At 66.8% G+C, this 57,671-nt stretch carries 52 protein-coding genes and 1 pseudogene (1 of these 53 running past the window's edge); 39 read left to right on the top strand and 14 right to left on the bottom strand.

What is annotated here, in order from left to right; translation table 11 throughout:
- Positions 1-195: 195 nt before the first annotated feature.
- From JZ792_RS16810 to JZ792_RS16830, 6 genes are all read right to left on the bottom strand, one after another.
- A complete protein-coding gene (locus tag JZ792_RS16810) occupies positions 196-672 on the bottom strand; it encodes a hypothetical protein (RefSeq protein ID WP_216911411.1) in 477 nt (158 codons plus the stop codon).
- A 151-nt stretch (positions 673-823) separates the two neighbouring features.
- On the bottom strand, positions 824-1,519 hold the full coding sequence (locus tag JZ792_RS16815) for a hypothetical protein (RefSeq protein ID WP_308165329.1): 696 nt from the start codon (positions 1,517-1,519) through the stop codon (positions 824-826).
- 642 nt (positions 1,520-2,161) lie between these two features.
- Positions 2,162-2,806 carry a DUF8020 domain-containing protein gene (locus JZ792_RS16820; RefSeq protein WP_216911412.1) on the bottom strand — a complete coding sequence of 215 codons (645 nt, stop codon included), beginning with the start codon at positions 2,804-2,806 and terminating at the stop codon, positions 2,162-2,164.
- 186 nt (positions 2,807-2,992) lie between these two features.
- Positions 2,993-3,118, bottom strand: a complete 126-nt coding sequence (locus JZ792_RS42670) for a hypothetical protein (RefSeq protein ID WP_256461436.1) — start codon at positions 3,116-3,118, stop codon at positions 2,993-2,995.
- A gap of 494 nt (positions 3,119-3,612) precedes the next feature.
- Positions 3,613-4,344: a class I SAM-dependent DNA methyltransferase gene (locus JZ792_RS16825; RefSeq protein WP_216911413.1), complete on the bottom strand. Its 732-nt coding sequence runs from the start codon at positions 4,342-4,344 to the stop codon at positions 3,613-3,615.
- A 108-nt stretch (positions 4,345-4,452) separates the two neighbouring features.
- On the bottom strand, positions 4,453-4,836 hold the full coding sequence (locus tag JZ792_RS16830) for a LysE family translocator (RefSeq protein ID WP_368858157.1): 384 nt from the start codon (positions 4,834-4,836) through the stop codon (positions 4,453-4,455).
- Here JZ792_RS16830 and JZ792_RS16835 point away from each other — a divergent pair.
- From JZ792_RS16835 to map, 13 genes are all read left to right on the top strand, one after another.
- Positions 4,835-5,551, top strand: coding sequence for a YbaB/EbfC family nucleoid-associated protein (locus tag JZ792_RS16835; protein WP_254189936.1), 717 nt, complete (start codon positions 4,835-4,837; stop codon positions 5,549-5,551). The two genes, JZ792_RS16830 and JZ792_RS16835, sit on opposite strands and share 2 nt — an antisense overlap.
- A gap of 216 nt (positions 5,552-5,767) precedes the next feature.
- Entirely contained in the window at positions 5,768-6,091 is a 324-nt protein-coding gene (locus JZ792_RS16840; protein ID WP_216911416.1) for a hypothetical protein, read from the top strand.
- The gene (locus JZ792_RS16845) at positions 6,088-7,152 is read left to right on the top strand and encodes a DUF6973 domain-containing protein (RefSeq protein WP_216911417.1); all 1,065 of its coding nucleotides are present in this window, start codon (positions 6,088-6,090) and stop codon (positions 7,150-7,152) included. The genes JZ792_RS16840 and JZ792_RS16845 overlap by 4 nt, the downstream gene beginning before the upstream one ends.
- Before the next feature lies 1 nt (position 7,153).
- A complete protein-coding gene (locus JZ792_RS16850; RefSeq protein ID WP_216911418.1) occupies positions 7,154-7,474 on the top strand; it encodes a hypothetical protein in 321 nt (106 codons plus the stop codon).
- A gap of 360 nt (positions 7,475-7,834) precedes the next feature.
- On the top strand, positions 7,835-8,233 hold the full coding sequence (gene rpsH, locus JZ792_RS16855) for a 30S ribosomal protein S8 (protein WP_216911419.1): 399 nt from the start codon (positions 7,835-7,837) through the stop codon (positions 8,231-8,233).
- Positions 8,234-8,248: 15 nt separating this feature from the next.
- On the top strand, positions 8,249-8,788 hold the full coding sequence (gene rplF / locus JZ792_RS16860) for a 50S ribosomal protein L6 (RefSeq protein ID WP_216911420.1): 540 nt from the start codon (positions 8,249-8,251) through the stop codon (positions 8,786-8,788).
- A gap of 2 nt (positions 8,789-8,790) precedes the next feature.
- Positions 8,791-9,198, top strand: coding sequence for a 50S ribosomal protein L18 (rplR, locus tag JZ792_RS16865; protein WP_109525425.1), 408 nt, complete (start codon positions 8,791-8,793; stop codon positions 9,196-9,198).
- A gap of 31 nt (positions 9,199-9,229) precedes the next feature.
- Entirely contained in the window at positions 9,230-9,895 is a 666-nt protein-coding gene (gene rpsE / locus JZ792_RS16870) for a 30S ribosomal protein S5 (RefSeq protein WP_109525426.1), read from the top strand.
- Positions 9,896-10,075 carry a 50S ribosomal protein L30 gene (gene rpmD / locus JZ792_RS16875; protein ID WP_216911421.1) on the top strand — a complete coding sequence of 60 codons (180 nt, stop codon included), beginning with the start codon at positions 9,896-9,898 and terminating at the stop codon, positions 10,073-10,075.
- Position 10,076: 1 nt separating this feature from the next.
- Positions 10,077-10,520: a 50S ribosomal protein L15 gene (rplO, locus tag JZ792_RS16880; protein ID WP_216911422.1), complete on the top strand. Its 444-nt coding sequence runs from the start codon at positions 10,077-10,079 to the stop codon at positions 10,518-10,520.
- 166 nt (positions 10,521-10,686) lie between these two features.
- Positions 10,687-12,009, top strand: coding sequence for a preprotein translocase subunit SecY (secY, locus tag JZ792_RS16885; RefSeq protein ID WP_109525429.1), 1,323 nt, complete (start codon positions 10,687-10,689; stop codon positions 12,007-12,009).
- On the top strand, positions 12,006-12,551 hold the full coding sequence (locus JZ792_RS16890) for an adenylate kinase (protein ID WP_109525430.1): 546 nt from the start codon (positions 12,006-12,008) through the stop codon (positions 12,549-12,551). The genes secY and JZ792_RS16890 overlap by 4 nt, the downstream gene beginning before the upstream one ends.
- A 65-nt stretch (positions 12,552-12,616) precedes the next feature.
- Positions 12,617-13,420 carry a type I methionyl aminopeptidase gene (gene map, locus JZ792_RS16895; RefSeq protein ID WP_216911423.1) on the top strand — a complete coding sequence of 268 codons (804 nt, stop codon included), beginning with the start codon at positions 12,617-12,619 and terminating at the stop codon, positions 13,418-13,420.
- Between the two features lie 13 nt (positions 13,421-13,433).
- Here map and JZ792_RS16900 read toward each other — a convergent pair whose 3' ends face one another.
- On the bottom strand, positions 13,434-14,390 hold the full coding sequence (locus JZ792_RS16900) for a beta-ketoacyl-[acyl-carrier-protein] synthase family protein (RefSeq protein WP_216911424.1): 957 nt from the start codon (positions 14,388-14,390) through the stop codon (positions 13,434-13,436).
- 244 nt (positions 14,391-14,634) lie between these two features.
- On the opposite strand from JZ792_RS16900, the gene JZ792_RS16905 reads away from it, so the two are divergent.
- On the top strand, positions 14,635-15,102 hold the full coding sequence (locus JZ792_RS16905) for a YbaB/EbfC family nucleoid-associated protein (RefSeq protein WP_216911425.1): 468 nt from the start codon (positions 14,635-14,637) through the stop codon (positions 15,100-15,102).
- 11 nt (positions 15,103-15,113) lie between these two features.
- Positions 15,114-15,482: pseudogene (locus tag JZ792_RS43630) on the top strand (WXG100-like domain-containing protein); the annotation flags it as partial.
- A 672-nt stretch (positions 15,483-16,154) separates the two neighbouring features.
- Here JZ792_RS43630 and JZ792_RS16915 read toward each other — a convergent pair.
- Entirely contained in the window at positions 16,155-17,918 is a 1,764-nt protein-coding gene (locus JZ792_RS16915; RefSeq protein ID WP_216911427.1) for a hypothetical protein, read from the bottom strand.
- A gap of 133 nt (positions 17,919-18,051) precedes the next feature.
- On the opposite strand from JZ792_RS16915, the gene JZ792_RS16920 reads away from it, so the two are divergent.
- From JZ792_RS16920 to JZ792_RS16995, 16 genes are all read left to right on the top strand, one after another.
- On the top strand, positions 18,052-18,333 hold the full coding sequence (locus JZ792_RS16920) for a hypothetical protein (protein ID WP_216911428.1): 282 nt from the start codon (positions 18,052-18,054) through the stop codon (positions 18,331-18,333).
- A 72-nt stretch (positions 18,334-18,405) separates the two neighbouring features.
- The gene (locus JZ792_RS16925; protein WP_216911429.1) at positions 18,406-21,132 is read left to right on the top strand and encodes a magnesium and cobalt transport protein CorA; all 2,727 of its coding nucleotides are present in this window, start codon (positions 18,406-18,408) and stop codon (positions 21,130-21,132) included.
- Between the two features lie 13 nt (positions 21,133-21,145).
- Positions 21,146-21,943 carry an ESX secretion-associated protein EspG gene (locus JZ792_RS16930; RefSeq protein ID WP_216911430.1) on the top strand — a complete coding sequence of 266 codons (798 nt, stop codon included), beginning with the start codon at positions 21,146-21,148 and terminating at the stop codon, positions 21,941-21,943.
- Between the two features lie 83 nt (positions 21,944-22,026).
- Positions 22,027-22,527, top strand: coding sequence for a YbaB/EbfC family nucleoid-associated protein (locus tag JZ792_RS16935; protein ID WP_216911431.1), 501 nt, complete (start codon positions 22,027-22,029; stop codon positions 22,525-22,527).
- 43 nt (positions 22,528-22,570) lie between these two features.
- A complete protein-coding gene (locus JZ792_RS16940; RefSeq protein WP_216911432.1) occupies positions 22,571-23,911 on the top strand; it encodes an antitoxin YezG family protein in 1,341 nt (446 codons plus the stop codon).
- 198 nt (positions 23,912-24,109) lie between these two features.
- Positions 24,110-26,143 carry a hypothetical protein gene (locus JZ792_RS16945; protein WP_216911433.1) on the top strand — a complete coding sequence of 678 codons (2,034 nt, stop codon included), beginning with the start codon at positions 24,110-24,112 and terminating at the stop codon, positions 26,141-26,143.
- A complete protein-coding gene (locus tag JZ792_RS16950; protein WP_216911434.1) occupies positions 26,140-26,910 on the top strand; it encodes an ESX secretion-associated protein EspG in 771 nt (256 codons plus the stop codon). The genes JZ792_RS16945 and JZ792_RS16950 overlap by 4 nt, the downstream gene beginning before the upstream one ends.
- A complete protein-coding gene (locus JZ792_RS16955) occupies positions 26,907-27,245 on the top strand; it encodes a hypothetical protein (protein ID WP_216911435.1) in 339 nt (112 codons plus the stop codon). Before JZ792_RS16950 ends, JZ792_RS16955 begins: the two co-directional genes overlap by 4 nt.
- Positions 27,246-27,267: 22 nt before the next feature.
- Positions 27,268-27,660, top strand: a complete 393-nt coding sequence (locus JZ792_RS16960; protein ID WP_308165330.1) for a YbaB/EbfC family nucleoid-associated protein — start codon at positions 27,268-27,270, stop codon at positions 27,658-27,660.
- A 160-nt stretch (positions 27,661-27,820) separates the two neighbouring features.
- The gene (locus JZ792_RS16965; protein WP_216911436.1) at positions 27,821-28,135 is read left to right on the top strand and encodes a type VII secretion target; all 315 of its coding nucleotides are present in this window, start codon (positions 27,821-27,823) and stop codon (positions 28,133-28,135) included.
- Positions 28,135-29,493 (top strand): hypothetical protein, encoded by a 1,359-nt coding sequence (locus JZ792_RS16970; RefSeq protein ID WP_216911437.1) that lies wholly within the window; start codon positions 28,135-28,137, stop codon positions 29,491-29,493. Before JZ792_RS16965 ends, JZ792_RS16970 begins: the two co-directional genes overlap by 1 nt.
- Positions 29,494-29,502: 9 nt before the next feature.
- Positions 29,503-29,799 carry a PE family protein gene (locus JZ792_RS16975; protein WP_216911438.1) on the top strand — a complete coding sequence of 99 codons (297 nt, stop codon included), beginning with the start codon at positions 29,503-29,505 and terminating at the stop codon, positions 29,797-29,799.
- Between the two features lie 4 nt (positions 29,800-29,803).
- Positions 29,804-30,775 (top strand): PPE domain-containing protein, encoded by a 972-nt coding sequence (locus JZ792_RS16980; RefSeq protein WP_216911439.1) that lies wholly within the window; start codon positions 29,804-29,806, stop codon positions 30,773-30,775.
- An 8-nt stretch (positions 30,776-30,783) separates the two neighbouring features.
- Positions 30,784-31,572 carry an ESX secretion-associated protein EspG gene (locus JZ792_RS16985; protein ID WP_216911440.1) on the top strand — a complete coding sequence of 263 codons (789 nt, stop codon included), beginning with the start codon at positions 30,784-30,786 and terminating at the stop codon, positions 31,570-31,572.
- Between the two features lie 65 nt (positions 31,573-31,637).
- Positions 31,638-31,958 (top strand): WXG100 family type VII secretion target, encoded by a 321-nt coding sequence (locus JZ792_RS16990; RefSeq protein WP_256461437.1) that lies wholly within the window; start codon positions 31,638-31,640, stop codon positions 31,956-31,958.
- A gap of 46 nt (positions 31,959-32,004) precedes the next feature.
- Positions 32,005-32,319, top strand: a complete 315-nt coding sequence (locus JZ792_RS16995; RefSeq protein WP_216911442.1) for a hypothetical protein — start codon at positions 32,005-32,007, stop codon at positions 32,317-32,319.
- Positions 32,320-32,421: 102 nt separating this feature from the next.
- On the opposite strand, the gene eccE is transcribed toward JZ792_RS16995, so the two are convergent.
- Positions 32,422-34,131 carry a type VII secretion protein EccE gene (gene eccE, locus JZ792_RS17000; RefSeq protein WP_216911443.1) on the bottom strand — a complete coding sequence of 570 codons (1,710 nt, stop codon included), beginning with the start codon at positions 34,129-34,131 and terminating at the stop codon, positions 32,422-32,424.
- Between the two features lie 105 nt (positions 34,132-34,236).
- On the opposite strand from eccE, the gene eccB reads away from it, so the two are divergent.
- On the top strand, positions 34,237-35,733 hold the full coding sequence (eccB, locus tag JZ792_RS17005) for a type VII secretion protein EccB (RefSeq protein ID WP_216911444.1): 1,497 nt from the start codon (positions 34,237-34,239) through the stop codon (positions 35,731-35,733).
- A 32-nt stretch (positions 35,734-35,765) separates the two neighbouring features.
- Here eccB and eccA read toward each other — a convergent pair whose 3' ends face one another.
- On the bottom strand, positions 35,766-37,574 hold the full coding sequence (eccA, locus tag JZ792_RS17010; RefSeq protein WP_216911445.1) for a type VII secretion AAA-ATPase EccA: 1,809 nt from the start codon (positions 37,572-37,574) through the stop codon (positions 35,766-35,768).
- A 129-nt stretch (positions 37,575-37,703) separates the two neighbouring features.
- On the opposite strand from eccA, the gene eccD reads away from it, so the two are divergent.
- Genes eccD through eccCa form a run of 3 tightly spaced genes read left to right on the top strand, consistent with a single transcriptional unit; the run spans position 37,704 to position 44,802 of the window.
- The gene (gene eccD, locus JZ792_RS17015; RefSeq protein ID WP_216911446.1) at positions 37,704-39,179 is read left to right on the top strand and encodes a type VII secretion integral membrane protein EccD; all 1,476 of its coding nucleotides are present in this window, start codon (positions 37,704-37,706) and stop codon (positions 39,177-39,179) included.
- Positions 39,180-39,187: 8 nt separating this feature from the next.
- Complete coding sequence (gene mycP, locus JZ792_RS17020) at positions 39,188-40,645, top strand: type VII secretion-associated serine protease mycosin (RefSeq protein ID WP_216911473.1); 1,458 nt, start codon at positions 39,188-39,190, stop codon at positions 40,643-40,645.
- Between the two features lie 2 nt (positions 40,646-40,647).
- The gene (gene eccCa / locus JZ792_RS17025) at positions 40,648-44,802 is read left to right on the top strand and encodes a type VII secretion protein EccCa (RefSeq protein ID WP_216911447.1); all 4,155 of its coding nucleotides are present in this window, start codon (positions 40,648-40,650) and stop codon (positions 44,800-44,802) included.
- Between the two features lie 22 nt (positions 44,803-44,824).
- Here the strand turns inward: eccCa and JZ792_RS17030 are convergent, their stop codons facing one another.
- A complete protein-coding gene (locus tag JZ792_RS17030; protein ID WP_216911448.1) occupies positions 44,825-45,184 on the bottom strand; it encodes a toxin-antitoxin system YwqK family antitoxin in 360 nt (119 codons plus the stop codon).
- Positions 45,181-52,722, bottom strand: a complete 7,542-nt coding sequence (locus JZ792_RS17035; protein ID WP_216911449.1) for a WXG100-like domain-containing protein — start codon at positions 52,720-52,722, stop codon at positions 45,181-45,183. The genes JZ792_RS17030 and JZ792_RS17035 overlap by 4 nt, the downstream gene beginning before the upstream one ends.
- 289 nt (positions 52,723-53,011) lie before the next feature.
- Here JZ792_RS17035 and JZ792_RS17040 point away from each other — a divergent pair, with 289 nt between their 5' ends.
- Together JZ792_RS17040 and JZ792_RS17045 are read left to right on the top strand one after the other, a co-directional pair.
- A complete protein-coding gene (locus JZ792_RS17040) occupies positions 53,012-53,686 on the top strand; it encodes a hypothetical protein (protein WP_216911450.1) in 675 nt (224 codons plus the stop codon).
- A gap of 8 nt (positions 53,687-53,694) precedes the next feature.
- Complete coding sequence (locus tag JZ792_RS17045) at positions 53,695-54,249, top strand: hypothetical protein (protein WP_216911451.1); 555 nt, start codon at positions 53,695-53,697, stop codon at positions 54,247-54,249.
- Positions 54,250-54,255: 6 nt separating this feature from the next.
- Here JZ792_RS17045 and JZ792_RS17050 read toward each other — a convergent pair whose 3' ends face one another.
- Both JZ792_RS17050 and JZ792_RS17055 read right to left on the bottom strand, forming a co-directional pair.
- The gene (locus JZ792_RS17050) at positions 54,256-54,768 is read right to left on the bottom strand and encodes a YbaB/EbfC family nucleoid-associated protein (RefSeq protein ID WP_216911452.1); all 513 of its coding nucleotides are present in this window, start codon (positions 54,766-54,768) and stop codon (positions 54,256-54,258) included.
- A gap of 16 nt (positions 54,769-54,784) precedes the next feature.
- On the bottom strand, positions 54,785-55,090 hold the full coding sequence (locus JZ792_RS17055; protein WP_216911453.1) for a hypothetical protein: 306 nt from the start codon (positions 55,088-55,090) through the stop codon (positions 54,785-54,787).
- Positions 55,091-55,285: 195 nt separating this feature from the next.
- On the opposite strand from JZ792_RS17055, the gene JZ792_RS17060 reads away from it, so the two are divergent.
- On the top strand, positions 55,286-56,755 hold the full coding sequence (locus JZ792_RS17060) for a hypothetical protein (protein ID WP_308165331.1): 1,470 nt from the start codon (positions 55,286-55,288) through the stop codon (positions 56,753-56,755).
- Positions 56,756-56,983: 228 nt separating this feature from the next.
- A protein-coding gene (locus JZ792_RS17065; protein WP_216911454.1) for a hypothetical protein crosses the window boundary here: on the top strand, positions 56,984-57,671 show its 5' portion. 1,109 nt of this gene lie beyond the right edge of the window; the window shows 688 of its 1,797 coding nt (coding positions 1-688); the start codon lies at positions 56,984-56,986; its stop codon lies beyond the right edge, outside the window.

Genomic DNA, 57,671 nt, shown 5'->3' on the forward strand with positions numbered 1-57,671 from the left:
CCCCGCACCCGGCGAGAGCCGCCGCCGCGACCGCACCGCAGACCACAGCCCGTATCACCACAACGCTACGCACAGCACTCCTACCTGGTCGGACACGACAGCAACTCTGCCAATAATTAATTAGACGCACGCTGGCCATGATCGGTTCCACCCGATCACCGCGTCCCGTCGTTCCACCCGAGATCCTGGCACGGATCATGGTCGGACATCGCCGCCCCGTCGTGGGATCTCGACATCGACGAAATCGCTGTCGTCAGCGCGGTGGGTATGCACCGCGCGACGGAGAGGATCGCGCATAACGGTCGCCGTAGCGGCCCACGCGTGGAGCATGTTTCGCAGCGGGGCCGAATCTTTCGAGTTCATCGCCATAGCGAGGGCATCTCGGATCTCAGCCACCGCTTCGGCGCGGTCATCGACGTCCAATTCTGCCAACCACGCCAGGTCGCCGAGCTCCATCCGAGACAGCGTGTCCGTTCGAGCCGACACGGCCTCGGCGGCGAATAGTTGTGCGGGCATCGGTGTCGCGCCGTCCAATGCCGAGAACCGCTGCGCCGCTGCCGTTACCGACATCGATCCGTCAGTGTCGCGTACAGCCGTCGACGAGCGGTCTGCCCTGTTCGAGAACTCGTGCTCATCGGCGTCGTTCAGATCGCCGGCTCGGCGCTCGGTCATCCCACGATGCTAGACAGTGCGATGCGGCGCGCGGCACCCCAGCTCGTACCGCCACTTATCGCGGATTTCGGAGTTGGGGATCGCCGCGCCCGCGACGATCTGTGCCCGACGGAAGGAGCCGCCGGTCAGCGTCGTGCGTTCTACTCGGTCGTCATTGCTCGACGGTGAATTTGTAGTCGGCATAGCGTGGGAAGTTCGACCCGGCGTCTTCCCAGCTGTAGGTGTACCGCCCGATATGGCCGAGTCGGAATCCCGTATCGGCGACGATCTCGAAGCCGCTGCGACGTGCGCGCTCGCAGAAGGCATAGTCTTCGCCCAGGTACCAAGGGTTCTCGCCGTCGGACACGATCATCGGCAAGAAGTACGGCACTGTGGCGCGGCCGAAGTGTTCGTTGCAGACCGGCAGTTTCTCGTGTTCGCTCATCGTCTCGTAGACGGTGCGGTGCGTATAGAGGAAACCGGCCGCCGCGTACCTGATATTCATCAGACCGCCCCCCGCGCCGAACAGCACGTGTTCTGTGCCTGGCAGTAGATGGCAGGCGAGTTCACGGAGACCTTTCTTCGGATAGATTCCGCATACCAGCGGCAGGTCGTGTTCGCGCAGTCGGTCCACCGAATCGGGATCGAAACCGATATCCGAGTCGATCCACATCAAGGCATCGAAGCCGTCGCGCAGCGCGTCGGTCGCGATTTGACTGCGGCCCTGATCTATCGCGGCAAAACCGGCAACGCAGCGCACCGTATAGCCGCGCCTCTCCAGTTCGTTCAGCGTGCGAGAGAACTCGAGCCCGAGGTCTCCGGTGGTCGGGACCAGTACGACGCATCGGGACGCATCCAAGGTGATCACCTCTCCATTTCCGACACCGGAGTGCGGCGAGCAGAGTAGGGGGTCCGCCGGCCGCAATACGGTCCTGGAAGCGTATCCGCCACCGCTTCGGCGCGGTCATCGACGTCCAATTCTGCCGACCACGCCAGGTCGCCGAGTTCCCTCGGAGACAGTCTGTCCGTTCGAGCCGGTGCGGCCTCGGCGGCGAATGGTTGTGTGAGCATCGGAGTTGCGTCGTTCCATGCCGAGAACCGCTGCGCCGCAGCCACTACCGACATCGACCGTCGGTGTCGTGTAGAGCAGCTGACGAGCGGTCTGGCCTGTTCCGGAAATCATGCTCATCGGCGCCATTCGGATCGCTGGCTCGGCGCACGGTCATCCCACGATGCTGAACAATCCGGGGCGACGGCGTGGCACTCCGGAGCATTGTCGACGACGCTGGTCGAGCAGGTTGTGACCCCGATGTCGGAGCGAACCCTGCCAGATGTCCACTCGGGTGGCTCGGTCACCGATTTCGCATTCTCGCGGGTCGATACCTGGCCTTGTCAGACCAAGTCGGGGTGTGTCGTGCCGACGACGCGAACCGACATCCGGCAGGTCGGCCTGTCTCCGAGGGCGCGGAGCCCGATGAACTCCGTGCCCTCGCGAGACGAATCGTGCCTACTACCAGCAGAAACGGTAATTGCCGGAGCTGCGGCATTCCAGTTCGTAGTGCCACTGGTCGGGGATATCGGAGTTGGGAATCGACGCGCCCGCGGCGGCCCCGAGCGCCATACCGCCGATCATGCCCGCGATGAGACCTACCGGAAGGGTGATGGGCAGCAGCATGCCCGCGGTGGCGACGCCGAGCGCCATGCCGACGAACAAGCCCGCGATGGTGCCGAACGCGGCTCCGATGCCCGCGCCTGCCTCGATACTGCGCTGACGCGGGGAGGTCTTGCGCCAGTAGCCGACGTCCTGGGCGGACACGTCCGCGACCATGGTCGTTCCGTCCGCGGAGATGTGGGGAGCGAGGGTGACGACCTGGTCTTCCACGGAGACCGCGAGGGGCAGTGTCGCCACCACCGTGCCGTCGCCCGCGACGATTTCCACGGCGTCCTGTGCCTGACGGAAGGAGCCGCCGGTCAGCGTCGCGTCCAGTGTGGTGCGCTTACCTCCTTGGAAGGTGAAGCCGACGCCTTGATCTGTTCCCTGCGCGACGTGCGGTGCCGTGTCGGCCAGATCCGGTGCGGCGGAGGCGGTTCCGTCGGTGATGCCGAGCGCCGCGATGGCGAGCAGGGCGGTGGCGGCATACTTCTTCATACTCATTTGTGCTGGATTCCTCGGGTTTTCGGTGGATGGTGAGATACGCGCACTGAGCAGCCCGCTCGACGATTCCGACGTCGAACGGACTGTGGGGTGAGCGTGGTTATCGCAGGGCGAATTCAGAGGCATGTGGCGCGGCGAGCGCGGAGCTCGCTGCGAGATATACGGCCTCGAAGAGGGGTGATGCGCTCAGCGGGTGATGTGCCGAATCGGCTGTAGCTCACGGATTGTCGTCCCGGCGAGTAGTGCCCACAGCGGATCGCGCACAGCGATGGATCGAATGCTGTAGAGATGCGGATACCACCGGCTGGTCATCGAATTTCCTCCCCGGTCACCGACGCCAGTCGGTAACTGTTGCGATCCTAACGGATTCGCGTGGGTGAAAGGTCACGGTCCGATACCGAAGGTCGAGGGTTTGCACGCGGGCCGCTGGAGTTCGAAATTCGGAGCGCCTGGCACGGAGTGCATTGTGGGAACGTGGAATCCGATGTGAAGTCGGGTAACTGTCAAGAACTTCCGAACTCCGGAAAGAAGGCGCAGGTGGAACGGATCGAGGCCGTCCGTGAGGGTGGGGTCGAGTGCCAATGGGTTGCCCTATAGGTTACGGTTCGTGAGGTGCGATTCGAGTGCGCCACGAATTCGAGGTTGCTGTGATCGCGAGTTGAAGTCCTGCTCGAACGTCCGGGTGTCGTCTTGCCTGGATGGTTGCGAAGTCCGCACACAGTTTCGGGCATTCGTGGCAGCGGACGTGACCTCGGCGTCGCACAGCCACAACGTGCTCCGTTGCAGTGCATCGGTCGGCGAACCCTCTATCTCGCCGGTTTACGCCAGACCGACACGTGACTTTCGCTGTCGTTGGTGAAAGGGCTGCCGAGCCAGTCCGCGCTACGCAGTTCCAACGACATCCCGGCCAACTGGGCCATCAGATCGCATTCCGCAGGCCAGATATATCGAAAGTTGCTGAACCCGTACGTGACTGTGCCGTCGGAGTGGTGCCGGTAGTGATGCGACGTGCCCTGCTGGGTGCTGAGGTCGTAGGTGTCGAATCCGGTGTGATCGCGCCCTACGTGGAACGGCACGGCCGCCTGACCCGGCGGAAATCGCCGAATGCCGGGAACCCACAGTTCGATGACGAATCGACCACCCGGCGCGAGATGCCGTGCGGCATTGCGAAAGCACTCGACCTGCTCGGCTTGCGTTCGCAGGTTGCCGATGCTGTTCCACACCAGGTACACCAGTGAGAACTCGCCCGGCACCCGACTCGATGTCATGTCGTCCACGACCACCGGTACGTCGGGGCGCTTCCTGTGGAGTCGGTCGACCATCGGCGCGGAAAGTTCGATTCCGCTCACATCGATACCCCGCTCGATCAGCGGAATCGCGACCCGACCCGTGCCGATGGCGAACTCCAACGCCGGACCGTCGCCCGCCGTGTCCGCCAGGAACCGCACCGCCGGATCGAGCACTTCGGGCGCGAACATGAAAGCCGAATCCCGGTCGTAGCGTTCGGCCGTCGCGGCGTCCCAAACATCGCTGCTCACCACGGGCGCAACCATTCTCGACAGACACCGATTGCCGCCACTGATTTTCGTGAGACCCGTCCACCGGTCCGGAACTGCGAGCACCGGGGTCGGTCTCGATCGCCGGTCTCACCGGTGACTGGATGCCAGTTTCACGCCGAACCCGACCAGGACCACTCCGGTCACCGCGTCCATCGCACGCCGTACCGAATCTCGACTCAACCAGGTCCGCGCCAGCTCCGCGACGGTGATTAACGCGGTGAACCACAGCATGCCCTCGATGTTGTGCACCACCGCGAGCGCGCAACCCATCAGCAGCGGTGGCACACCGTCGGGCAGGAACTGCGGCAGCATCGCCACATAGAAGACGCCGACTTTCGGATTGAGCAGATTGGTGCCGAGCCCACGCGCCGAACACACTCGGCGGCGAATCGCCTTGCCGATGGCCATTCTCTTCCTCGATGATGTCGCTTCTCGAGCAGTTAGGCTGAGCCGGAAGTTCGGGGGTGGCATGGGTGATCGAAATTCGGAGACGGATCGAATCGAGCGGCTTCAGACGGCCGTGGTTCGAGCGAAGGGGACGGCTTCGTCCTCCGATGGCGCGGTCACCGTCACGGTCGGCGCGAACGGGGCGCTGTACGCGATCGACGTGGGTGATGCGGCGGCAAGGCTGTCAGCGCGTGGATTGGCCGACGTCGTCGTGGAATTGCACAAGACCGCGTTGCGGCGAGCGGGTGACGCGGTGCGGGAGGCGATAGAGGATCCGGGTCGCGAGGAATCACCCCGCGAGGATGCGCTTCCCGTCGACCGCGGCGACGATGCCGTACCCGGAACGAGCGACCCCGCCGTCAGCGATGACTCCGACTTGCCCACGGATATCCCTGGACCACAGGAGATGTCGCTGAGCGGTGTCATCGAGCCATTCGACGCACGCGGTAATGATGACGACCGCTACTTCACCGCCACGCCCGAGCCGGTTCCGCCCCGCAGAACCCCTCGAAGCGTCGCGGCCACGCGCGCGAACGAGCCGACAGATGACTGTCTCCCTTCGGTGACCGATATAGACCATCAGCGGTCGCCCGCAGGGCGAACGACGCGGGCGTCGGAGGTGGGTGACGCTACGCCGGTGTCGGGATGGCTCGATTCGCTGTCGCCGGAATTCCTCGACGACGTTCTCGATCCGATCTTCGATCGTTGGGACGACTGGGATCTGGGCACGTGGCGCTGATCGCCTCGGTCGCGGTGTGGCTCGGGGCGGGAACAGCAGGATAAGCCTCTGTGATGACCGTCACTGAAGATGAGGGGAACCTCCTGGGCGGTATTGCGTCCAACACCGGTGAGGGCGCGACTGTACCGGGAGGGCGAATGAACAGCAGAGTGCAACGTCGGCACGTGGCCGATGCGCTCGTCGGGGTCCTGGCGACGAATCGTCGGAGGGTTTGACGTGGAATCCGGGGAGAACGGCGAATTCCTGTTCGATCCGACATCGGTTGCCGGATTGGAGAAATCCCTCACATCCGGTTTCCAGGAATTCCAATCGATGATCCTCGCCGGCCGCGATCCCGCAGACATCCTGTCCGGCGTGCACGGGATGAGCGTGGCGCAAGCGTGTATTGCCGCGGGTGCGGCGGTCGGAAACGTCAGCCTGGATCTCGGTCTGGATCTGCTGAGTCTGAGCGACAACGTCCGCACCGTGATCGACACGCTGACATCGCACGACGCGAAACAGTCACAGGATATGCGGCAGCTGATGGGGGATCTGGAATGAAATCCGATGAGAAGATGTCGTTTACGGTATCGGCGGCGCAGTCTCTCGATCTCGATGCGTTGGGTCTGCAATCCGATCTCTGGAAGTCGCAATCCCAGGCCATCGCGCGAACGATCCAGACCCAGAACAATTCGGTCGAAGGTTCTCGGGATTTCTGGAAGGGCGCCTCGGGGAGTGGGTTGAGAACCGCTTTTCTGCCCCTGTACGAGGGCGGTACTGTTCTCCAACAGGCACTCGAGAACGGCTCGACCGCGGCCCGCGATGCGGTGAGCACTCTGCAGGGCTCCCGAACCGCGGTGGAGACGGCTGTCGAGGCTGCGCGTTCCAGTGGCTACGACGTCGCCGACGACGGCACCTGTACTGTTTCCCCGCAATCCCAACAGGTCCTGTTAGCAAATGTCTCCGACGCCGAGACGGCGGCCTCGGGGCTCGCGTTGCTTCAGCAAAGCGCGGGTACCCACACCGCGAGTGTTCAGAAGGCGCTGGCTCAACTGGCCGACGACGACGAAACAGCGCGAAAGTCGATCGAGGACGCTTTTTCCGGTATTCGTGCCGTCGATCAGCGCCAGGACTATCCCGGTACCGGCACGGGGCCGAACGAGACACGAGCTTGCGCCTCGCATCCGATCGATTGCGGAAATTCCAAACGTCGCGGAGCGCAGGATGTTCCATGGAGCGAATCCGAGAAGTACTTCCCGACCGGTGAGGGCTACAACGGCGTGGACGATCGCCGAGACGCGTGCAGACATTGCATCTGGATGGCGATGATGACGGCGTGGGGTACCGAAAGATTCGCTCGTGACATGGCAGACGCGCACGAGACGGATTCTCCCGCCGCACCCGACGACCCTCAGTACAGCGAGGCCTCGCAACGAATGGACCTGTACAACAACGAAACCGGAATCGCGGTCGGGCTTCGTCACGACGACGACACCGAAGGTATCGTCCGCGAATGCGTCAGCATCGCGCGCAACGCCAGGAAGGTATCGATGAACGGCTTACCCGACGCGTCGACGAATACCGGCAAGAACAGCCTCGTCTTCTTCAATGGCCCCGAGTGAAATGGGCGACGAACCTACCGTGCGGCCCACCGGTCGATCCCCGCTTGCCCGCGCCGTCGAAGCCGTCGCGCAGATCGCCGCGGGAATCGTCGCCGGTGGATTCCTGTACTGGCTCGCGCTCATGGTCGTCCTCCAAGTGGAGATCACTCTCGATACCGACCTGCCGTTCGGCGTCGATATCTGGCTTCTGCCCATCGCACCGCCCGTCGCGCTCGGGGTATACCTGCGGTACTCCGTTCCCCGATTCGCTCTCGCGTCGACGGCGCTGATCGTCGGCGGTCTCGTGATCGGCGGGGGTTTCTCGGCCCTGCTCCTCAGTTGACATCGACTCCACAGCGCAAGCATCGTGCGACTGATCGGGAGGCCGGGAGGGGTGGTCCGTGGACTCCCCGCGGAGACGGCAGTAGTCGAGCACGGGCCGGATTTTGAGGTGAACTGGGGTTTGTCTACACTTGAGCGGTTGCCTGGGCACCTCTGTGTCCGCATGCCCTCGGTGTCGGCCCAAGTCGGCGTCATCGGAGCGGCGTGGGGATTGCCCGGGTGCCGAGAGCTCGTTACGAGAACTCATCCGGTCGGCAAGTGTCGGCCGGACCAGCCCCATTGCTGCAGGCCCACGGCCGTCTGCCTCGCGCAGGTCGGTGTTGTATGGGAACCGCGGCGAGAAAGGTGTCGAGGTCTAACCATGACCATGACTGATCCGATCGCAGACTTCTTGACGCGTCTGCGCAACGCCAACTCGGCGTACCACGATCAGGTGAAGGCTCCGCATTCGAAGATCAAGGTGAATATCGCCGAGATTCTCAAGCGCGAGGGTTACATCGCCGATTACCGGACCGAGGACGCCGAGGTGGGCAAGGCCCTCATCGTCGACCTCAAGTACGGCCCCAGCCGTGAGCGCAGCCTTCAGGGCCTGCGCCGCGTGTCGAAGCCCGGTCTGCGTGTGTACGCGAAGTCCACCAACCTGCCCAAGGTCCTCGGCGGCCTCGGCGTGGCGATCATTTCCACGTCGACCGGTCTGCTCACAGATCGTCAGGCGGCCAAGCAGGGCGTGGGCGGCGAAGTCCTCGCCTACGTCTGGTAAGGGAGGTCAGGACAAATGTCGCGCATTGGCAAGAAGCCCATCACAGTTCCCGCAGGCGTCGAGGTGAACATCGACGGCCAGAACGTGTCGGTGAAGGGGCCCAAGGGCACCCTGTCGCTCACCGTCGCCGAACCGATCACCATCGCCAAGGGTGAGGACGGCCAGCTCGAGGTCGTTCGCCCGAACGATGATCGTCAGAACCGCTCGCTGCACGGCCTGACCAGGACCCTGGTGTCCAACATGGTCGAGGGCGTCACCAAGGGCTACGAGAAGAAGATGGAAATCTTCGGAGTCGGTTACCGCGTGCAGGCCAAGGGCTCGAACCTCGAGTTCGCCCTCGGCTACAGCCACCCGGTGCCGATCGAAGCCCCGGCGGGCATCACCTTCGCGGTGGAGTCGCCCACCAAATTCTCCGTGTCCGGAATCGACAAGCAGGCGGTCGGTCAGATCTCCGCTGTCATCCACGGACTGCGTAAGCCCGACCCGTACAAGGGCAAGGGCATCCGCTACGCCGGCGAGGTCGTTCGCCGCAAGGTCGGAAAGACGGGTAAGTGATCATGGCGCAAACCGAAAACCAGATCGCCAAGCGCAAGCCGCGTGGCAAGGACGTGTCCACGACACGTCGTCTGTCGAAGACCCGCCGTCACTTCCGTCTGCGCAAGAAGGTCGTCGGCACCACCGAGCGTCCGCGCCTGGTGGTCAACCGCTCTTCGCGTCATCTGCACGCACAGCTCATCGACGACTCGATCGGCAAGACCATCGCCGCCGCGTCGTCCATCGAGGCCGATGTGCGTGCCCTGGACGGCGACAAGTCGGCCAAGGGCAAGAAGGTCGGCGAACTGCTGGCCGCGCGTGCCAAGGCCGCAGGCATCGACGCCGTCGTGTTCGACCGTGGTGGTCACGACTACCACGGCCGCATCGCGGCGCTGGCCGATGCCGCTCGCGAAGGTGGGTTGAAGTTCTGATGACTGCAAACATTTACGGAAGGAACGTCTGATGCCGGGACGTCAGAGGCGTGACGGCGGCAACGGACCCGCCGGACAGCAGGCTGGTGCCGCCGGTGGCGGCGACAACCGCGACGGCCGCGGCGGTGGCCGCGATCGGCGTGGTGGCGGCGACCGTCGCGACCAGCAGACCGACAAGAACCAGCTCGAGCGCGTCGTCGCGATCAACCGTGTCTCCAAGGTCGTGAAGGGTGGTCGTCGCTTCAGCTTCACCGCCCTCGTGATCGTCGGTGACGGCAACGGTCTGGTCGGCGTCGGCTACGGCAAGGCCAAGGAAGTTCCCGCGGCCATCCAGAAGGGTGTCGAGGAGGCTCGCAAGGGCTTCTTCCGCGTTCCGATGATCGGCTCGACCATCGTCCACCCGGTTCAGGGTGAGGCGGCGGCCGGTGTGGTCATGCTGCGTCCGGCTTCGCCCGGTACCGGTGTGATCGCCGGTGGTGCGGCTCGCGCCGTGCTGGAATGCGCTGGCATCCATGACATTCTGGCGAAGTCGCTCGGTAGCGACAACGCCATCAACGTCGTGCACGCGACGGTTGCGGCACTCAAGATGCTGCAGCGTCCCGAAGAGGTCGCGGCCCGCCGTGGCCTGCCCCTCGAGGACGTCGCCCCCGCGGGCATGCTGCGCGCGCGCTCTCAGGCAGTGGGAGGTGCCAGGTAAATGGCAGATCTCAAGGTGACCCAGATCAAGTCGTCGATCGGCGCCAAGGTGAACCAGCGGGAGAGCCTTCGTACGCTCGGCCTGCGGAAGATCCGTCAGACCGTGGTTCGTGAGGACAACCCTCAGAACCGCGGCCTGATCAACGTCGTGCGCCACCTCGTGACAGTTGAGGAGGTCTGACATGACCATCAAGTTGCATCATCTGCGTCCTGCTCCCGGATCCAAGACCGAGAAGACCCGTGTCGGTCGCGGTGAAGGTTCCAAGGGCAAGACCGCGGGCCGCGGTACCAAGGGCACCAAGGCTCGCAAGAACGTCCCGGCCGCCTTCGAGGGTGGGCAGATGCCGCTGCACATGCGGCTGCCCAAGCTCAAGGGCTTCACGAACCGGTTCCGTACCGAGTACCAGGTCGTGAATATCGGCTCGATCGCCGAGCTGTTCCCCGAGGGTGGCGAGATCGGCAAGGCCGAGCTGGTCGCGGCCGGAGCGGTTCGCAAGAACCGCCTGGTCAAGGTCCTGGGCGACGGCGAGATCGGCGTCGCGGTCCAGGTGACCGTCGACAAGGTGACCGGCGCAGCCAAAGAGAAGATCACCGCTGCCGGTGGCACTGTCACCGAGCTGGGCTGACGGTACTCTCAACGTAGTGGGCACCGGACGGGTGAAAGCTCGTCCGGTGCCGCTGTTAGAGTTCAATTGTTGTCTGCCAAGCCACGTCATGGTTTTCGGCTTCTCCAGAGTTGGACATCGCTGAAATATCCATGTCATGACCATGTCGTTCGCGCCAGGAGGATCTGTGCTTTCCGCCTTCGTATCGGCCTTCCGGACTCCGGACTTACGGCGGAAGATTCTCTTCACGCTGGGGTTGATCGCGTTGTACCGCATGGGTGCCGCGCTGCCTTCACCGGGTGTGGACTACAAGGCGGTGCAGGAATGTATCGAGCTGGTCTCCGGTGGTGATTCCCAGGGCATCTACCAGCTCATCAACCTGTTCTCCGGTGGTGCGCTGCTGCAATTGTCGGTCTTCGCGATCGGCATCATGCCCTACATCACCGCCAGCATCATCATTCAGCTGCTGACCGTCGTCATCCCGCGGTTCGAGGACCTGCGCAAGGAAGGCCAATCCGGTCAGAACAAGATGACGCAGTACACGCGTTATCTCTCGGTCGCGTTGGCGATCCTCCAGGCGACAGGTCTCGTCGCGCTCGCGGCGCGCGGCCAGTTGCTCCAGGGCTGTCAGCAGGACATCCTCGCCGACACCAGCATTTTCGGCATGATCATCATCGTGCTCGTCATGACCGCGGGCGCCGCCCTGGTCATGTGGTTCGGCGAACAGATCACCGAACGCGGCGTCGGCAACGGTATGTCGCTGCTGATCTTCGCCGGTATCGCGGCCAGGATTCCGACCGAGGGCAAGAACATCCTCGACAGCCGCGGCGGCCTGGTCTTCGGCCTGGTCTGTGTGGCGGCCTTCCTCATCATCGCCGCGGTGATCTTCGTCGAACAGGGTCAACGCCGCATTCCGGTCCAATACGCCAAACGGGTGGTCGGCCGGAAGATGTACGGCGGGTCCTCGACCTATCTGCCGTTGAAGGTCAACCAGGCGGGCGTCATCCCCGTGATCTTCGCGTCCTCGCTGTTGTATCTGCCGAACCTGGTCGCTCAGCTGACAGGTTCGCAGAACGCGACGGACCCGAGTTGGTGGCAGGAGATCATCCAGAAATACTTGGTGAACCCGGGCAACCCGGTCTATATCGCGATCTACTTCGGTTTGATCGTGTTCTTCACCTACTTCTACGTCGCGATCACCTTCAACCCGGAGGAACGCGCGGATGAGATGAAGAAGTTCGGTGGCTTCATTCCCGGATACCGTCCGGGAAGGCCGACGGCCGACTACCTGAATTTCGTCCTGAGCCGCATCACCCTGCCCGGCTCGATCTACCTCGGTCTCGTGGCAGTGCTGCCCAACCTGTTCCTCGATATCGGCTCGTCCGGCGGCGCTCAGAACCTTCCGTTCGGCGGCACCGCGGTCCTCATCATGGTGAGCGTCGGTCTCGACACGGTGAAGCAGATCGAGAGCCAGCTGATGAATCGAAATTACGAAGGGTTCCTCAAGTGAGAGTTGTATTGCTAGGTCCGCCGGGCGCGGGCAAGGGCACCCAGGCCGTCCTGCTGTCCGAGAAGCTGGGCGTCCCGCACATCTCCACCGGGGATCTGTTCCGCGCGAATATCAGCCAGCAGACGCCGCTGGGTCGCGAAGCGCAGAAGTACATGGATGCCGGAGATCTGGTTCCGAGCGACGTCACCAACCGTATGGTCGAGTCCCGGGTCGCCGAGCCGGACGCCGTCAACGGTTTCGTGCTCGACGGTTACCCGCGCACCATCGACCAGGCCGAGGCCCTGGAGAAGATCCTCGGCGATATGGACAAGAAGCTGGACGCCGTCCTGTGCTTCGTCGTCGCCGAGGACACCGTGGTCGAGCGGATGCTCGCGCGTGGCCGCGCCGATGACAACGAGGACGTGATCCGTAACCGGCTCCGGGTGTATCGCGAGGAGACCGAGCCGCTGCTCCAGCATTACGACGGCCTGGTCGTCACCGTCGACGGTATCGGCGAGGTCGATGACGTCAACGCGCGCGCGTTGCGTGCCTTGGGACAGTAGTGTCCCGAGTCTTCCGAGTGTGCCGAACCTGGGGGATGCCCCGGAAACGGGAGCGCTGATCCGCGATGGTCTTCGGTCGGAGCAAGAACAAGAAAGTGGTGCCGTTCCGCACCGCGGGTGAGCTGGACGCGATGGCCGCGGCGGGCGCGGTCGTCGGACGCGCGCTCGTCGCCGTGCGGGCGGCAGCGGTCCCGGGGGTTTCCACCCTCGCCCTGGACGAGGTCGCCGAGCAGGTGATCCGTGACGCGGGCGCCGTGCCCTCCTTCAAGGGCTACCACGGATTCCCCGCGTCGATCTGCGCGTCGGTCAACGACCGCGTGGTGCACGGCATCCCGACCTCGGGAGAGATCCTCACCGAAGGCGATCTGGTCTCGATCGATTGCGGTGCGATCCTCGAGGGCTGGCACGGCGATTCGGCGTGGACATTCGGTGTCGGCAATATGATCGACGCCGATGAACTGCTGAGCGAGGCCACGAGACTGTCGATGGAGGCGGGTATCGCGGCCATGCTGCCCGGCAACCGGCTCACCGATATCTCACACGCCATCGAACTCGGCACCCGCGCGGCCGAGGAGAAGCACGGCCGCGCCTACGGCATCGTCGACGGGTACGGCGGTCACGCGATCGGTCGCGAGATGCACATGGACCCGTTCCTGCCGAACGAGGGCGCTCCGGGCAAGGGGCCGAAACTCGTGGTGGGTTCGGTGCTGGCCATCGAGCCCATGCTGACGCTCGGGACCACCCAGACGAAAGTTCTCGATGACGACTGGACCGTGGTCACCACCGACGGCACCCGTGCCGCGCATTGGGAGCACACGGTCGCGGTCACCGAGGACGGCCCGCGCATCCTGACGCTGCGCCCGGAGTAGTTGTCGGGTCGGCTCACTCTTCTCCCCGCACCACGATCGCGGTGGCGGTGAGCCCGACTCCGACATTGATCACCAACGCGTACTCGCCCGGGGCGAGTGATCTCTTGGTGCACAGATAGTTCAGGTTCGCCGTGAGGTCTCCGGCGAACAGATGTCCCGTCTCGCCGGACAGGTTGACGACCTCGGTATCGGGCAGGACTTCGTGGAAGGCGCTCTCGCAGAACGCCGGGGTGAGTCGCGGCAGCACGGTGACGGTCAGCCGGGGATCGCCGAACTCGATATCCGCGTCGGCGCAGGCGTTCTGCACGGCGGCGCGCGTGGCTTTACGTAGTCGGAACACATTCGGCTTGGTGGCGGCGGCCTCTCCCAGCGTCGCCCGTTCGTGGTACCAGGCCTCCTCCTGCGGTGCGCCGCACGAGGCGACCGACCGCACCGAGAGCGCGCCCGTGGCGCGCGAGAGCAGGAGAGCGGTCGCCGAGTCGGCGAGGGCCGCGCCCATGTGGAGTTGCCAGCGCCACGACGCGTCCTGTCCCGCTACGTCACCGGTGAGAACGAGACCGTGCTCGAAACGGGTTTCGGCGATCATCTGCGCGATGGCGACCTGCACGGCCATGGCGCCGCCGTTGCTCATCTGCCTGACTCCCATGGACACCGCGCGATTGGCGCCGAGCAGCCGCGACAGCCGCGGCGCGATGGTCCAATCGTCGAGGCCGTGAGCGATCGAAGCGTGTGCGAGGAAGTCGATATCGACGGGTGCGATATCGGCCGATCGCAGCACCTCGTGGCCCGCGATGAGCGCGAGTTCCTCGGCGGTCTGTCCGTTCGACGCCACCGAGATATCCGAAATCTCTGATTTCGCTGCCGCTTTCGCGCTGACGAAACCTCGGGTGAGTGCGTGATCGATGTGTTGGCGCTCGTCGGGAATGACCACCGCGGTCGCCTCGATGAATATCCGACCGTCTACGCGCATTCGTGCTCAATCTCATGGAAGGGTTCTGGATTACGGTTCGGGAGTCTGATCGTCATCGATGACTTCGCCGCACCACCGGATGGAACGGAGTGTAGCGACATGATGACATCTCACATACCCGTCGTACTCGGATCATGCAGGGCGAAGGTCGGGATATCGGCTCCTGGTTCCGCCGAATTTCCTTGCCCGCCATCGCTGATTCACCGTTGTGCGGTGTTCTTGATCAACGAGGCCGGGAGGTGCGATGGTCAACGAGCGTCTGCATGCGGACATGATGACGATGTTGGAAGGGCTCGACGAGCAGATGCGTGGCATCGCCGAGGTCCAGCTGAAGAGATCGAAGCTGACCGCGACCGCCAGTACCTGCGAAGCGCGAATCACGGTGACCGTCAACGCCGATGGTTTGCTGATCCAGACCGTCTTCGCCGATGACATCGCCGACCTCACCTTCGACGAGATCGCCGAGGGGATGACCGAGGCGGTGCAGAAAGCCGCGCAAGAGGTCGACAGGCTCAGCCAGGAACTCCTGGCTCCGCTGCGCGAGCGAAAGTCGCAGCTGCCGAAGCTCTCCGACATCATCGAGGGCGCTCCCGATCTCGGTGCCCGGATGCCGGTCGCTCCGCCGCCGCCGACGAGTATGCGCGAATTCGATTCGCGCGCAGTGGGTGTGTTCGACGGAACGGTGTCGCGCTCGATGATCTCCGACGACTGAGCTGATTCCCGATGACCCTCTATCTACCCGAGAATCTTCGTTGGCTGGGCTGGATCGCCGGTACGACCTGGCCCGACGGCGACGAGGATCGCATGTGGGATGTCGCGAGGGCGTGGGAGACGGCGAGTAAAGAGCTCGCCAAAGTGGTCGGCACGATGGAGTCGGCCAAATCCGCGTCGATGGCGGCGTATACGGACGGGGCGGGCGCCGCTCAGATCGGCGAGATGTTCGACAAGTTCCTGGTGGGGGAGCAGTCGATCAAGGCGTTGGCCGATTTGTACATGAAGTTGTACGAGACGTCGTTCGATATGGGCACCGAGATCCAGGCGGCGAAACTCAATATCATCGTGTCACTGGTGTGGTTGCTGCTGGAGATCATCTGGGCCTGGATGTTTCCCCCCACGGCTCCCGCGGCGGAGGCGGCCGCCATCACGACGACTCGTTCCTTTCTGCGGGTTCTCGAAGATACGGTGCAGGGATTCATCGAGAAGCACGTCGCGAAGATGGGCTTCGCGACCAAAGCCGAGATCAACGCGGCCAAGATAGGTGCCAACGGCATTGCTCCCGGTACCCGTACATCGCGGTACTGGATTCTCGATTGGAAGTCGAAGATCAAGAGTCCGGGGTGGAAATACAAGGTTCCCTCGGCCAAAGGCATATCGGTCTACACGATCAAGATCACGGAATCCGCCATCACCGCGGCTGCCATCAACGCGTCCATCCAGGTGGGGCAGATGGGGCAGGGCAAACGTCGGCACTTCAACGAGAAGGAGTTCGGCGCGTCGGTGGTGGGTTCGATGTTCGCGACAATTCCATCACGTGAATTCGGACGGGTGCTCGGTCGCGGTTCGGACAAATTCATCTTCCCGAAAGTGGATCGCCATGTGCCGTGGAGTAAGAACCCCGGCTTCGGCACAGCTTTGAACAATGTCCCGTTTCGAGGCGGGATGTTCCTGCACGGCGCGGTGATCGGCGCGGCCACGGGTGCGGTCGGCAATGTGTTCAGCAACCTCGGGGCGGCCACGGTTACCGGTGACCTGAGTTCGCTGGCCTCACCCCAGGGGTGGACCGGTGCCATCGCACGTGGCGCGATCGTCGGTGGTGCCCGAGGACTTTCGAACAAGTGGACGCCGCCCACGGGCGATCAACTGCGATTCAATGTCTGGCACAAGGAGAAGACCACCAGTTTCGGTGTGAACAGGGTTCGTAATCTCTTCGGCGACGGTAACGCGACGCCCACGCCCAATGGCGCGGACCGCGATCCGGCGGTCCGGACTCAGCGCGCGAACGAGGATCAGCAGCGGATCGACAATCGTGCGAACGAGGATGAGACGCGGACCGATACTCGTGCGAACGAGGATCAGACGCGGACCGATACTCGTGCGAACGAGGATCAGACGCGGACCGATACTCGTGCGAACGAGGATCAGACGCGGACCGACAATCGCCGGACCGAGGATCAGACGCGGACCGATACTCGTGCGAACGAGGACCAGCAGCGGACCGATCAGCGGACGAACGAGGATCGGACGACTCAGCAGGCTCGCCAGGATCAGCAGGATCAGCGCACGCGGGAGGATCAGCAGCGGACCGATCAGCGTGCGAACGAGGATCAGCAGCGCGCTGATCAGCGGACTAACGATGATCGGCAGGCGCAGCAGGATCGTCAGGATCAGCGCACGCGGGAGGATCAGCAGCGGACCGATCAGCGTGCGAACGAGGATCAGCAGCGCGCTGATCAGCGGGCAAATGATGATCGGCAGGCGCAGCAGGATCGTCAGGATCAGCGAGCGCGGGAGGATCAGCAGCGGACCGATCAGCGTGCGAACGAGGATCAGCAGCGCGCTGATCAGCGCGCGCGAGAGGACGCGGACGGACGCGGGCAGGAGCGGGCCGATCAGCGCGGACGCGAGGATCAGCAGCGGACCGATCAGCGCGCGAACGAGGATCAGCAGCGGACCGATCAGCGCGCGAACGAGGATCAGCAGCGGACCGATCAGCGGGCAAATGATGATCGGCAGGCGCAGCAGGATCGTCAGGATCAGCGAGCGCGGGAGGATCGGCAGCGGACCGATCAGCGTGCGAACGAGGATCAGCAGCGCGCTGATCAGCGGGCCGGCGATGATCGGCAGGCCCAGCAGGCCCAGCAGGATCGGCGTGCGGACGAGGATCGACAGCACACTGATCAGCGTGCGCAGCAGGATCAGCAGCGGGCTGATCAGCGTACGAACGAGGACCGGCAGGTTCAGCAGGTTCAGCAGGATCGTCAGACGCAGCGCGCACAGCAGGATCAGCAGCGCAACGATCAGCGGACGCGGGAGGATCAGCAGCGCAACGATCAGCGGACGCGAGAGGATCAGCAGCGCAGGGATACTCGTGCGCAGGAGGATCGGGATCGGGCCACCCAGCGTGGACAGGACGATCAGCAGCGCAGGGATACTCGTGCGCAGGAGGATCAGGATCGGGTCGACCAGCGAAACCAGGAAGATCAGGATCGGGTCGACCTGCGAAACCAGGAAGACCAGGACGCCATACAGCGGCGTCAGGACGAATTGACCAATCCGCCGCCTCCCAAGGCATCCGGCCTGACTTCGGATTCGACCTGGGGGCACAACGCGCACGGCCGATTCATGGAGTACGCACCCTCGTTCGGCGCGGGCAAGGACATGAAAGCCAAGACCAGGCCGAAGTGGTATCCGTTGCCGTTCGTCTTCCCCGGCGCCTACACCGCGCCCACCGATCTCGCGGACCAGGGTGATTGGCGGCCGCCGAATTCGGTGATCAAGCCGAAAACCGCACCCGTTCCACTCCCGCAAAAGGGAGCGGTTGTCGGTGCGGGTGCTCCCACCGACGGTCCGGACAAACCGTTCGAGTTGAAATAGACCACAATAGAACTGATAGTGAGGCCGAAATCCTATGACTACGCCGAATCGTATCGAAATCGACCCTGTGGCGCTGAAAAGAGCCGCCGGTATCAGCCTGGAAGCGGCTACCGCGATCAAAGGGGTGGTCCGAAACCTGCGTACTTCGTTGGATCTCGAGGACGACGCCACCAATTTCCCCTGGGGTAAGGACTCTTTCGGCAAGAAGTTCTCCGAAGGGGCGAACGGGTACAAGACATCCCGGAATACCCTCCTCGAAGGCGGGGAAGGTCTGGGAAATGGTGCGCAGGGCTTCGCCGATGGCCAGGGACAGGCCGCCGATCTCATGATCGCCTCCGACGAGGCCTGATGACGGTATCGGGTGGGATGCGACGGCAACGGTGAGGCTATCGGTGAACTACATGATTCAGGAGCATGAGCTGTGACGAACCCAGGGGGACCGCCTCCGTCGATATGGGCGCCGATTCTCGGATCCGCCAACAACGGGCTGTTGCAATTCGACGTCGCGAATGTCGTCACGGCCACCAAGGCCGCCGCGCAGTTGATCGCGGATCTGGATCGTCTCGCGGCGATCGTCTACGAGCAGCGTCTACATTCCGTGGGCGCGTTCAGCAACCTGGCCTCGAGTCGTGAGCTGGCGCGAGCGTACTCCGATCACGGCCAGGCGCTCTACGATTCGCTGGTCACGCACTCGGATATCGTGCAGGACCAGTACGACACGTTCGTCGCCGCGGGCAAGGCGTTCGCCGCCGCGGAGAACAACAACACGGTCAACTTCAATACTCTGACGAGAGTCAGAGATGTCACCGTGAATCTGACGCCGCCCGCGCCCAACGGCGGTAAACCGACGGTGACCTCCACGTCGGGAGAAGATGACTATTCCTACGGCCAGTTGGATATCGGTGACACAGCCAGGACCGGCAACTGGGACGGCTACTACAACGATGTTTCCTACACGATGCCGGCCTTCCCGGAAACTGTGCAGGGATACGGCGGCAAGACCGACCCCGTCACGGTGACGGTCGAGAACGCGGACAACCTCAGCTTCGAAGATCTACAGAGCTTCGGCGCATCGATCATTCCGTCGCCGCCGTATGAGATGCATTTCCAGTGGTTGTGGCTCGGGGACAAGATACAAGTTCACTTGCAGACCTATGCGACGCAAATTCAGAATCTGAAGAGTTCATGGCGAGGCGCCTCGTCCGAGGCCGCTGCCAATGCGGTGGAGAAGTACAAGAACAGCACTGTCGATCTGGTCGCGGCGACCAAGGTCATGGGCAACAGCCTGCTCTACACCAGTCAGTGGTTGACGGTCACCAAGAATGAAATGCCCGGTCCGAACTCGCCGAAGAAGCGCGGCTGCAACGAGGATCAGACCGGAAAATATCGCGACCGATTCAAGAAGTATTACGTGGAGGGCATCAACAAGACGAAGTCGGCTGTCCCGACCATCGAGATTCCTGGTAAGCAGGCCGGTGGAAATGGTAATGGCGGTGGCAGTGGTAGCGGAAGTGGAAGCGGGAGTGGAAGCGGAAGCGGAAGCGGCAGCGGGAGCGGAAGTGGGTACGGAAGCGGGAGCGGGTACGGAAGCGGGAGCGGGTACGGAAGCGGTAGCGGGTACGGAAGCGGGAGCGGTAGCGGTAGCGGTAGCGGTAGCGGGTACGGAGGCGGTAGTGGGTACGGAAGCGGTAGCGGCAGCGGGAGCGGTAGTGGGTACGGAGGCGGGAACGGTGGCGGCGGGAACGGAGATACCGGCGGCGGCAACGGCAATGGCGGTGGTACCGGCAACAATCTGCCGAATCTAGATGAATTGCTCGGCGGCGGAGGGGATTCCGGCGGCGGCACGGGGGGCGGCACAGGCGGCGGCGAGACCGGTGGCGGTACAGGCGGCGGAACCGGTGGCGGTACGGGCAGCGGAACCGGTGGCGGCACGGGCGGCGGTAGTACCGGCAGCGGCGGCAGCGGCCAAGAGGCTCCCAGCATCGATGATCTGATCGACAAGTACGGCGGCGGCGCGGGGATAGACGAGTCCGCGGACGACATGCCCATCCCCCAGGGCGGTGCGTTGCCGGGTTCGCTCGGTGGCTCGGGCACGGGTTCCGGCACAGGCACGGGCACGGGCAAGGGCACCGGAACAGGTTCGGGCACGGGGACGGGCACCGGAACGGGCAAGGGTACGAAGTCGCCTTTGCAGGATCTCCTGTCCAGGCTCGACGGCGGAACCGGAGACGGCGAGGGCGGGCCGAGCCTCGATCAATTGATTCCGGGCCTGACCGAGGAGCAGGGCAAGGCGCTGGGCGACTTGCTGCCGAGTCTGACTCCCGAACAGGCCAAGTCGCTCGGTGAATTGCTGCCGCAACTCACGCCGGAACAGACGACGGCGCTGGGTGAACTGCTGTCGGATATCAGTCCCGAGGCACTCGGCTCACTCAGCGAGCTGCTGCCGACATTGAGTCCGGAACAGGCCTCGGCGCTCGGTGATCTGCTGCCGACGTTGAGTCCCGAACAGTCCGCCGCGCTCGGCGAGCTGTTGCCCGCCATCGGCGAGGCCGGCGGTATCGAAGGTGTGCTCGGTGAGAACGGGAGCAAACTGTTCGATCTCTTGGCCAACGGTGGCACCGATCTGCTTTCGCAGCTGGGGCAGGCCATCGGTGACGGTTTCGAGGCATTCGGTCAGTTCCTGAACGGTGTGCTGGACCCATCGGTCGCGCAGGGGCTGGCCGGTCAGTTGAACGAACTCAGCAATATCCCGGGTCTCGGCGGGCTGGCCGACCTCGCGGCCGGGCTCGATCCGAGCCTCGGAGCAGGTGGTGGTGGCGGTGGTGGCGGCGGCGACCTCGGCGGACTCGGCGGCGCCGGGGAAATACCGGCTCAGGCGCTCGCCGAGCCACGGCACACCAACCTGTTCGCCAGCAGTGCCGCGTTGCCCGCGGCCGAGGGTTTCATGTTCGGCAGCGACGGGACCACCGCGGCCAGCACCAACGGCCAACCCGGCAGCCCGGGTGCGGCCGGATCGCCGGGTGCCGGTGCGGGTGCGGCAGGTGGCGCGGGCGGACACCGCCGACCGAAATTCCTGACCTCGACCGATTGGATGGATGAAGCCTTGGGTGACACACCGTTCCGGGTGAAACCGGTGATCGAGCCGTGACGCGGGTGATGTGGTGAGCACCTGGAAACTGACCGATCTGGAATTCAAGGTGCTGTGCGATCTGCACCTCGACGGTGAGATGCCGGGAGTGTTCACCTTCACCAGCGATATCCCGTGGATGGACGACTACGTGCGGGCCTGCCAGGACGCCCGCTCGGACCTGATGCGCCGGATGGACCGTGACCTCGAGACGGTGATCGACACCTTCTCCAGGCCGACGGTCGTGGTCGGCGCGCAGTCCTGGGAGGACGCGGATTTCGCCAACCCGGAGAAATGGGTGCGAGTCCACGCGGGTCGTCGAGGCTCGCGCGCGTTCGTGGCCGTGCAGGAACCGGGCCGAACCATCGATCACGCCGCGGCGTACACGATCACCACCTGTGATCCGCGGGGGCTGGGCGATGCCGTCATGGCATTGATGCCCTCCGCTGTCGCGGGCACGCAGGGACCCTTCTCGATCGATCTCCCCGAACCCGGTGGTAGATCGACCGGGTCCGGTTTCGGGTTCGGCTCGATGGTCTCCGACGACGAGGACGTTCGTGGTTCCGCGAGTACCAAGTTCCTCAATATCGCATCCGACGCGACCGGATCGGTGCAGGTGGTGCAGGGGCGGTCGATGTACGGGCCGCGCGGCATCACCCGCGCGGGCAGGCTCTGGCGCGACCTTCCCGGCGACGGACGCTATGTGATGGAGTTGCATCACGCGGCGCCGGTGGCGGTGGGAATGTCGGGTGCGGCGCTGGCCGAGTGGGTCGATATGGAGATCGAACGGATTCTGGAGCGGATGGACGATTTCGCCGAACTGGACGACTGACTGTCCGGCGTCGCGTCGGCGCCATCAGTCATTCACGTGAGGGTCATCGGGGGTTTCCCGGCCATCGGCATGCTCGGTGAGCTATGAGCAACGAGCATGCCAGGGCCGACCTCGCCGCGATCCTCGACGAGGCCAGGGATCAGATGCGCGCGATCGCCGGAATACAGCGCGCGCGTGCGGCTCTGGTCGGCACCGGTTCGGTGCGCCGGAACCGCGTGACGGTGTCGGTGAACGCGGACGGCACCGTGATCGAGACGAAATTCGGTCAGGGCATAGAGGATCTGAACCATTCGGAGATCGCGAAGGCGGTGACCGAGGCGGCGCAGAAAGCGGCGAAACACCTCGCCGATCAGCACACCGCGCTGATGGCGCCGGTACAGGAACGGCGTGCTCGTCTGCCGAAACTCTCGGACCTGATCGAGGATATGCCCGATCTGCGGGTGCCCGAGGCGCCGGAACCGTCGCTGGCGCCGCCGAATTCGGCGGATCGCGCGCTGTCCGCCGGGGGCGGCGACGCGCAGTACGACGATGTGGAAGAACATCCCGGACCGTCGGCGGGACGGGTCATCGACTCCGGTTGGTGACCGGTTCCGTTGCGGCGCCGACGAACTCGAGAGGCGAGGGCCTGTGAGCGATCGCGATGAGAAGACCCTGGTTGCGGGCGCTGGACCGCTCGCGGGCGTCGGGCTGCCCGATCTCGGATTCACGCTGGGCGCGCCGCTCGGCGCGATCCCCGCGGTCGAGCCGGTCCCGGTGGCCGAGGGCACGCCCGCGTCGGCGGAGCCGGGGGAGGTGACCGGCACTGAGCCCGAGGTGGCGGTCGAGGTCGCCGGTGAGATCCCGTCGCCGGACCTCGAACAGACTCCCGAGGAGCGGGGGCATGAGCTCGCGGTGCGGATCGCGCACGAACTGGCGGAGATGGGCCCGCAGGGATGGCGGGAGCTGACCGCGGTGTTCACCCTGACCGTCGAGCTCGGCGGCGGCGAGGTGCTCTACGCCGGCGACGAGGATCAAATACTCAGGGTCGCGGTTCCCGACGGCATTCTGGAAATCGCCGCCGAGCATCGCAGGGTGTCCGCGATGCTCGGTGACGGTCCCTGGTGGCGGCTGTTCATGCGACTCGACGCCGACGGGCAGTTGGAGGTCGACTACGACTACGGAGACGAGCCGTTCCCCGACGAGCAGCTGTTCGCGCCGGAGGCGTATCTGGCCGATCTGGAGGAATTTCCGCGTCAGCGGCTGCCGGTGTGGTTGGCCGCCTACCTGTTCCACGACGGCAGGCAGACGCGGCCGGCCACGTACGCGGCCCAGCAGGCCAGAGCCGATCGCGCCGCGGGGGTCGCGGCGGTGGAGTCGCACGTCGACCTGCCGGATCTGCCGACGACGTGGGTGCGCTGGACGGTGATGTCGGCGGCGTTCGTCGCGGTGCGGTCGGAGTGGGGGCCGCGAATCATGCCGTCGTTCGGCTGGTTCGAGGGCTCGCGGCGATCGGGGGCGACCCTGTATCTGCTGCCGAGGGGGCGCGCCGTGCTGTCCGGTGGCGTGTGGGACGCACCCGCGTTGGCCGCGGCCTATCAGGACGGCGCCGAACTGCCGAAGGTATACGCGGGTGCGCCCGAGTGGGTGGTCGACCAGGTCCTCAACGCCCGCGCGGGCAGTGGGTTGCTCTCCTTCTGCTACTGGTGGTCCGACGAACAGTGGTACCGGGGTGAGTCGCCCGGCGGTCCGGACCTGGGCGAGGCGGTGCCGGGTATCTGGGACGACGACTCCGTCGAGCAGGTGATTCGCGATCTCATCGGCGCGGGGCCCGACGATCCGCGTGCGGCGCACGTGGGGGCACTGCTCACCGCCGGGTTCGAGGGTGACATCACTCGAGCGCATCTGCTCGCGGTATTCGGCGAGGAGGCCGATATCGACGCCGCGATGAATCAGTTGACGATGTCGGGTGCGGCGACTGTCGAATCGTGACGGCCGGACCCGACCTGTCACCCGGTCTTCATCCGCCGTTGCCACGGCGGTAGTCCGCCGTTCGCAATCATTCCCAATCAACTTATCGCACAAGAGATTTCGTAGCTCTCGAGATGGTGCGAGCTACGCGCGGGCCGGTATGGTCTTGGGCAGAGGCGAAGTTCCGTCGGCGCCGGATTCGATCAGGGAGCACGACCGATGAGCGGAGAGGTACCCACGGGCAATCCGTGGGACGGCTTGAGCGAGTACACGCGAACACATACGGGGGGTCCCGACGCGCTCCGGTTCGAACCGCAGGTGGCGCGTGATCTCGCTGCCGCAGGCTCGCAGGTCATCATGGGAATCAACGGATTGCGGGATTACCTGACCGATCTGGCCGCAGGTAGGCCGGTGTCGAGCCTGAGTTCCGGCACGGCGCTGGGTACCAGGTTCGGACAGAAGGCGACCCAGCTGGACGGTATCCTCAACGACCACAAAGCGATTCTCACCGACATGATCGACACCTTCGTCGCGGCCGGTAAGGCGTACGGCGACGTGGACGGCTTCAACTCCGATCTGCTGGACAATATCCAGAGCAATCCGACCGAGAAATGGGAACTCGACGGATATCCGTCGACGACCCCGCCGCCGACCACGACGCTCACGGCGACGGCAGGAACGCTGCCCAATTCGCTGACCACCCTGACCGGGTTCGAATCGACGACGATCATGGGCGAGAGTGCCGACGGATTGGATTGGCCGGCGCTGTGGGGGGTCGGCAACCACATCAGGGTTAACCAGGTCGTCGGGAACCTCTCCAATCAGTCGGGGGTCTGGCGGTGGGTGGGAAGCGAACTCGACGGCATATTCGTCGATTTCGTCAACAAGGTCGATTCGGTGACGGCCGAGCAGTGGAAAGGGCCGGGCAAGGAGATCGCGGTGGCCGCGGTCAAGGCCTATGCGAACGCGGTGCCGCAGTTGTCCGCGGGCGCTCGCGGCGTCGGTGATCTGCTGTTCTTCACGGCCGGTTGGTTGGACTCGACCCAGCGGTCGATGCCGACGTCCTCGACGAATCCGTCGCTCGGGCTCTACGTGGTGCCGCCGCCGGCCGGTTCGAATGATCTCGCGCTGTACCGGCAGAATTTCCGCACCACCTATCTCGCCGGACTCGGGCTGTCGACGTCGCACATACCGGTGCTGCCCGCGGCCGACGGTGCGTTCGGTCGGATCCCGAATCCGTTCTACAAGGGCAATAACGGGAACAACAACGGTAATAACAACGGCGGCGGCAACAACGGAGGTGGCAACAACGGAGGTGGCGGTGAGACCGGCGGCGGTGAGACCGGCGGCGGTCAGAACGGCGGCGGTCAGAACGGCGGCGGCGAGAACGGCGGCAACAACGGTGGCGGCGAAGGACTCGCCCCCGGGGTCAGGGAACAGTTCGGGGACACCGGCGGCCTGGGTGATCCGGCGGGCACGATGCCGGGTGCGCTGGGTAAATTCGGCGGGGACTTCGGTGGGGGGACTACCGATCCGATAGCGGGTGACCCGAATTCGTACGGCCAGCAGCTCGCGAGTCTGGTGTCCGGTGGCCTGGTGCCGGGACAGGTGCCCGGTCAGCAGAAACTGGCCGGGGGCGCGCGCGAACTGGCCGAGCGGGTCGGTTCGCTGGTTCCCGGTAGCCCCGAGGAGCAGCAGTTCTTCCAGACCCTCGTGCAGCAGTTGCTGGCCGCCGCGCAACAGGGCCTGCCGCAGTTGCAGCAGGCCTTCGAACAGTTCGCGCAGTTCCTCACCCCGGACCAGCAGCGAGAGCTGCTCAACAGAGCCGGATTGACCGGGATTCCCGGGATCGATATCCCCGGGTCGGGCGATCCGAACGATCTGGCGGGTTTCGCGGCGAAATTGGCCGGTGGCGCCGGTGGCGGTGGAGCGGGTGGTGGCGGTGGCGGCGGGTTCGGGGCACCCGCCGCGGTGCTCGCGCACGATCCGACCGGTTCCTCCAAACTGTTCCCCCGTGCGGCGGCGTTCGTGCCGATCAGCGCGTCGACCCAGTTCGACGCCGCGAGCCCGGCCGCCGCGCTCGCGGGCACCCAGGGCACGCCCGGTACCCCCGGTGCGGCGGGTGCGGCGGGCGCGGGCGCGGGGCAGGGCAACAACCAGCACCGCAGGGCCACCTACCTCGAATCCTCCGACTATCTCGAAGACGCGATCGGCGATGCCCCCGTCGTGGTCAAACCAGTCGTGGAACGATGACCCCGCGCTGGAGTTTCACCGATCTCGAATTCGTGGTGCGCTGGCAGCGGTTGCGTGAGGACCCGCTGCCGCACCCTTTCGTCTTCACCACCGACATCCCCTACGAGGACGATTTCCAGCGCGAGCGGGTGCGAGTTCTGGACCGGTCGCTCACCGCGCCCGATCCGGATCTCGACGCGGCGCTGGAAGATATCGCGCGTCCCGATATCGCCATCCGGGTGCACGGCGCCGACGGCGCCGACCCGAGCGACCCGGCGGCAGGCATCCGGCTGCTCGCCGTCCGGCGCGAGGCGCGAGGCTATCTACTGACCCAACTGCCCGGCCGCACCGTGGATCACAGCGCCGGATTCACCATCACCGAATGCGACGCGTTACGGCTCGCCGACATGGTGGTCGACGCGCTTCCCGAGGTCGGGGCGGGCAGTTTCGAATCGCTCGCCCTGCCGAGCGCCGTCGACGATTTCGAGGCGCCCGCGCAGCTGTGGGACAGTTTCGACGAAACGCCCGACGCTCGTGCGCGACGATTCCTGCACACCGTCCCCGAGCGCATCGGCATCATCGAGATCGCCCAGGGTATTTCGCGATTCGGGCCGAAAGGCCGGATCATCCGGTGGTTGCAGTGGCGCGATCTGCCCGACGACGGACGACATGTGGTCACCGTCGGACCGCCCGCCACCGCGACGGCGGTCGATCGGGCCGGATTGATCGCGGCCATCAACGCCGAACTGGTCACGGTGGTACGAGCGATCAAGGATGAACGGGTATGAGCGATCACGAGGAATTGCCGAGGGCGGTCGCGATGTCGCGATCGGGATCCATCACCGTGGAGACCACCGAACAGGGTCTACCGCTGAGTGTTTCGGTCGATCGAGCCGAATTACGCAGAGCGCCGCAGGATCTGGCCGCCGAGGTGCTCAGACTGTGCAGACAGGCAGCCGATCGGGCAGGCGCGCAACGGCGCAAGCAGTTGGCCGAGGCCGGGGTCAGCGCGGATCTGCTGGCGCTGACCGGACTGCCGACGGCCGCCGAGGTCGAGCGCAGGGAACTCATCGACGAACAGGAATACGAGGTCGAGCCGCAGAGCTGGCTGAGGACGCTGTGAACGCCGCGAAACGGAGGGCACTGTGACCGGGACCGACGGCGGCGGACTACCGCCCCACCTGGCCGCCTACGCGAATTCGCCGGGTGAGCTCGGCGAAGCGCTGATGGACGAACTCGTCGCCGCCGCGCAGCGCCGGGTGGACCGGATCCGCGAACTCGGTGAACGCATGTCGGCGGTCCGGGTGCGGGAATCCTCGCCCGACGGCGTGGTGACGGTGACCGTCGACGGCAACGGTTCGTTACTCGATCTCGTCCTCACCTCGGAGGTTAATCGGTGGACGCCGGAACAATTCGACGAGGCGATCGTCGGCACCGCGCGGCGGGCGGCGGCGCTCGCCTTCGCCCGTGGTGGCGAGCTGGTGGCCGACTTCAATGATGTCATGTCAATGAAATCCGCTGATTCGCAGCGGGATTGATGCGGGTGCGCGCCGGCTTCGGCCGGTGGCACCTGACGTTCATCCGGGCGTCGAATCCTCTTAAGCTCCTGTCGCGCCACGCTCTGCCGACGACTGGTCCAATAGCTGAAGTTCTTCCGCCGACATCACCTGTCGATCCGACTATCGCGCAGAGGTTTTCATGGCTGACCTGATAGCAACTCCCGAAGCGATCGTGCAGTACGGAAACACATCAGCGGCACTTGCGTCGCAGACGCTGAGTGCCGCCTCGGTCAACCAGCTCGCCGTGATCGCAGCCGCTGTTCCGGTATTCGGGCTGATCGGCCAGGATTTCCTCGCCACCTACGCGGTCGCGCAGGCCTCGCATCTGGCCTCGGTTGCCGAGGTGGCCGCTGTCCACGCGGGCACGGCGCTCACCGCTTTCGAGAGCGCGGCCCACTACACCGCGACCGATCTGGACAGCGCCGAGAATCTGGGCAGCATCGGGAACGCCTGATGACCGCGCCGCTGGACCCGTCGATCGTCGCCCTGCTGCGTGAGAGCGCGCTCGGTTCGATCGTGGATCGGCCGGTGGCGGAGGTGCTGAGCACTCTCGGCCTGCCCGGACTGCCGCAACTTCCGCCGTTGCCGCCGTTGCCCGAGTTGCCGCCGTTGCCGGTGCTCGATATCGGCGCCCTCATCAAACCGATGACCGATCTCGCCAACAGTTTCGGCACCGGCATACCCGGCGCGGGCCGGGGGCCCGACCCGAGCCAGATACTCACACAGGTGGTCTCGGCGCTGCAACAGGTGTCACAACTCGGAACGACCGCGATCCAGACGGTGACCGCGTTGTGGGAGGGCGCGGGAGCGAGTTCGGCGGCCGGGAAGGCCGCGACGACCGTCGCCGACACCGCCGAGGTGGCGTCGCAGGGCAGCAGGATGAACGTCAACCACGCGGCCGCGGCGGCCAGTGTCTTCACCGGCTACGCCCAGGTGAGCGCCATCATGTCGAAATATCTGGCCTCGCTCGCCGCGGCCGGCCCGTTCATCGTCACGCCGCCGGGACAGGCGTTCGTCGCCGCGGCGACGGCCGAGACGATGACCCAGGTGACCGCCGTGATCGCCAAGACGCGTGCCGAACTCACCGGGCACAGCGCGCAGATGAGTTCGAACGGCCAGAAGGTCGCGGTCACCGAGGTGCCGGAGGGGGTGGCGCGGGCAGGCACGATGGTCGCCGATTCCGTCGCCGCGCCGCTGTCCTCGGCGACGAGCGCGCCGCTGGGCGCCGCGCGTTCGCTGGCTTCGGCGGGCACCGGGGCCGCGGGCGGGCTGAATCCGGCGCAGTACGTCACGCAGGTTCTTCAGATGGTGCAGGGGCTGGTGACCGTCGGAACCACCGGAGCCCAGGTGATCGGCCAGGTGGCGAGCCCGCTGGCCGCGGTGCCCGTCGCCGCGCCGGTCGCCGGGGTTTCGCAGGCGACGCCGGTGACGGCGCCGGTCGTCGGTGCCGTGCCCGGTGGGGTCGCCGCCGCGCCGCAGGCCGCGCTGCCGTTGCAGGAGGCCAGGGTGACGACGCTGCTCGCGGGCGGCGGCTCCGCGGCGCAGACCGCGATCCCGCTCGCCACGACCACCGCGGCGGCCTCGACGCCGGGTATGACACCGATGGCGCCTGGCCCGATGGGCGCGGCAGGTGCGGCGGCACGCGCGGCGGGCGGCGAGGTGATCCGCGGCGATCTGGTGAACGCCGCGCACGGCAACGAGGTCGTCGGCGCGATCGACGGCATCGCGGTACCGGTCATCGGTGCGGCCGAGGCCGTGACGACAACCCCGGACATCGACCGGGAACCCCCGGACAAGGCACTCACCCTTTAGGAGTTCGTCATGCGATTCGATCCCGTGGAAGCAGTCCGTGTGGCCGCCGAGCTCGATGAGCTCGCCGGTCGGCTGGAAGCCGATCTGAAGGCACACAACCCCGCACTGATGGCGCCCGCGCCAGGACTCGACGAAGTCTCCCAGCGTGCGGCCGCGACGTTGCGCGCTGTCGCGCGGGATTTCGACCTCTCGGCCGGTACGGGCGCGCTCGAGCTGCGCAGACTGGCCGCGACGCTGCGCGCGCAAGCGCGTGAGCTGACCGATATGGATACCACCAATGCCGCCGACCTCGGGGCTTCGGCCTGAGAACATGATCGAACCACCCACACCCGGATTCACCGGTGTGGTCTGGGAAGCCAGACCCACCGATCAGCTGGCCCGCGATCTGACGAGCGGGCCCGGTTCGGTCCCCCTGGTCGAGGCGGCTGCCGCGTGGACCGGGCTGGCCGCGAGTTTCGGCGCGGCCGTGGTGGACTACGACCGGATCATCGCCGGTATCCGCGCGCACTGGCAGTCCGACACCAGTGATCTGGTGCTGGAACGGCTTTCGACGATGCGCGGCTGGCTCACCGACACGGTGACCGAAGCCGCGCGCAATGCCGAGCACACCGCGGCGCAAGCGGCCGCCTTCGAGGTCGCGCGGCTGACCATGCCGCACACCGCCGAGATCGCTGCCATGGAACAGGCGTTGCGTACCATCCAGGCCATCGGCGCGTCGCTGGGCGGACCACTGGTCGGCGTCGCCGCCGAGATCGACGCGGACCAGGATGTCGCGAAATCCACCGCGGCGCGCGTCATGCGCACCTACGAGGCTGCCGCGCGACCGCTCGCGGAGCCGTGGCAGCAGAACACGCCGCCGCCACTGGCGACGCCCGCGGCGTTCGACGCCGAACAAGCTGTCGGGCAGCAGAGTTCGACACCGGTGCGCACATCGATGCCCGCGATGCCGGTACTGCCGACGATGCCGCAGTTCGCCGTGCCGAGAACCCTCGGCGGCGCGCGGGCGCATACGGTCGGTCCGATCGTGGCCCGACCCGAGGTCGTCACCACCGCGGCCTCGCCGACGCCGGTCGGGACCGCGGCGGGTCAGGCGTTGCCGCCCGCCGCGCTCGCCGGTGGCACGGCCACGGGCGACGGCGAGGAGGAACACACCCCGAGTGCGGGCGCGGGCGGCGCGAACGACGGTGTCGCTCTCGAACTGGACGCGGGCCTGGCCGCGGCGCCATCGGTGCTCGGCGGCGTGGAGGCCAGGGCGACCGCTACCGGGACTCCGGCGGAGTAGGGGCGGACATGGCGACTCTGACCGACGAGGCGGTTCTCGCGGTGTGCGATCTACTCGGCATCCAGACCATGCCGCTCGTGCTCGGAATCGGGCCGCGTCAGGACTCGATCGAGGCGTTCCTGGCCGCGCGCGAGGCGGCGATGGCGGATCTTCGAGCGCGCGGGCTGGTCGACGCCTACGACGACGTCGACGCCGAATTGACAGCTGCCCTGCGTATTCTGGCCAACCCCGAGCGCGAGCTCGCCGCCCGGATCGTCACCGCCGACGGTCCGCGTCGGGTCTGTCTCGCACGCCGCGGCGCCGCGCACGCGTTCGCGGTGCGCGACGGCGACGAGATCGACATCACCACCACCTGGGCCGACGACGGCGGCGCCGCCCTGGCGCAACCGTTTCTCGCGGTCCTCGGCGTCTGCGCGGCGGCGGATGTGCCGAGTTTCAGTGGCCCCGCCGACGAATTCGCCGACCGCCTGAACGCGGCGGCGGCCAGCTCCGACTACACCGCCGTCCCGTACAGCGTCGGCGTCGTCGACCACAACGCGATCGAATTCGGTATGGCGATGGCCGAATGCCACGCTCACGCCGAGATCGTGGCCTACGCCCACGAAGAGGGGCGTACCACCAGATCTTCCGGCTCCGTCGCGGTGTACGACACCGTGCGGGGCCGGATCGCGGCGAGTCCGAACGCCGCACCGGACCTTCGGGTGTGGACCACTTTCACACCGGGCTCGGACCACCGTGTCGCGCAAGCGATCTCGGCCCTGGTCGCCACATTGCCCGGTGGAAGGTGGATGCCCTAGCGCCACTCTTGTGTCCGTCAACCAACACTCGAATCAGTTGCCCGACAGAGAAATGAGGGATTCCAATGTCCGTAGTAAATAATGATGATGCAGTCGTCAGGGCCGCACAGAGCGATATGTCCAACTCGGTGAGCTCCATCAAGACGATCATCGGCCGCGTGGAATCCTCGCTGGAGTCCTCGCGTCCGGGCTGGGAAGGCGACGCGGCCGGCGCCTGCCAGAAGGCCGTCGCGAGCTGGCAGGGCGAGTCCGCCCGGCTCAACGCCATCCTCGACGAGCTCACCGCGCTGGTCGGCGAGGGCAATACGACCTACCTCAACACCGACTCCGACAACACCGGCCTCGTCACCTCCGCGGGCTCCGGCGGCGGGCACACCAACCTCTGACCACTCGCCGATCGCTACCGCTCGGCACACGAAAGGACGTCTCGTCATGCTGTACAACGGACCGATTCTGCAAACCCTTTCCGAGGAACTGGCCACGCACCGCGGCGCGCTGGTGGCGGAGGCTGCCAACCTGCAGGCCGCCGCCAAGCGTCTCGGTATTGCCTGGGAGGGCAACACGGGTCTGGATGCCTTCAATATCGCCAAGCACAAGTGGGACGTCGAATTCGGCAACCCGGAGAAAGACGGCGAATCGCCCGATAGCACCATCGGCATCATCGACGCGCTGTCGAAGGCCGTCGAGCAGGCGAAGAACAACGCCTTCCACGCCGACGGCAAGGTTTCGCAGGGCTTCGGCGGCTGATATCTCGCCCACGGAAACGGCCCGTTCGATCCGCTACGGATCGAACGGGCCGTCGACGTTTCGTCACCCGTGGCCGCGGCAACCGCTCGGCCCGGGTAACGCTCACGCGGTGGCGGGCTCCCGCGCGCCGACGTAGAGCAGTTCCTCGGGTGTGGCGACCATGTGCACGCTGGTCTCACCGGAGGCCGTGCGCACGGTGACGAGGTTCGCGGTGTCTGGATCCTCGATGAGGGTGATGTCGGGATCGAAGTCGCCCCGCTCGGAGTCGTGCGCGCGCAGCAGCACGACCGTCGCACCGGAATAGTGGCCGGTGGGGGCGATTCCGTCGAAGACGACCATCGTCGCGAACCGGTAGGAACCCGCCTGTTGCGAACCCGCCGACCACGTCGCCAGGGTAAGGGCCTGCGGCACATCGATATAGGCCAGCATCGGCTTCCATTCGTCGTGGCGGGCGGTGTGCACGACGACGCTGGCGTCGAGGGCGATGGCGCGCAGGATCACCTGCTTGGCCACCAGCGGAGAACCGATGATCTCGACGCGGTGCACGTGGCGGCCGACCAGCGGTAGCGCCACACCCTGACCGGAGGCGTCGGCGCCGATCAGTTGCCCGCAGCCCGCGATCGGCATGGGGATGTCGTCGAGGGCGTCCGGTGCGCCGAGGTAGCGCTCCAGCGGCAGCGCGGGCACGCCGGTGGCCGTGGGCAGACCGAAGAGCAGGGCGCGGCGCTGCTGACCGGTCAACGGGCGCAGACCGGCGGTGGACAGGATCGCGGGCGCGTCCTTGGTGACGAACCGCGCCGTCGCGGTCACCGCGATCTGCCCGCGGGTCTCCGACTCGCGCACCCGCGCCCGCTGGAGACGCACGGTGACTGTGGTCGCCACCGTCGGGGTCGACCACACTTCGGCGATTCCCTTGGGGCCCATGCCTTCCGGGGTGATCCGATAGGTGGTGTGGTGCAGGCCGTCGTGCTGGACGCATTCGGCGGACTCGGCGAATTCATCGAGTGCGCAGCCGTGGGTGAGCTGGGTCATGACCTGGCTCATCTCGGCGGCCGAGAGGACCGTCACCGAAAGACCGCGTGCCGCGAGGCGATTGGCGACCCGTCTGGCCGCGACCGTGGCCGCGCGCAGCGTGCCGGTGGGCCCGCCGCCGCGCCGGTCGACCGCGTCGGCGTTGGCCAGCGGGTCCAGGCGCAGCACCACCCACACGGTGCGATGGGCGACGGCGGGCAGCGGGCCGAGGATGCTCTCGTAGGCCCGCGCCACCGCGCCGGTCCCCGCGCTGCGCGAGCCCGTGCTGATGATGTCGATCGCGGCCAGCGTGATGTCGAACTGGTCGAGGCAGCGGGCGATCTCGGGCAGCGGCAGCATGTCGTCGCCGAGCAGACCGGTCGGACTGAGCCGGACCACCGTGCGCGGCTGCGCCTCGATCCGCAATATCGTGATCAATCGCGCGCCATCCCAGCGCATTCCGTAACTGCCGCCGTCGGGTAGTGGAACATCGAATGGCGAATGATTAACAGTAGACGAATTGTTGACTGATCTCTGCCATGCGAAAGTGAACTTACGACCGGTCCAGGCGGCGATATTGACGCCTTTTCGCGGGGTGAGCGCGACGACGATCACCAGTGCGGCGACCAGTGTGGGCACCCACCACTGGGACGCGAAAATCCTTGCTACGAAGGCACTTACGGCGGCGATCAGCAGCACCGGGATGGTCCGGCTCAATGGCATGAGGCGAAAGAACCAGAATTGTGTGGAATGCAAACGCGGTGCGGTCGCCGCGTTGTCGGAAACCGCCGTGGAGGTCATGCGCTCATCATGGACCGAACTCGTCGGGGTTCGCTACTCTATGCCTGTCGATGATCACGTGCGGTCGCGATATCGGTTGGAATTCAGGCAAGTTCGGAGGCGTGCGTGCCGGCACAGATGACCACCCGTGCCCAAGTCAACGGCTACCGGTTCCTGCTCAAGCGTTACGAACACGCGCTGGTGCGCTGGGATGTGCGGATGCTGCACGATCCGATGCGCTCGCAGTCCCGGTCGATGATCGTCGGCATCGTGCTCGGTGTGCTCGTCGTCGCGGGCGCGGTCATCCTGGCCTTCATCAAACCGCAGGGCTCGGTCGGTGATTCGAAGATCGTGATGGCCAAGGACTCCGGGGCGCTCTACGTCGTGGTGGACAACACATTGCACCCGGTCCTGAATCTGGCCTCGGCTCGCCTCATCACCGGTTCGGCGGCGTCACCGGCCACTGTCAAGGACAGCAAACTCACGATGCGACGCGGTCCGCTGCTCGGCATCCCGGGCGCACCCGGCGCGATGCCGGGGTCGGCCGACCACGACAGCGCGAACTGGACCATGTGCGACGTGGTTCCGCTCTCGAAGACCGGCAGCGCCACGGCCGCCGCCGGTGTCATCACCACGGTCATCGCGGGTGCGCTCGACACCTCCGAAGGCGGTGCGCGGCCGCTGGCCCCCCAGCAGGCGAGGTTGGTGACCAACTCCGGCGCCACCTATCTGCTCTACCAGGGCAGGCGCGCCCAGCTCGATCCGAACGACGCGGTGCTGATCCGCGCCATGAACTTGGACGAGCACACTCCGGCGCCGATCGGTACCGCGCTGCTGAACGCCACCGAGCCGGTGCCGCCGCTGCGCGCGCCCCGGATCGACCGGCTCGGCGAACCGGGGCCGGGCAAACTCTCCGACGTCCCGATCGGCGGACTGATCCGGGTGCGGGCCGTCGACGCCGAGGAACTCTACGTCGTACTCGCCGGCGGGGTGCAGCCCGTGACGCCGTTCACGGCGGAGATCATCCGGAATGCCAACTCCCAGGGCATGACCGATATCCGATCGGTGCCGCCGGACCGCATCGTCGACGTGCCGGTGCTCGGCGACCTGCCGGTGCAGCAGTTCCCCGAGCAGACCCCATCCATCCTCTCGCCGTCGGCCGATCCGGTCTTCTGCATCACCTGGGCGCTCGGGCAGCACGACGGGATCTCCGCCGTGACCCTGTCGGCCGGGCGTGAACTCCCGCTGCCCGGCGGCGCGATGCCCGTGGTGCCCGCCACCGCCGACGGTGCGGGTGATCGGGTCGACGCGGTCTACGTCCGCCCGAGCACCGGTGAGTTCGTCCGTTCGGTCGCGATGACGCCCGGCTCGATCTCCAACGGGCCGATGTTCTACTTGGCCGACACCGGGATTCGCTACGGCATCCCCGACAGCGCCACCGCCCAGGTGCTGGGGCTACCGAAGCAACCCAAACCGGTGCCGAAACCGATCATCGAAGCGTTGGCGCCCGGCCCGACCCTGGCCCGCCAGGACGCGCTGATGAGTCACGACAATCTGCCGCAATGTCCGGACGCGTCACGGCGCGCCGGTGATTGCGCGCAGCCGATAGCGGTGGGGAACTGATCGCGGCGAGGCCTCGGACGTGAGCGCCGGGATCAGCGCAGGGTAGCGAGCACTCCGTTCAGCGCGCTGTCCATGTCCGCGACCTCGATCCGCATCAGCACCGAGGCGTCCACCTGGCTCAGATCGATGGATTCATCGGTGGCCAAGCGGAATTCGCGCTCCTCCTCGGCCGCCTCGATCACGTTGCGGATGAAGCGGCCGTTACCGGCGAGGTCGATCGCGCGCCGCTGCTCGCCGCTCTGATCGACCACCTGCCGGTCGTAGAGGGCGCCGCAGGCGGCGACCAGCCGCGCGAGCGCCTCCTCCGAGACTTCCGAATCACGTTTGCGCGCGATGAAATCGCCGATCTGCCCGAGTTCGGCCGGGGTGTAGGAGTCGAACTTCACACGTTTGGAGAAACGGGAGGACAGACCGTCGTTGGCGGCCAGGAAGCGGTCGATCTCGCCGTCGTAGCCCGCGATGATCACGATCAGCCGGTCGCGGTCGTTCTCCATCCGGGCCAGCAGGGTGTCGACGGCCTCGCGGCCGAAGGCGTCGCCGCCGGACAGGCCGGTCTGGATGAGCGTGTACGCCTCGTCGACGAAAAGCACGCCGTCCATCGCGGAATCGATCAGTTCGTTCGTTTTGATCGCGGTGCTGCCCAAATGCTGCCCGACAAAGTCCGCGCGTTTCGCCTCTACAAGACGATCGGTTTTTAGTAAACCCAACCCACAGTAAATTTTTGCCACCACTCTGGCAATTGTTGTCTTACCGGTTCCTGGCGGGCCGGTAAACGCAAGGTGTTGTCCACGTGGCGTACTGGACATACCTTTCTCCGCGCGAATTGTCGCCAACTGCGCACTCGCCTGTAGTTTCGCCACCTGAGTTTTCACCGCGGCCAGGCCGATCTGCTGATCGAGTTCGGCGCGCGCGGTGTGCAACAGCTCCTTGGCCCGGTCGCCGCGCTCGGCGCTCTCGACCTGCTCGGCGGTCGGCGCCGAGGCCGGATCCCAGCGGTCGGTCCTCGCGTCGATGAGTTCCTTGCTGGTCACCGTGATGCGGAACTTCGGGTCGCGCATCGCCTTGGTGTTCGCCTCGAAATCCGGCGCCTCGGAGAAGACCTTCTCGAACAGCGCCTTCGCCTCGTCCTCGCGGCCCATCTCGCGCAGGCACAGGCCGCGGCAGAAGCGCGCCGTCGTCGCCGCCGTCGGGATCGGACCGGCCTCGGCCGCCTCCATCCGCCTGATCGCCTCACCGAACAAACCGAGCTGAGCGCAGGCGGTGCCGACCATCACATGGGTGCCCGAGGCCAGGTAGGGGTTCTGCCAGTCGGCCGATCCGGCGAGCACGGTCATCACGTCCGACCAGCGCTGAGTGGTGTAATGCAGCAGGCCACGGGCATAGGCGCAGATGCGGATGTCGTCGGCGTCGGCGGGACGTCCGGCCCGGTGGACGTCGAGTTCGTCGAGTACGCGTTCGGCCTCGTCGTAGTCGCCCCTGGCGATCAACTGGGTGGCCTGAGCCAGCCAGATCTCGACATAGGTCGCCAGCGGGTAGTCGATGTACTGGCCGAGCACGAACCGGCCGGACAGCGCGCGCGCGGCCAGGCCGAGCCTGCGCTGCTCGCGGAACAGGGTGGCGCCGCTGGTCTTGAACAGATTGAAGATCACCTCGTCGGTGACCTCGCCCGCGGCCGCCCGGCCGAGCCAGGCGTCACACATGCCGGGATCCCACTCGGTGGCCCGCTGGAAAGCGAGCTGCGCGTACTCCAGATCACGAACCGATTCCTGGCCGTCGATCGCGATGCCCAGGGACAGAATGCCTGCGTCGAAGGCGCGCTGTGCTTGGCGATTACCGGTCATGCGGCGGAACCCCTTAAGAACGAACTGCGCTTTTTACCACTCAGCTTAGCGGCTGCCGCGCCATTGATTCTCGGTTAGGCTGTGGCCGTTGCGATAACGCGACAGCATGATCATAGGAGTCCTGCACCCGTGACGGAATCGTCGAACAACGGCGCCGGGGCCGTTGATCCGGAATTGTGCCGCGTATCGGTCATCGGCGGAAACACACAACTCGATATGGGATTGCCCGCGGGCGTCCCGGTCGCCGCCTATATCGCCGATGTGGTGCGGCTGATCGATTCACGCAACCCCGACCTGACCGAGAGCGACGAGGGCGCGGCGCCGACCACCGAGCACTGGACGCTGGCCAGACTTGGCCGCGATCCGATCCCGCCGCACCAGAGTCTGGCCGAAGCCGAGATCTTCGACGGCGAACTGCTGGTGCTGCGATCGGTGACCGCCAAGGAACTGCCCGCCCTGTTCGACGACGTGATCGACGCGGTCGCGCAGTTGAGCGTCGACGAAATGCACGGCTGGTCAGCACGTTCCGCGCGCGGTATGGGTCTGATCACCGGACTGGTCGCGGTGCTGACCGCGCTGGCCCTGCTGGTACTCGACAAGGGTGATGGCATCGTCGGCGGCTTCATCCCGCTCGGCGCCGGACTGCTCGCGGCCAGTGCCGCGGTCATCGCCGGACGTCGCTACAAAGAGCAGCGGCTGACCGTGATCATGGTGGGGCTCTACGGAACTCTGCTGCTGGGAGCCGCCGCGGCACTGTTGACTCCGGGCAGGCTGGACGCTCCGCATGTGCTGTTCGGTGCGGTCGCCACCCTCGTCGCCGCGCTGGTGATCTACGCCGGGGCCAAGGCCGGTGCGCTGGTGACCGCGGCCGTCGTGCCCACCGCGGTGGTGATCGCGGTCGCGGCGCTGATCGGAATGATCTGGGACTTCGATGTTCCCGATATCGCCGTCGGGGTGATGCTCGCCGGACTCATCCTGATCACCTCGGCGCCCCGACTGGCCGTCGCCGCGGCCAAACTGCCGGTGCCGCCGGTGCCGACGGCGGGCGCGGCCATCGACCCGGCCGATCACGAGCCGCGTCCGACCATCGAGGATATCGGCGCGATCGGCGCGACGGCACTGCCGTCGGCGGCCGGTCTCGAACAGCGGGCCCGCGCGGCCAATCAGTTCCAGTCCGGCCTGCAACTGTCCGCCGCGATACTCAGCGCGGGCGGTGCGGTGATCGCCGCCGATCCCTTCGGTGACCCGCGGTGGCAGAGCCAGGCGCTGGCGGGCATCGTCGCGGTGGTGCTGTGCCTGCGCGGCCGTGCCTACGCCGATATGGTCCAGGCGGCGGCGTTGATCGCCGCGGGGGTCGTCACCGGTCTCGCCCTGGTCGCCGGATTCGCCGTGGCGCAAGATGATTGGCGTCCGATGGGAGCGGGCATCGTGCTCGTCACCGGGCTCGCCGCCGTCGGCTTCGGCGTGATCGGTCCGCACACCGAGGTCTCGCCCGTGCTGCGCCGCGCCGTCGAGCTGTTCGAATACCTGCTGATCGTGCTGATCGTGCCGCTCGCGCTGTGGGTGATGAACGTCTATTCGGCAGCACGCAACATCACGTTCTGATGCCCGAGATGCGACCCGCTCACCACCGCCTGCGCGGCGCCCTCGCCGCGGCCGCCGTACTCGGCGCGTGGACCTTCGCCACACCGGCGTCCGCCTCGGCGCTCACCCCGCCCGTGATCGATGACGCGGCACTCGGCCCGGCGCTGGCGGTGAACGCGGGCGGCGGACCACCCGATCCGACCGAACAGCGCGCGCTCTGCGTCGAGCCGTTCCTCGCCGGCGCGGTGCCGAGGGATGCCCCGATGCCGCAACGGATCCTGGATCTGCCCGCGGCGTGGCAGTTCAGCAGGGGCGCGGGCCAACTCGTCGCGGTGATCGATACCGGGGTGAACAGGCATCCGCGTCTCGATGTGCGGCCCGGCGGTGATTTCGTGGCCGCGGGCGGTGACGGCACCGAGGACTGCGACGGTCACGGCACCCTGGTCGCCGGTCTCATCGCCGGTCGGCCCAGCCGGGACGACGGTTTCGTCGGGGTCGCCCCCGACGCGCAGATCCTGGCGATCCGCCAGCTCAGCCTGCAATACGAGGACAAGAACCGGCGCAGCGACGACGAGCCGGGCAAGGTCGCCTCCGGCGGCTACGGCAATGTGCTCACCATGGCCGCGGCCGTGGTTCGCGCGGTCGATCTCGGCGCGACCGTCATCAACATCTCCGAAGTGTCGTGCAGGCCGGCGGGTTCCGGCTCGGCCGACGCCGCGCTCGGCGCGGCGGTGAAATACGCCGCCGCGCGCAATGTCGTCGTGGTCGCCGCGGCGGGCAATCTCGACCAGTCGGTGTGCGATGCCCAGAACGAGCGCTCCGGTTGGGACGGTGTGCAGACCGTGGTGAGCCCGGCGTGGTTCGCACCCCATGTGCTGTCGGTGGCCTCCACCGATCCCGATGGCGCGGTGTCGCCGTTCTCGATCCACGGTCCGTGGGTCGGCATCGCCGCGCCGGGCCGCGGCATCGTCTCGCTCGACAGCAAACCCGGCGGTACCGGACTGGTCGACGCCCAGCAGGGCGCCCAGGGCACGGTGACCGTCGACGGCACCAGTTTCTCGGCCGCCTATGTCTCCGGACTGGCGGCACTCGTGCGCGCCCGGTTCCCCGAACTGACCGCCGCCCAGGTGATCGACCGCATCCAGCGTTCCGCGCACAACCCCGGCACCGGACGTGACGATCAGGTCGGCTACGGCCTGATCGACCCGGTGGCCGCGCTCACCGCGCACCTGTCCGTCGCGGGCGACGATGTCACCACACCGCGCGGTTTCCCCGCGCCGCCGCCGGATCCCGGACCGGATCCGCTGCCGCGCCGGGTCGCGATCATCGGTTCCATCACGTTGCTGGCCACGCTGGCCATCGGCTACGCCGCGTCGATCCCGTTCCGCCGCAAGAACACCGACTCGGTCGACCCGGCGGAGGAGACCGATCCCGTGCTGGCGACCGCCTCGGCGGGCCCGGACACCGCACCACCCGAAGGACGGTAGGAATGCTCACCGAAGGTTTCGTGCGTCGCCCTCGGATCGCGCCGCCCCGCGCGCCCGGCGGCGAGGTGGCCCTCAGCGCGCCGCCGGAGATCCAGCGCCAGGTGCCGCCCAGTCTGCTGATGCGGTTGCTGCCGGTGGTGATGGTGGTCGCGGTGGTCGGCATGCTGGCGATGATGGTCATGATGGGCCGCAACCTGCTGGCCAACCCGTTGATGCTGATGTTCCCGATGATGATGATGATGTCGATGTTCGGCATGATGATCTCGATGCGCGGCGCGGGCGGGCCCAAGAAGGCCGCCGAACTCGACGAGGAACGCAAGGACTACTTCCGATACCTCGATCAGTCGCGCGGTGACGTCCGCAAAACCGGTCTGTCGCAGCTGCAATCGCTGATCTGGAGTCATCCGGATCCGGCCGATCTGCGGTCAGTCGCGGGCAGCAGGCGGATGTGGGAACGCAGGCCGAACGACCCCGACTTCGGTCACGTGCGGGTCGGCATCGGCAGTCATCGTCTGGCGACCAAACTCGCCAGACCCGAGACCGGGCCGGTCGAAGACCTCGAACCGGTGTCAACGGTGGCGTTGCGCCGTTTCGTCCGCACCCATTCGGTGGTGCACGGCCTGCCGACGGCGATCTCGCTGCGGGCCTTTCCCGCCATCAATATCGAGGGCGACATCGACCGGACCCGGATGCTGGTGCGCGCCATGCTGCTCGAGTTCGTCACCTTCCACGGTCCCGACCAGTCCTCGGTCGCCATCATCTGCGCCGATCCCGACGACCCGAACTGGTCGTGGGCGAAATGGCTTCCGCACGTGCAGCATCCGACCGATCGCGACGGCATCGGCGCGGCGCGGATGATGTACCGGTCGCTGGCCGAACTGGAGACCTCGATCTCCTCGGAACTGCTCGAACGCGGGCGGTTCATGCGCAACGCCCAGCCCACCGCCGGGCGCCTGCACCTGCTGGTCATCATCGACGACGGCTACGTCAGCGGCACCGAACGCATCGTGAGCGACGCGGGCCTGGACTCGGTCACCGTCATCGACCTGACCGCGCCGCAGACCGGTCTCGCCGTGCGCCGCGGTCTGCAATTGGTGTGCGCCGACGGCATGGTCGCGGCGAAGTCGGCGGCGGGCGTGGAGAAGTTCGCCACCGCCGACAGCGTGACGCTGGCCGAAGCCGACACTCTCGCACGAGCGTTGGCCCGCTACCGGGTCGCCACCGCCGCGCAGATCGTCAGCCTCGGCGACGAATCCCGCGCGGTGCCCGGCCTGATGGACCTGCTCAAGATCCCCGACGCCGCCCAGATCGATCCGACGACGGTGTGGCGTCCGCGCAGTGACCGCGAACGTCTGCGGGTGCCGATCGGCATCACCCCGGACGGCACCCCGGTCGAGATCGACATCAAGGAATCGGCCGAGAACGGCATGGGCCCGCACGGCCTGTGCATCGGCGCCACCGGTTCGGGCAAGTCGGAATTCCTTCGCACCCTGGTGCTTTCGATGATCACCACGCACTCTCCGGATCAGCTGAACATGATCCTGGTCGACTTCAAGGGCGGTGCGACATTCCTCGGCCTGGAGTCGCTGGCCCATGTCGCTGCGGTGATCACCAACCTGGAGGAGGAGATCGCGCTCGTCGACCGGATGAAGGACGCGCTGTCCGGTGAGATGACCAGGCGTCAGGAACTGCTGCGCTCGGCGGGCAACTTCGCCAATGTCACCGAATACGAGCGCGCCCGCGCGGCGGGCGCGCCACTCGACCCGCTGCCCGCGCTGTTCGTCGTCGTCGACGAATTCTCCGAACTGCTCTCGCAGAAGCCGGATTTCGCCGACCTGTTCGTCATGATCGGGCGGCTCGGGCGCTCGCTGCGCGTGCATCTGCTGTTGGCGTCGCAGCGGCTGGAGGAGAACAAGTTGCGCGGGCTGGACTCGCACCTGTCCTATCGCATCGGCCTGCGCACGTTCTCCGCCAACGAATCACGCGCCGTACTCGGTATCACCGACGCCTACCATCTGCCGAGCGTGCCCGGCGCGGGCTATCTCAAGAGCGACGCCGACGACCCGTTGCGCTTCAACGCCTGCTACGTCTCCGGCGCGTACACCTCGCCCAGCACCGGCCGCACGGCCAGGACCGTCGGCGGCAGGCAGATCGACGGTTCGCCGGTGATCTTCACCGCCGCCCCGGTGGAGATCGAACGCCCGCCGGTCGAGGAGCCGACCGGGGCGGGCGCGCAGGAGGACATCGAGGCGACTCCCGAACGCCGGACCCCGGCGGCTCGGCGCGGCCTTCCCGCGCTGCCGCCGCCGCCCGGATCACCGGAAGCCGCGGCATTCGACGACGAGGACGGCGACGACGAGACCGCGTCGGCGCCCGCCCTGGGCGAGGTGCCCAAGACACTGCTCAATGTCGTGGTCGACCGGTTGCGCGGACACGGCCGCCCGGCCCACGAGGTCTGGCTCGCGCCGCTCGACGAATCGCCCTCGGTCGATATGCTGCTGCCCGATCCGGACTGGCGTTCGGCGACCAACCGGCACGGTCAGCTGTGGATGGCGATCGGCGTCATCGACAAGCCCTACGAGCAGCGCCGCGACGTGCTGGCCGTCGACCTGTCCGGCGGTCTGGGCAATCTGGCAGTGGTCGGCGGTCCGCAGTCGGGCAAATCCACCGCGCTGCGCGCCATCATCATGGCCGCCGCGGCCACCCACACCCCCGAGCAGGTGCAGTTCTACTGCCTCGACTTCGGCGGCGGCACCCTGACGAGTATCGCCGACCTACCGCATGTCGGCTCGGTCGCGGGCCGCATGGATGTCGACCGGGTGCGGCGCACGGTCGCCGAGATGATCACCCTGCTCGCCCGGCGCGAAGAACGGTTCCGGGATCTCGGCATCGAGTCCATCCAGGAATTCCGCCGCCGCAAAGCGCGATTCGCGCAGCTGAGCCCGGCCGAGCAGGCCGCCGACCCCCTGTTCGAGGACACCTTCGGCGATGTCTTCCTGGTCGTGGACGGCTGGCCGACCATCCGCGCCGAATACGAGGGTCTCGAACCCGCCATGAACGCGCTCGCCTCCCAGGGCCTGTCCTACGGCATCCACCTGATGATCGCCACCACCCGCTGGCCCGAGATCCGCCCGGCGGTGAAGGATCTCGTCGGCACCCGGCTGGAACTGCGCCTCGGCGATCCGAGTGATTCCGAAATGGACCGTCGCACCGCCGTTCTGGTGCCGACCGGCCGCCCCGGTCGCGGTCTGACCGCCGAGAAACTGCATATGCTGATGGCCCTGCCGCGCTTGGACTCCAACTCCGACCCGGAATCGCTGTCGGACGGTATCGCCGCGGCCCGCGCCCAGTTCGCCGAGCTGTACGGCACCCGCAAGGCACCGGCGGTGCGCATGCTGCCGTTGGAGATCCCGCGCGCGCAGGTGCTCGCCGAAGCCACCGCGCACGGCATCGTCCAGGACAAGACGCACGTAGTGATCGGTCTCGGCGAGCACGAACTCGCCCCGCTGGTACTGGATTTCGACAGTCAGCCGCATCTGATGGCCTTCGCCGACGTCGAGTGCGGCAAGACCACGCTGCTGCGCAATATCGTCATGGGTATCACCGAGAACTCCAACGCCGACGAGGCGCGCGTCATCATGCTCGACTACCGGCGCACGATGCTCGGCGTCATCGAAGGTGACCAGCTGGCCGGGTATTCGACCTCGTCGCAGACCGCCGGTCCGATGATCCAGGAAGTCGCGGCGTACCTGACCAGGCGAATTCCCGATTCCGACATCACCCCCAAACAGCTGCGCGAACGCAGCTGGTGGACCGGGCCCGAGATCTACGTCGTGGTCGACGATTACGACATGATCACCACCGGCGGCAGCAATCCGCTCGAGCCGCTGCTGCAATTCCTGCCGCAGGCCCGCGATATCGGCATGCACCTGGTCGTGGTCCGTCGATCCGGCGGCGCCTCGCGAGCCCTGTACGACAAGGTGCTCGGCATGCTCAAGGACCTGTCGGTCGACGCGCTGCTCATGTCGGCGCCCAAGGACGAGGGCAAACTGCTCGGCGATGTGCGCTCGAGCCGACTCGCGCCGGGACGCGGCACCCTGGTCTCGCGCTCGCGCGACCACGAGATGGTGCAGATCAGCTATCTCGATCCGCTGTGATGTCCGGCGGCGCCGTGCTCGTTCAGCGGGCGCGGCGCGGGACGTCGACCGGGTTGCCGTCCTTGTCCCACTTGCGCGCGACGGTGACCCTGCCGTCGCCGCCGAACTCCCGTTCCTCGGCGAGTTGTCCGTTGTGGTGCCAGGCTCGGTAGACCCCGACGGGCGATCCGTGGCGCATCTCGCCCTCGGACTTCAGCGCGCCGCCGTCGAGCCACCACTCGCGTTCCGGCCCGTGTCGGATGCCCTCGACGTAGAACTGCTGGGTGAGCAGTTGTTCGCCGACCAGCTCCACCGCTTCGCCGGTGAACGGTTCGCCCCGGTAGAGCAAACGCATGTCGTCGGCGTATTCGACCGCGTCGTCCTCGATATCGATGCGTTTCACTGAGTCTCCTCCGCTGGATTCCCGGCACCGTCATCCTCGCCGGAAGGCTGTCGGGGGTCCACGGCGGTGTGCGGTGGCTCTTCGCTGCCGGGATCGTCGACGGGGTGCCTGGACGTCAGGTCGATCGTGGCATCCGGTCCTTCTTCGTCCGGATCGGGGTCCTCGACGGGGTGCCTCGCATCGCGATCACCCGGGTCGGTGACCGTGTCCTCGGTCGCGTTCGGATCCGGTGCGGGGACATGGGCATCGGGGACAGCGACATTGGGGACATCGACTTGGGGGACATGGACATCGATGAGATTGTCCGGGGTGTGCGGATACCCCCGGTAGCGCCCGCTGTAATTGGTCGCGCCGCCCATCGTGTGGTGACAGTTGGCGCAGTACGGTCGCGGGTCGAGCGGGAGCGGGTTGCCCGCTCGGTCCTTGCGCGGCCGCAACGCGTAGGTCTGTGAGTACAACTCGGCCATCGCGGCGGGGGAGGCGTCGAGGCCGAGAGCGGTCCGCGCGTGCAGGGCCTCGTTGGCGGCCTTCACCTCGGCATGCCCGTAGGGATTGTCGAAATGCGGGTAGGGCCGGGTTTCCGCGGACTCTGCCCTGCCGCCGTCCGGGCGCTGCACCGCGGGATATCCGCCCTGCTCCGTGAGTTGACCCAGTCTGCGCATGGTGGTGACGTTGTGTTCGATCGTCGGATGCGTGTCGTCCACCGGCAAGGTGTCGGTGCCCGCGCCGTTGAAGCCCTCGTACACGATGCCGGTGCGCCGGTCCATCACGACCGCGGAGACCTTGCCGTGGGATTTCTCGTTCGCGAGGATGTTCTTCGCCTGCCAGCGTTTCACCCGCGCGGCCGTCTCCTTGGCGGTTTCGCCCGGTGGCTTCGCGTTGGCCGTCACGAACTTGTCGGCCCGATCGCGAGCGATGGCATCGACGACCTCCTCGATCGGTCGTCGGCCGATGTGGGTGATGAGCCCGTCGGCATCCCTGGTCACACCGTCCGGGTGATCGCTCAGGTCCGCGATGGCCTTGGCCCCCGGGTCCGACGGCGCGACCGTGTGATCGTGCGGCGCGTGCTGGTTCAGCATGTACCCGGCGAGCTCGATCGCGTGGTCTTCGTTCCTGGCGCCGGGCAGTTCGTCGGCGGGGAAGGCGTTCGCGAGTTCGGCGGTGAGTCGCGTGCGATCGTCGATGTTCGGATTCTGTTCGACCGCGGCCCGCAGCCGTGCCGGGGTATCGACATCGAACAGTCGCACCTCGCCGTTGTCGGTGACGATCGCCATCTTGACCATCGGTCGTCGGTAGGTGGCGACGACCTCGCCGTCGTCGCCGACCCGTCGGATCTCCACATCGACCACCATCGCCACCCGTCGGCCGTCGCCGGACCACGCGCGGTAGGCGTCGGCGTCGAAGCCGCCGTCGGCCTCCAACTCCTCGATGAGCGCGGCACGGGCATCGGCGTCGGGTTCCGGCGCGCTCGGTTCCGGGGGCATCGATTCCCGTGCCATCTCACGGGCTCGGGCCGGGTTCTCCGCCTGCGGAAGACCTTCGGGTTCGGTGCGGGTGGCTTCGGCGGCTTCGGCGATCCGGTCCGGCGTCATATCCTGGCGGGCGTTGTCGCGAATGACGGCGAGTTCGTGGGCCGGTGTGCCCATGCGTACCAGCACCGGATCCGTGTCGGGGCCCTGATCGATGGCCATGAAAGGCACCATCTCGCCATCGATCTCGACGGCGATCGGCACCCGCGCGCCCGGTTCGCGCCAGGTCCGGAATTCGTCCGGATCGAAGTCCGGCCTCGCCGCGAGTTCGGTGACGCGTGCCCGCAATACCGTGGTGTCACCCGGTACTCGGCGCAACAGGGCGTCCTCGACCCGCCAGGTGAGCATCATCCGGTCGATCGTCGCCGCGTCGCGGTCGGCGAAGGCGATCCGCGGTTCGGCGCCGTCCGGGGTGAAGACGATCAACGGCTCGTTCTTCGTGTCCGGCGCCATGGAGGGCTGATGCGTACCGATGATCGGCTCGAAATTGCGCAGGCGCTGGAAGGTGTCGGGCGGATCCCAGTACATATGGGGCCCGTGCTGCACACCCAGTTCCAGGGCTTGCAATCTGTTCTCGTGCGCCTTCAGCTCGGCCGGGCTCACCGGATCGCCGTTGGGGTGACGAATATCGAACAGGTCGTGATCCCCGGTGATATCGCGGAATCTGCCCCTGTCGAACTTCTGCACCACACCGTCCTCGGTAGTGCGGAATTTACCCCTGACCGCGTAGTCGTCCATCGTCTTCGCGTAGGTCTCGAAGTCGGTGGTGCGGGCGGCGAGCCGACTCTCCAGCGCCGCGACGTAATCCGGATCCATACCGGTGGTGTCGGGCATGCTCAGCGAGCCGGGCGGGAAACGTCCGACGAGTCCTTTCGACCACGGCTTCGCCCCCAGCGCGATGTCGAGGGCATTGATGGTCTTGTCTTTGATCGCCATCGGTTTGGGCACCGCGTCGCGCAGGAGATGGGGCACCGCGTCGGGATTCGTCGGTCGGACGAACAGGACGACATTGTGCTGTCTCGCGTAGTCCCAGAGTCGCTGCTGATTGCGTCTCGGGATTCCGTAGGTCTGCTCGATCGTGTCCGCGGTGACGGAATCGGGTGGATGTTCCGCCGCCAGGAGAGTCGCCAGCGTCGCATCGTGTTGTTCGAGTAGTTGCCTGGCCGCCGCCGAACGTTCGGGACCGGTGAGGCCGAGTCTGTCGGCGAGGTCGGCCAGGTCCTGACGCAGCGACGGCAGCCGTCCGGCGAGGTCGGGATCGGCCAGCGCGCTGTTGATCTGGCTGAGCAGTACCCGCATCTCCGCGAACCGTCCGCCCAGATGCGCGGTCAGCTGTGCCGGACGTTCGCTCACCGGGTCGATATCGATCGAATCCAGCTGTACCAGCGTGATTTCGGACAGCTCGTGCGCCAGCGCGCGCGGGATGTCCTCGGTGCGTGCGCGCGGCGAGACATGCACCTCGTAGTGATCACCGTCGCGTGCGAAGGTGGCGACGGCGTTGTCCTCGGTCGGCGCGACGCGGATCCGCACTTCGGTGCCGTCCGGGAGTACGACGGTCCCCGGTTCCCGAATCGTGATCGCCCCGTCGGGATCGATGAGAGCGAGGTTGTCATCGAGCTCGGTCCGCAGTTGCGGATCGGTGAGGTCGGGTTGATCCGAAGGACGGGCGTCACCGTGGAACCGGCCCAGGGCCGCGGCGGCGCCACGGTGGTCCTCGGGCGGTCGCGTCGTCGAATTCGTGGTGTCGGTGGTACCGGTCGTGTCCGTGGTATCGGTGTCTGTGGGGACCGGCGTCACGGCGGCGTTCGACGGGGTGGGAAGGTCGACACCGGTCGGTTCGTAGACGATCACCATGCGGTGATCCGGACGCGGTGCGGCGAAACCCGCCATCTTCGCGCGGTTTAGGACGTTGCTGCCGCCCGCGTCGATCGTGTAGTCGTAGTCGTTGTTTCCCGGTGGCGGGAACTCGGTGCGCTCCTCCACCCGGAACGGCAGATCCGAATCCGGGAATTGGCGACGCAGGGCGTCGAGGAGCTGGTCGCCGTCGATGTGACCACGATCGTTGACATGACCGGTCGCGCTCTCCGGTTTGGTATCCCATTGCAGTTCGATACGCGCGCCGGGAGCGAGGCTCGCCACCAAGGCGGCCGCGAGCGCGTCGTATTGGGCGGGTGAGAATTTCGCGCTGACATTGTTGACGAAGATGCGGCCGATCGACCCCACGCCTGCCTGGGCCAGCACGTTCCCGTTGAACAGCAGGTCCCCGAACACCATCACCGTGCCGGGCTCGGTGAGCGGACCCGGATCGAGGACGCCTCGGTCGCGGCGGCGCTGAGCGGCGACCGGGAACTCGGAGGCGAGTTCGGTCTTGATGATCAGTCCGCCGCCCGCTCGGTCGGCGGTCGGGGTCATCTCCACGCCGAACGCACTGCGGCCGACCCCGACGTCGATGGTGTGTCCGCCCGCGGCCACCGCCGGTGCGGTCGGCCGCGGCTGGTGGGTGATCCGATGGTTGTCCTCGCCGAACACGTTCTGCGGCAGCGGTAGTCGATGCTGGGGTCGCGGCCGCGGCAGGATCTCGACACCGGAACGGCCGTCGACGGGATCGTGCACGACGACGGTGTACTCCACCTCGATACCCAGATCCGTCGCCGCGCGGTTGGCCCGGTCGACGTCGTGCAGAAAATCCGCGAACGGCGTGGTCCGGCCGTCGACGTCGACCGTTCCGGCGCCGTGGTCCAATTCCGCGGTGATCCGCCGGGGTTGGTTGCCCAGCGCCGCGGCGGCATCGTGCATCCGCTGGAAACCGTGGTCACCGAACACTTCCCGGAACGCGTCGGGCATCGCGGCGCGGAATCCGTCGATGGCGGCGTCGACCGCGCGGGCGCGCTCGGTTTCGGTAGTGGTCGTGTCGTTGAGCGCGGCGTTGATCGGATCGAGGGCATCGAGCAGAACGGTGGTGGGGACGGTCGCCCGCGCGGCCTTCGCTTCCGGGCCGGTGAACAGCGGATCGAAGACGCGGCGCGCGAGTTCCTCCCGCGCGCGCCCCTGGAGGCCCGCCTCTTCCATGCGCCGGAGACTGTCGGCGAAGTCGCCGTCGAGGTTCGCCAATCGCGCGTCGTAATCGGTCGCGCCCGCGTCGAGATCGCTGGTGTCGGGCCCGACCGTCGGGCGCGCGGCGATCAGGCTGTCCTGTTCGAGAGCGAGTCGCCGCGCGAGCCGAGGATCGTGCTCGCGCAGCAGGTCGGAATTCGGCCCACCTTGTCCGTCGAGACCGAGATGGGCCGCTAGGTCGGCGAGATCGTGACGGAGCGACGGGAGTTGGGACGCCCGGGCCGGATCGAAGGTGGCGCGGTCGATGTGGGCGAGCAGCACCCGCAGTTCCGCGAACCGGCCACCGAGGTGCGTGGTCATCGACGTCGGCGCCTCGGAGACCGGGTCGATATCGATCGTCGGGTCCAGCGACAGCGCGATCTCCGACAGTTCGTGGGCGATCGCGCGGGCGACATCGGAGGTGCGGGCTCGCGGTGACACCCGGATTTCGTAACCTTTGTCGTGCGGGCCGAATTCGGCGACGGCACCGTCATCGGTCGGCGCGATACGCAGGTGGATCTCGCGACCGTCGGGCAGGACGAAGTAGTCGCCGTCCCGGTTGAACGCCATCATCTCGGGGGTGATCAGCCGCAGATTGTCGCCGATCTCGGTCATCAGCTGCGCCATGTCGAGATCGGGCTGTCCGGTCGGTCGCGCGTCGCCGTGGAAGTCGGCGACCGGGCTCGCCGTGCCGCGATGTTCGCCGACCCCGCCGTTCCACGGTGTCCTCGGTGTCCTCGGTGTCGTCCGAGGAGTGTCGAGGGCAGGTCCGGCAATGACCGCCATCGCGGGCAGCCCGACCTCGATGGTCGGAGTGCCCTGGTCGACGTCGATTTCGGGCGAGGCGGCCTGTGGCGCCGCGTCGACGGGGGAGGTCACGGCCGTTCCGGTCGAGCTCGCTCGCGGCCCCGCCACCGGCGTCCGGGATTCATCGGTCGGCACGGACAGGCTCGCGGCCGGGGTTCGGGCGCGTGCGACCTCGTTCTGGGCGTTGGACTGCGGGGACTGGGCGGCAGCGGTGGGTGAGCCCGCGGAGGTCGAGGCAGGCGGGTGGGACTGCGCGGACGACGTCGCGGGGGAGGCGAGGGTGTTCGACGCGGGCTGGCCTGCCGTCGACGGCGAGGTCGGCGCGGACGCCGCCGCCGCGTTCGGTACCGCCGTCGTACTCGACGCCTGGACGGGCGAGCCGGGCGTGCCCGATTCCGACGCGCTCGGCATCGCGTGCGTGCCAACCGGGCCCGCGGTGGTCTCCGAAGGCGATGCGGTGGTCGTCGGGGTGGTGCCGCGCGAGGTAGCCGCGGGGTCGGTCGCCGTATCACCCGCCGTGCCCGCGCGATCCTGATGGTTCGTGTGGTCATTGCCCGCGCTGTCCGATGGGCCGTGGTCGGGCGTCGACTGCGCGGCATCCCGGGGGGCGGAATCGGTATTCGCGCCGGAATCCTGCTGGCTCGTCGGCGCGGTGTGGCCGGGGGATTCGCGCGGTCCGCCCGACTCGTTCGACGCGGTGGAGTTGTCGCCGCGGTCTCCGGTGGCGGGCGGGGATTTCTGCTCTGTATTCGCGTTCGAGTCGGCGGCGGGATTCGTCGCGGGGTCGCTCGACGGGGACGATTCGGTGGCGTCGACCGGCGTCGCGGTGGTGTCCTTGTCGGGGCTGGTCTCGGAGGCGGCGTTGGCGGCAGGGCTGTTCGGGGCGTTCGTGTCCGTGGCCGCGTTGGATTCGGCGGTGGGATCGGCGGAGGGGCCGGCTTCGGATGTGGGGTTGCCCGCGGGGCTGGTTCCGGCGGCCGGGCTGGTCGCGGGGCTGTTGGTGGCGGCCGGATCGGTTGCGGAGGCCGGGTTGGTGGGGGTGCTGGTCTCGGAGGTCGGGTTCGCGGCGGGGTCGGTTTCGGCCGTCGGGGTCGGCGTTGGCCCGGTTCCGTCGACGCTGGGCACGGTCGGCGCGGTGCCGTCGATCGTCGGGACGGTCGTCGTCGGGATATTGCTCGCCGACGTGTTGGGCACGCCGTACGACCCGCGGATCGCACCGGGACCGGCGCCGGAGAACATGCCGCCGGTGAGGCTGCGCGGATCCCATTCGCCGGTCATCAGGCCCGCGGCCACCGCACCGCCGAGACCACCGCCCGCACCGACGACGGCGCCGTTGAAAGCGCCTCGCCAACCACCCATCGACGTGTCGAACCGGCGACCCATCAGGCCGCCGGTCAGGCCGCCCGCGCCACCGGCCACCGCCGACACCGCCGCGTTCTGCCCGACCGCGTTCCAGTCGTACCCGTCGACGGCGCCGGTGCTGTTCTGATAGGTCTGGACCATGAGTTCCTGGGTGGTGCCCTGCAACACCTCGACCAGCGCTTCCTGCAAACCCTCCATGAGTACGTGTTTGACGGCGACCGCGGAGATCCTGCCCCCGGCGATGCGCGCGATGATGGCCGCGATCCGGCCGAACAGCCTGTTGGCGATCACCCGGAAGGCGGCGCGCGCGCTGGCGAAGACCGCCGCGGTGGAGAACGGGCTGAACGGCCCGCTCGCCAGCGCGAGGGCCAGTTCGCCGAGCACCCACCCGAAGGAGATGTAGAAGTTGAGTTTGGCGGCCTCGATCTGGTCGCCCATCGAATCGGCCGCGCCCGCGAGCAGATCGTAGTTGTCGGCGAATTTCTGTAGTGAGCCGTTGTTGCCTTCGGAACTGTCGCGCAACGGCTTCATCCAGGCGACGATCCCCTCGCCGCCGCTGCCCTCGGGATAGACCGTTTCCAGGCCGCTGATGATGCCGTCGAGTTCGGGTATGAGACTGCGGATCTCGTCGGCGACGTCGGTGAGGTCGCGGCCCATCTCGCGCATGAGATCTTCGTTGCCGTGCGGCCAATCCGCACCGACGAGCCATTCGATCGGCTCGGCCCAGCTCGGAAATTGCAGTGGCACGGGCAGCCTCAGCCTTCGGCGCGACTGTCGAGCGCGCGGTCCGATCGTGCGAAACCGCCCACTCCGGCTCCTCGTCGATTCCGTCGATCTGCCATCCGGGCACCCGACGACGGAAAATGTTGTGCTGTGCCGCCTTTGGTTCAGTACCTGATATTCGACTGTCGCACAACAACTCGGTGATGACAACACGTCCGCCCGGTTTCCCGGAGAATCGGGTGGTGTGCGCGGCGGCGTGGCGGCGCCCGGGTGGGCGGCGCGGTCGGTGGTAGCCTCGAGATCCGGAGGACTGATGGCACACGCATCCGATACCAGGGCCCAGCTGGACCGATGGGGCGCCGAGCTGCACGCGCGGATCGCCGAACTCGTCGCGCTGTGCACACCCGAAGCCGTCGGCGAGCAACGCGGACTGGGCGAACCGGAGGTGGCCGACTGGCACGAGCCCGTCCGCTACCGCCACAGCGTGACTGTTCGCGGCTCACGAGATCCGTCGATCTCGCCGGAGACGCTGGCTACCCGTGCCGCCGACGCGCTCGTCACGGCGGGGTGGCAGGTGAGCGCCGACTCCGGGGAACCGACGGAGAGCGCTGTCACCGTGGTCGGTGCCGCCGAGGGATCCGTGGTGCGCGTGCGCTTCTCCGCTTCCTCGACCGTGGTGCTGTACTCGGGTGAGACGGCCGCGCTGGCGCTGTCCGCCACGCCGAGCGAGGAACCGTCCCCGGTGCGCACCGCGGACGATATCGACCCCGGTTATGTGCTGTGCTACGAATGTTCCGGAACAGGGTGGTGTCCGGTGTGCCGGGGCCGAGGGTGGGTTTCCGACGAGATTCGCGGGCGTCACCGTTGCCCGGAATGCTTCGACCGTCGTGTCTGCCCGATCTGTGTCGGCGCGGGGGAACTGGCGATCGCGCGGCTCAGTCCGGTACAGCGTGCCAACTATGTCCACCTGCCCGATACCTCGAAGTGAGGGTGGTTGTGCCACAGACTCTTCCACTGGCCCGCACGAACCTCGAAGCCCGGTTGTTCCTGCGCCTGCAACCGTGCCACGGATGCGGATCCACCACCTGTGACTTCCGCAGTGCCGTCGTGAATGTGGCGGGCGACCTCGTGAGCCGCTACACCGGTACGTGCGCGGGCTGCGGCGTGCTCAGGGAGTACGAGTTCCGGCTCCCCGAACAGGTCCTCGTCCCCGGTATCGACACCGTGCGTTTCGGGTCGGACGAACCCTCGGAACTGCTCGATCCCGGCGTGTGGCTGTGGTATTCGGATCAATGTGCGCGGCAGGTTCCCGAGTCCGTCGATGGTCTCGACGAACGAGGCCGCCGTGCCGCGCGGCATACCCTCGCCACCGCGCTGGCCGCCGTACACGAAGTGCTGAAATTCGTTCCCGACAGCTCGCCCTCGGTTCCCGATTCGGCTTTCGCCTCGGTGGACGGGCGCGCGGTGTACCAGCGCGAGCCCGCCAGATTCGACCGGGACCGACTCGAGGCCGTCCGCGATCACTACGCGAACCTGCTGTCCGCCCGGTGAGACCGCTCACCAACTCTCGTCGGTGACCCCACCACCCCTGGCGGCGGCCCGCCAGGTCTCGTAGTCCTCGACCGGTTCCGCGCCGGGCGGTTTCGGCTCCGCGGTGGGATTCCTGGCGCTCAACGGAGCCATCGACGCCGCGGGGAAGGTGGGGCGCTGTGATTCGAAATCGGGAAGATCGTCGATGAGTTCGGAGAGTTTCGGCATCCGTGCGCGTTGCTCGACGATCGGCGCGAGCAGGCTCTCGGCCTTGGCCGCGGCCTCCTTGGCCGCCTCCTGCGCCGCGGTCGTCACGGCACGGGCGATCTCGTCGTAGGTGAGGTCGCCGATATCGGAGGAGAACCTGGTCTCCAATACGACGCCATCGGCGTTCACGGTGACCTTGACCCGCTTGCCCTGCGCGAACGCCGTCGCGGTCAGCTCGGCCCGCTGTTCGGCCGCCGCCGCGATGGCGCGTATCTGCGCCGCGAACCCGTCCAGGATGTCGGCGGTGGCGTCCTCGGCGAATTCGTTCGCCACGGCAGCTTCCCGCGACCTAGAACTGCTGGGTGTTGGTCTGTTCGGTGCGCGCCAGATCCTGGGCCGCCGTCGACAGGCCGCTCGCGAGATTGTCGAACGTGGTGGCGATGGTGCCGGTGTTGTCGACCATCGTCGTGGAGCTGGGGTCGAACTCGCCCTCGACGGCGAATTTCGCGCCGAATTTATCGTCGCCCCAGGCTGTCTCCCCCGGGGAGACGGCCGAAGCCGCGTTCCGTGCGATCCCGCGCAGGCGTTCGCCGAAGCTGTCCACGTCCTCGGCGAGTTTCGCGACACTCTGCGAGGTCACCTGAACTCTGCTCATCGGGAACTCCCCTCGGTGTGCCGTGCACTCGACGCAGGTTATAGATCGACTGTGCCACAGCCGGAATATCAACTCAAGGCGAATCCGCCGGGCGCGCTTGTGCCAGGATGGGCAGCGATACGGCGATGACACAGCGGCGCAACGGCTTCCGCCTGCCGGAGCGTCGCGGGCAGGAAATCCGAAAGAGGCCGCGACGTGAGCAGCGACGACTCGAGCCAGCGAGAAATCACGGACGCGGACGGCGATCCGGATGTGGGATTGACCCTCGAGGTGAACCCGACCGGGCCGTCCGAGCGCGCGAAACAGTTGTGCCATCGGGTTGTTCGCGCGATCGTCGCGCGCGGGCCGAAGGGCTGGGTCCGACTGGACGCGGTCTTCGCGCTGACCAGCACCGCCGAGTCGGCGCAGGTCTACTTCTTCGACGGTGAACAGCGCGCGGTGCGGGTGTTCCCGGGGGACGAGGTGCTGTCCCTGGTCCGCGACCACAGGCGACTGAGCGCCGAACTCGGTGACGGGCCGTGGTGGCGGCTGCTGCTGACCTCGCGCGCCGACGGCACGATCGAGGTCGATGACGACTACGGCGACGAACCCTTCCCCGACGACCAACTCTTCCCGGCCGAGGTGTACGCCGCCGACCTGGCGGTGTTTCCGCGCAAGGCGCTTCCGGTGTGGCTCGCCGCCTATATCCGCCACGGCGACCGGCAGTCGCGCGGCGCGCGACCGGCGGCGCGCCAGGCCCGCGCCGATCGCGCGGAGGGAGTCCGCGCTGTGCGCGGCGACGGCATATTTCCGGCGCTGCCGGTGATGTGGGGACGGTGGGCCGTCATGGCCGCCGCCTTCACGGCCGTCGGATCGCGATGGGGGCCGAGGATCCTGCCCGCGCTCGGGCTTTTCGAGAGCCCCCGCCGCAGCGGCGCGACCCTGTACATGTTGCCGGGTGGACGGGCCGTCCTGTCCGGCGGTGTGTGGAACGCCCCCGAACTCGACGCCGCCTACAACGGCGGGGCCGAGTTGGCGAGACTGTATGCGGGAGCGCCCGAATGGGTGGCCAATCCGGTGCTGAATTCCCGCGCGCGCACCGGGCTGCTGTCGTTCTGCTACTGGTGGGAAGCGGGCGGTTGGCACCACGGTGAATCGCCGTCGCCCGACCGGTTGGGTGACGCGATACCGGGGATCCGGGACGCGGACACGGTTGTCGAGGTGATCTGCGATCTGTTCGCCGAGCGACCCTCCGATCGGCAGCGTGAAGCGGTCTCGAGTCTGGTCGCGGCGGCCGAGACCGGTGCGGTTACCCGCCCTACGCTCGAGCGGGTGTTCGCGGGCCTCGACGCTCTCGACGGCGCGTTCTACCAGTTGATACTCGCAGGTGTCGCGGTGAGCGTGCCCGAACCGATGGCGGCCGACGACGCCGTGGCGATCGTTCGCCGGTTCCTCTCCGACCGAGATCCCGGACACCGTGTCGGCGAACTGCGTGCCGAGCGGATCGGTGTGGGGTGGACGGTCTACGCGCAGACCGTGCCGGGTGAACTCGCCATCGGGCGTCCCGTCTTCTATGTCGCCGACGACGGTGTGCTCGAACAATCCTCGTCCTCGGTGGCGGCAGCGGTTTTCGTCGCAGACTTCGAACGGCGGTTCCGACGGCGACACGGTGCGGAAAACGCGTGAGGCTCATGTGCGCGGATCTCGCGGTACGGACGACGATTCGGGCTTCGACCGCCGAGACTGCTGACCATTCAACGGTTCCGTGCGATGATCGGCTGGAGTGGCAATACCGGGGCCGGGCCTTTCGACGTGTGTCCGCGGCCGCCGGGACGAGCATCTCGTTCGCCGGTGTCGACCGGCCACGTGCCGGGGCGAGCGACACACTGCACTGTGTAGGGCAGGAGTTGACCTATGGCTGAACCGAATCCCTATTCGGGACTGCGCGATGCCGCACGTAACAGGATCTTTCGGATCGACGAGGCGATCGCGACCGACGCGGTGACATTCATCGCGAACGCGATGGACATATTCGATTACGCTGCCGCCGATTACAAGGCGGACGCGCCCGCCGGGTCGCCGCCACCCGGGTACTACGACCTGTACAAGGATTTGAAAACGGTCGATCATTTCGGCAATCTCGGGTCCGGCCGCACGCTGTCGGCGGAGTTCCAGAAACTCGGCGTCGAGTTGATCGACACCACGCTTCCCGCGTTCAGAAGGTCGTTACAGGATCTGGGCGAGGCGTTCGTCATCGGCGGGAACATGGTCAAGGACCAGGAGGCCACGGCCGAGTCGGTCTTCAACGGTTTCAAGGCGGACAGCCCCGCGGCGGGCTACGTGCACAACGTCGGAATGCGACGGTACGGCGACGGCTACATCTCCGACGATCCGGTGATTCCCACGGAGATCGGCACCGGTTCGTACAACGGCAGGGCGCTCGATCCGGCCGCGCCGGGTAGGCGTGCGTTCGATCCGTTTCTGGAACCCGCTGCCGCGCTCACCTACCCGGCCGCGAACTCGCTCTACAATTCCCTGAGCAATAAGATCAACGGCCTGACCATGCTGGCGGGCGAGTGGCAGCGCATGTCCGACCGGCTGC

This window comes from Nocardia noduli (assembly GCF_019038455.1).
In the GTDB taxonomy this organism is placed as follows: Bacteria; Actinomycetota; Actinomycetes; order Mycobacteriales; family Mycobacteriaceae; genus Nocardia; species Nocardia noduli.

What these genes read in the sequence shown, in the direction of transcription:
- JZ792_RS16810 (WP_216911411.1), bottom strand. Translation starts at nt 672, where the DNA reads ATGACCGAGCGCCGAGCCGGCGATCTGAACGACGCCGATGAGCACGAG.
- JZ792_RS16820 (WP_216911412.1), bottom strand. Translation starts at nt 2,806, where the DNA reads ATGAGTATGAAGAAGTATGCCGCCACCGCCCTGCTCGCCATCGCGGCG.
- JZ792_RS42670 (WP_256461436.1), bottom strand. Translation starts at nt 3,118, where the DNA reads ATGACCAGCCGGTGGTATCCGCATCTCTACAGCATTCGATCCATCGCT.
- JZ792_RS16835 (WP_254189936.1), top strand. Translation starts at nt 4,835, where the DNA reads ATGGGTGATCGAAATTCGGAGACGGATCGAATCGAGCGGCTTCAGACG.
- JZ792_RS16830 (WP_368858157.1), bottom strand. Translation starts at nt 4,836, where the DNA reads ATGCCACCCCCGAACTTCCGGCTCAGCCTAACTGCTCGAGAAGCGACA.
- JZ792_RS16845 (WP_216911417.1), top strand. Translation starts at nt 6,088, where the DNA reads ATGAAATCCGATGAGAAGATGTCGTTTACGGTATCGGCGGCGCAGTCT.
- JZ792_RS16850 (WP_216911418.1), top strand. Translation starts at nt 7,154, where the DNA reads ATGGGCGACGAACCTACCGTGCGGCCCACCGGTCGATCCCCGCTTGCC.
- rpsH (WP_216911419.1), top strand. Translation starts at nt 7,835, where the DNA reads ATGACCATGACTGATCCGATCGCAGACTTCTTGACGCGTCTGCGCAAC.
- rplF (WP_216911420.1), top strand. Translation starts at nt 8,249, where the DNA reads ATGTCGCGCATTGGCAAGAAGCCCATCACAGTTCCCGCAGGCGTCGAG.
- rplR (WP_109525425.1), top strand. Translation starts at nt 8,791, where the DNA reads ATGGCGCAAACCGAAAACCAGATCGCCAAGCGCAAGCCGCGTGGCAAG.
- rpsE (WP_109525426.1), top strand. Translation starts at nt 9,230, where the DNA reads ATGCCGGGACGTCAGAGGCGTGACGGCGGCAACGGACCCGCCGGACAG.
- rpmD (WP_216911421.1), top strand. Translation starts at nt 9,896, where the DNA reads ATGGCAGATCTCAAGGTGACCCAGATCAAGTCGTCGATCGGCGCCAAG.
- rplO (WP_216911422.1), top strand. Translation starts at nt 10,077, where the DNA reads ATGACCATCAAGTTGCATCATCTGCGTCCTGCTCCCGGATCCAAGACC.
- map (WP_216911423.1), top strand. Translation starts at nt 12,617, where the DNA reads ATGGTCTTCGGTCGGAGCAAGAACAAGAAAGTGGTGCCGTTCCGCACC.
- JZ792_RS16900 (WP_216911424.1), bottom strand. Translation starts at nt 14,390, where the DNA reads ATGCGCGTAGACGGTCGGATATTCATCGAGGCGACCGCGGTGGTCATT.
- JZ792_RS16905 (WP_216911425.1), top strand. Translation starts at nt 14,635, where the DNA reads ATGGTCAACGAGCGTCTGCATGCGGACATGATGACGATGTTGGAAGGG.
- JZ792_RS16935 (WP_216911431.1), top strand. Translation starts at nt 22,027, where the DNA reads ATGAGCAACGAGCATGCCAGGGCCGACCTCGCCGCGATCCTCGACGAG.
- JZ792_RS16945 (WP_216911433.1), top strand. Translation starts at nt 24,110, where the DNA reads ATGAGCGGAGAGGTACCCACGGGCAATCCGTGGGACGGCTTGAGCGAG.
- JZ792_RS16950 (WP_216911434.1), top strand. Translation starts at nt 26,140, where the DNA reads ATGACCCCGCGCTGGAGTTTCACCGATCTCGAATTCGTGGTGCGCTGG.
- JZ792_RS16955 (WP_216911435.1), top strand. Translation starts at nt 26,907, where the DNA reads ATGAGCGATCACGAGGAATTGCCGAGGGCGGTCGCGATGTCGCGATCG.
- JZ792_RS16965 (WP_216911436.1), top strand. Translation starts at nt 27,821, where the DNA reads ATGGCTGACCTGATAGCAACTCCCGAAGCGATCGTGCAGTACGGAAAC.
- JZ792_RS16970 (WP_216911437.1), top strand. Translation starts at nt 28,135, where the DNA reads ATGACCGCGCCGCTGGACCCGTCGATCGTCGCCCTGCTGCGTGAGAGC.
- JZ792_RS16975 (WP_216911438.1), top strand. Translation starts at nt 29,503, where the DNA reads ATGCGATTCGATCCCGTGGAAGCAGTCCGTGTGGCCGCCGAGCTCGAT.
- JZ792_RS16980 (WP_216911439.1), top strand. Translation starts at nt 29,804, where the DNA reads ATGATCGAACCACCCACACCCGGATTCACCGGTGTGGTCTGGGAAGCC.
- JZ792_RS16985 (WP_216911440.1), top strand. Translation starts at nt 30,784, where the DNA reads ATGGCGACTCTGACCGACGAGGCGGTTCTCGCGGTGTGCGATCTACTC.
- JZ792_RS16990 (WP_256461437.1), top strand. Translation starts at nt 31,638, where the DNA reads ATGTCCGTAGTAAATAATGATGATGCAGTCGTCAGGGCCGCACAGAGC.
- JZ792_RS16995 (WP_216911442.1), top strand. Translation starts at nt 32,005, where the DNA reads ATGCTGTACAACGGACCGATTCTGCAAACCCTTTCCGAGGAACTGGCC.
- eccE (WP_216911443.1), bottom strand. Translation starts at nt 34,131, where the DNA reads ATGACCTCCACGGCGGTTTCCGACAACGCGGCGACCGCACCGCGTTTG.
- eccA (WP_216911445.1), bottom strand. Translation starts at nt 37,574, where the DNA reads ATGACCGGTAATCGCCAAGCACAGCGCGCCTTCGACGCAGGCATTCTG.
- mycP (WP_216911473.1), top strand. Translation starts at nt 39,188, where the DNA reads ATGCGACCCGCTCACCACCGCCTGCGCGGCGCCCTCGCCGCGGCCGCC.
- eccCa (WP_216911447.1), top strand. Translation starts at nt 40,648, where the DNA reads ATGCTCACCGAAGGTTTCGTGCGTCGCCCTCGGATCGCGCCGCCCCGC.
- JZ792_RS17040 (WP_216911450.1), top strand. Translation starts at nt 53,012, where the DNA reads ATGGCACACGCATCCGATACCAGGGCCCAGCTGGACCGATGGGGCGCC.
- JZ792_RS17055 (WP_216911453.1), bottom strand. Translation starts at nt 55,090, where the DNA reads ATGAGCAGAGTTCAGGTGACCTCGCAGAGTGTCGCGAAACTCGCCGAG.